Below are 57671 nucleotides of genomic sequence, written 5' to 3'. Positions count from 1 at the left end.
GTCGAGTCGGACTCCGCCATGGCGCCCGGTCCCGTCGGCAGGGCCACCACCAGGGCCAGCATGGCCCCGCACACTCGGACCGAATGCCCGACGGAACGCCGGACACGGGCCGCGCCATGCCGCAACCTTGGGCCATGGCCAACATAATCTTGGGCATTCTGGCCACCCGACCAGCATGGCGGGCGCAACGAATGTCGAAGGTACGAGAAAATTTCCACGGACATTTGCGAACGATTCCATGTTTACCGATCACCGTATTTCCGGGCTCCTTAAACGAGCACGGTGCTCACCACGAATTCTACTTTAATCAAGACTCGCAGTTACGCCCATATCTGGCCGCGCGCGTCATACGGTCTAAACACATGCTTACCATCGATCGTTCGGTTCCCACACCCTGGCTATTGTTTCTGTTCCGCAGCATGCTACTGTTACACACAATACACGTTGGGATCACCCGTCCATGCGGTCCACCGGACCCCTGGGCCACATGCGCGTCGCGGCCGGGACCGGGACCGGAGAGGAGCGTCAGACACACGCATGGCCGAAACGACCGACCCCTTCGTCCGTTTCCAGGGCATCCAGAAGAGTTACGACGGCGAGACGCTGGTGGTCAAAGACCTCTGGCTGGACATCGCCAAGGGCGAGTTTCTCACCCTGCTGGGGCCGTCCGGGTCGGGCAAGACCACCTGCCTGATGATGCTGGCGGGCTTCGAGACCCCCACCCATGGCGACATCATTCTCGACCGGACACCGATCAACACCGTGCCGCCGCACCGCCGGGGCATCGGCATGGTGTTCCAGAACTATGCGCTGTTTCCGCACATGAGCGTGGCGGAAAACGTCGGCTATCCCCTGAAGGTTCGCGGCGTCGGGCGCGCGGACGCCCGGGACCGGGTGCGGCGCGCCCTGGACATGGTGGAACTGGGGGCGCTGGGCTCACGGCGCCCGGCGCAACTCTCGGGCGGACAGCAACAGCGCGTGGCGCTGGCCCGCGCCCTGGTGTTCGAACCGTCGCTGGTGCTGCTCGACGAGCCGCTGGGAGCGCTCGACAAGACCCTGCGCGAGCAGATGCAGTACGAGTTGAAGCACATCCACGAAACCCTGGGCGTCACCATGGTCTACGTCACGCATGACCAGTCCGAGGCCCTGACCATGTCCGACCGCATCGCCGTGTTCAACGACGGCGTCATCCAGCAACTGGACCAGCCATCCATGCTGTACGAGCATCCCGGGAACGCCTTCGTGGCCCAGTTCATCGGCGAGAACAACAAGCTGATGGGGCGCGTGGAGGACGTGGCCGGGGATCGCTGCCGCGTGCGCGCCGACAGCGGCGACCTCGTGGAGGCCCTGGCGATCCGCGCCAGCGGCCTCGGCGAGCGCACCCTCATGTCGCTGCGGCCCGAGAGGGTATCGGTCAATCCCCCGCCGGGCAGCATGCCCAACGTGTTCGACGCCGAGGTGCTGGAACTGATCTACCTCGGCGATCACCTGCGGTCGCGCATGCGCGTCTGCGGCCAGACCGACTTCATCGTCAAGGTGCCCAACTGGGCCGGTCACGTCCACCTTCGCCCCGGCGAGCACCTGACCGTGGGCTGGCATGTGGAGGACTGCCGGGCGCTGGACGCCTGACGCCGTCACCCGATCGCCGCCGCCACCGGCCGCATCGGCCGAGGCTCCCGGCGACGGTCCGACAGGGGGCACGGCCGTGCTTCCCTGAAGCAACAAAGCCGAACAGGGAGACGAGAGCCATGACCATGTTGACCAGGGGCGTGGCCACGCGCACGCGCCGGACGGTGCTTGGCATCGGCGCGCTGGCGGTGGCCGGGGCCGGCTTCGCCATCGCCACGCAGGCGCGCGCCGAGGCCCTGAACGTGGTGTGCTGGGGCGGGGCCTACACCAAGAGCCAGCAGGAGGCGTACTATACGCCGTGGGAGGAGTTGACCGGTCACACCATCAATTCCATCGACTACGACGGCAACGTCGCGCCGGTGAAGGCGCAGGTGGAGTCTGGCAACGTCACCTGGGATGTGGTGGACGTCGAACTGTCCGACGCCATCAAGCTGTGCGACGAGGGTTTGGTCGAGGTGCTGCCCCTGGAGGACCTGCCGCCGGCACCCGACGGCACCCCGGCCGCCGAGGACTTCATCGAGGGCACGCTGCATGACTGCGCCGTGGCCTCCATCGTCTGGACCAACATCTACGCCTACGACGAGACCAAGTTCCCGGACGAGAAGCCCAGCACCATCGCCGACCTGTTCGACGTCGACACGTTCCCCGGCAAGCGCGGCCTGCGCCGCTTCGCCAAGGCCAACCTGGAAATGGCCCTGATGGCCGACGGCGTGCCGGCCGCCGACGTCTATGACGTGCTGTCCACCCCCGAGGGCGTGGACCGGGCCTTCGCCGTGCTCGACCGCGTCAAGGATCACGTGGTCTGGTGGGAGGCCGGCGCCCAGCCGCCGCAGATGCTGGCCGACGGCGAGGTGGTCATGGCCACCGCCTACAACGGCCGCATGTTCAACGCCATGGCGGTGGAGAACAAGCCGTTCAAGATCGTCTGGGACGGCCAGGTCTGGGACATGGACCTGTTCGTCATTCCCAAGGGTGCCCCCAACAAGACCCTGGCCTGGGAGTTCATCAAGTTCGCCACCGCCACCGAACAACTCGCCCGGCAGGCCGAGTGGATCTCCTACGGTCCGGCGCGCGCTTCCTCGGTGCCCTTGATCGGCACCCACGCCGAGGCCGGGATCGAGATGGGGCCGCACATGCCCACCGCGCCCGAGAATTTCCAGAACGCCCTCCAGAACGACTTCCTGTGGTGGGCCGACCATGCCGACGAGATGAACGAACGCTTCAACGCCTGGCTGGCCCAGTAACCCGGGCCTGACTCTAACCCGGGCCTGAAACCCGCCCGGACCCGCGCCGTCACCGCGACCCCGCATGGCGCCCGCGCCATCCCCCTCATCGCCGTGACGGCGCGGCGATCCGTCTCCGACCTCCGAAGGGCATCCCCATGGCCGACGCCACGCCCCTCGCGCCCGCCGGCCCGCCGGCCGACGACATCCTGCGCACCCGCGACGGCGTGCCGCTGAAAACCACCCTGCGACGCGTCACCCGCCGCCAGCGGTTGATCGCGCTGGGCCTGGTGATGCCCCTTCTCGTGTTCATCGTCGTCACCTTCCTCGCGCCCATCGGCATGATGTTGCTGCGGGCCGTGGACAATCCCGTCTTGCAGACGCAGATCCCGCGCACCGTGGCCCTGCTGGCGAGCGACTGGGACGGGCAAGGCCCCCCGGACGAGCGCATCTTCGCCACCCTCGCCGAGGAGATGATCCAGCAGTACAAGGCGCGCGAGATCGCCAGGGTCGGGACCCGCCTGAACTACGAGCAGAGCGGGCTGCGCAGCCTCATCACCAAGACGGCCCGCACCATCGCCCGGCGCGGGACACCGCCGTGGAAAGAGACCTTCGTCGCCATCGACGACCGCTGGGGCGACGCCAAGACCTGGGGCATCATTCGGCAGGCGTCGTCACGCTACACGCCATCGTTTTTCCTGGCGGCCGTGGACCTGCGCCTGGACTGGCGGGGCGACGTCGTCGCTCAGCCGGAGGAGAAGCGGATCTACGGGCTGATGTTCGGCCGCACCCTGTGGATCAGCGCCCTCGTCACCGCGCTGTGCCTAGCGCTGGGGTTCCCGCTGGCCTGCCTGCTGGCCAGCCTGCCGCTACGGCAATCCAACCTGCTGATGATCCTGGTGCTGCTGCCGTTCTGGACCTCGCTGCTGGTGCGCACCACGGCCTGGATCGTGTTGTTGCAGACCGAGGGGGTCATCAACGACCTGCTGGTGTGGATCGGCATGCTCTCCGACGAGGGCCGCATCCAGATGATCTACAACCAGACCGGCACCATCATCGCCATGACGCACATCCTGCTGCCGTTCATGGTGCTGCCGATCTACTCGGTCATGAAGACCATTCCCCCCACCCACATGAGGGCCGCGCGCTCGCTGGGAGCGACGCCGGCACGGGCCTTCCGCGAGGTCTACCTGCCGCAAACCCTGCCCGGGGTCGGTGCCGGGGCCATCCTCGTGTTCATCCTGTCGGTGGGCTACTACATCACGCCCGCGCTGGTGGGCGGGCGCACCGGCGAGATGATCTCCAACCTCATCGCCTACCACATGCAGAAATCGCTGAACTGGGGCCTGGCGGCGGCTCTGGGCGCCCTGCTGCTGGCCGCCGTGCTGGTGCTCTACTGGCTCTACAACCGCCTGATCGGCATCGACAAAATGAAGTTCGGCTGAGCCCCCGTCCCGGGGCATCACGCGACGGACACCAGGGAGAGCAGAGGAATGTCGGGCCTGCCGTCCTACGCCACGCCGCTGGAACGCCTGTGGTACGTCGCCTTCCGGGTGATCTGCGCCCTGATCCTGCTGTTCCTGATCATGCCGCTGCTGGTGATCGTGCCGCTGTCGTTCAACGCCGAGCCCTATTTCACCTTCACCGAGGGCATGGTGAGCCTGGATCCGGACGCCTACTCGGTCCGCTGGTACCAGGACATCTGGCGGAACGAGCAGTGGATCCATTCGATGAAGAACAGCGTCATCGTCGGCCTCTGCGCGACCCTGCTGGCGACCACCCTGGGCACGCTGGCGGCCCTGGGCCTCAGCCGCGCCCACATGCCCGCGCGCACCCTCGTCATGGGTCTGCTGATCTCGCCCATGATCGTCCCGCTGATCATCACCGCCGCCGGCATGTACTTCTTCTATTCGCACGTCGGCCTGGCCCAGACCCTGCCCGGGATCATCCTGGCCCACACCGCGCTGGGCACGCCCTTCGTGGTCATCACCGTGACGGCCACCCTGTCGGGCTTCGACCACACGCTGATCCGCGCCTCAAGCAGCCTGGGGGCGACGCCGACCCATACCTTCTTCCACATCACCATGCCGCTGATCATGCCGGGCATGATCTCGGGTGCGCTGTTCGCCTTCATCACCAGCTTCGACGAGGTGGTGGTGGTGCTGTTCCTGGCCGGTTTCGAGGAACGCACCATCCCCCGGCAGATGTGGGCGGGCATCCGCGAGCAGATCAGCCCGACCATCCTGGCCGTGGCCACCCTGCTGATCGGGATGTCGGCATTGCTGCTGGTCAGCCTGGAACTGCTGCGCCGGCGGGGCGAACGGCTGCGCGGCCTGAGCCCGGGCTAGCAGTCTGTCGGAGTCCAACGGCCCGTCGACCCCATTTGATTTCGACGCCTTCCTGGACGAGAAGAGAAGGCAGGCCGGATGACCGGCGTCTTGTTTTCTCCACCGAGGTGGCGGCGATTATGTTGATCGCGCCAGAATCAGAAGGATAAGTCTTTCATGAAGATCAAGTGCATTGCCGGGTTTGCAGTCATTACCAAGGACTCCAACGGAAGCGCTTCTTTATACAAGACAGCTTTCGGCCTTCCGCTGGAACAGCAGGAGGATTACCTGTTCATGGACAGGTATCCCGGTGCCAACCACTTTGGGGTCTGGCCGCTGAAAATGGTGGCTGAAACCTGCTTTGGCAGTGAAACGTGGCCTGATCATATCCCTGCCCCTACGGCAACCATTGAGTTTGAACTCAGTGACGCCGATTCGGTTCAGGCTGCCGTTCAAGAAATGAAACAAGGCGGGCAGGCGTTTATACATGAAGCCAGAGATGAACCGTGGGGTCAGACCGTTGCACGGTTTATAAGCCCCGAAGGTGTTCTGATTGGCCTCAGCTTTGCGCCCTGGCTCCATGAAGAAGTACCTGCCAAATAAACTCGGCCAAAAATCAAGTGCACATCGAAATACTCTCACCGCTTCATCCCGGATCGGTCACCGGATTTTGCGTGAAGCGGTATTTTTCCGATGATAATACCAGCGGCCTGAGGGGCTGACTCTCTGTGGGCACTCTTCGGGGATTCCCATCCTGTAGGGGATGTGTTTCGATGGTCTCTCCAGATGTTGTGTTGGGGGGCCGCATGGGCATGATACGTCGACGGAGCGATCGGCAAATGCCGGCAGATCGGCCCGACCCCGTGGACGTCCCGATGATCGTCCCAAGGATCCCATGGGAACCCGATCATGGTTTGGATCGGCGGTCGAGTTCCGCCTGGGCGAAATACGCGCCGGCCTGGCGCAGGATCTCGTCGGCCTCGCGCAGCTCGCGGTTCTCCCGCACCAGCGCCTTCACCCGATCCGCCGCCGCTTCGGACGCCGCGTGCTCGGGGACCGCCGCGCGGTCCGCCTTGCGAACCCATTTGCGCAGCGTCTCCGCCGAACACCCGAACGTCTCGGTGATCGACGTCAAAGCCGCCCCCTCGGAGGCGTGGGTGCCCCCATGGTCCGTCACCATCCTTACCGCGCGTTCGCGCACGTCAGGCGAAGACCTCGTCGAGGTCCCGGCCTTGCTCCTGGTTCCATCCTCTCAAACTTCGGAGCCTCCGCCAAACCCGGGGCGGTTCACCCCCTACTGGACCGGCTCCTTCGTTTTCTCAAAGCGCAGGCCGGGGAACTCCTCGGCGGCCTTGTCCAGGTGCCAGGCGTTGCGGGCCATGAACACGGGGGCGCCGTCGTGGTCCTCGGCGACGGCGCTCTGATTGGCGTCGACGAAGCGCTTGATCAGGCGGGCGTCGTCGCCTTCCACCCAGCGCACCGCGTGGACCGGCGTGGGCTCGAAAATCACCGGCACGTCGTACTCCGTGCGGATGCGGTCGGCCATCACGTCGAACTGAAGCGACCCCACCACGCCGACGATCCAGTCGGCGCCGATCATGGGTTTGAACACGCTGGCCACGCCCTCCTCGGCCAACTGCTGAAGCGCGCGCCCCAGGTGCTTGCCCTTGAGGGGATCCACCGGCCGCGCCTTTTGCAGCATCTCCGGCGCGAAGCTGGGAATGCCGGTGAAGCGCAGTCCCTCGCCCTCGGTCAGGGCGTCGCCGATGCGCAGGTTGCCGTGGTTGGGCAGGCCGATGATGTCGCCGGCGTGGGCCTCCTCGGCGACCTCGCGGTCCTGGGCCAGGAACAGCACCGGAGTGTGGATGACCATGGCCTTGCCGGTGCGCACGTGGGTGAGCTTCATGCCCCGTTTGAAGTGGCCCGAGCACAGGCGCACGAAGGCGATACGGTCGCGGTGCTTGGGATCCATGTTGGCCTGGATCTTGAACACGAAGCCGCTGACGGCTTTCTCGTCCGGTGCCACCACCCGGTCCCTGGCCGGCTGCGGACGCGGTGACGGTGCCAGCGCGGCCAGTCCGTCCAGCAACTCCCGGACCCCGAAGTTGTTGATGGCCGAGCCGAAGAACACCGGCGTCATGTGGCCTTCGCGATAGGCGTCCAGGGAGAACGCGGGGCACAGGCCGCGCGCCATCTCCACCTCCTCGCGCAGGGTGGCCACCGCGTCGGCGGGCAGCAGGGCGTCCAGCTTGGGATCGTCCAGGCCGTCGCAGGCCGCGCCCTCGGAGGGCAAGGCCCCCTTGGTGCCCTTCTCCAGCAGCACCAGGCGCTCCTGGAACAGGTTGTAGCAGCCCAGGAACGAGCGCCCCATGCCGATGGGCCAGCTCGCCGGGGTCACGTCCAGGGCCAGGGTCTGCTCGATCTCGTCCAGGATCTCGAAGGGATCGCGACCCTCGCGGTCCAGCTTGTTGACGAAGGTGACGATGGGCACGTCCCGAAGACGACACACCTCGAACAGCTTGCGGGTCTGTTCCTCGATGCCCTTGGCGGCGTCGATGACCATCACCGCCGAGTCCACGGCCGTGAGCGTGCGGTAGGTGTCCTCGCTGAAGTCCTCGTGGCCCGGGGTGTCCAGCAAGTTGAAGACACGCCCGGCGTAGTCGTAGGTCATCACCGAGGAGGCAACCGAGATGCCGCGCTCGCGCTCCACCTTCATCCAGTCGGAATGGGCGCGGCGCGCCTCGCCCCGCGCCTTCACCGCGCCGGCCAGTTGAATGGCGCCCCCGAACAGCAACAGCTTCTCCGTCAAGGTCGTCTTGCCGGCGTCCGGGTGGCTGATGATGGCGAAGGTGCGCCGCCGGTCGATGACCGAGGACGGCACGGCTTCGTCACGGGAAAAGGCTGGCTGTGTCATGCGCGCGGGCAACCAACGACGTCTCGGTGATATGGACCCAGGTTCGGCCCGTCGGGACGGGGCGGACCTGGCCGGCGCGACCGCGCCGGCGCCGCGAAGCGGCGGAGCGGGGCATCCTGACTCGTCAGGATGCCCCCACGATCAGCAAATACGAAGGCGCCGGACTTTGCGGGGTTTCGGGACGGGAGGCGAGTCCTTTTTTGGTACCGCTCGCCACGATGTGACCGCCCCGGCACCCCTCGGTCACACTTTGTCACCACCATGGGAAACAGCGGTCATACCCCTGTGACGGCGCGGGTGTTCACTAGGTTTCATCGAAGGGCGGCACGGATGACCGGCCCCACCCTTCGGACCCTCATCGGGGCGCACCCAGCGCCCCAGGACATTAAAAGGAGAGACACCATGTCCCGCACCAAGACCCTCGTCATCACCACCGCCGTCGCCGCCGTCATCGGCCTTGGCGCCCTGGCCCTGCCCGCGCAGGCCGGCGGTCCCTGCGGCGGCGGTCCTGGCCACGGCCGGGGCGGTTCCAACATGATGGGTGGCGGCCCCGGCGGCCCCGGTGGTCCGGGTGGCATGCTGCAGACCATGGACGCGGACGGCGATGGCATCGTCACCCGCGCCGAGTTCGACAGCTTCCATGTCCTGGCCTTCCGCGCCATGGACCCGGACGGCACCGGCGCCGTGACGCTGGACGACTTCCTCGCGTCGCGTCAGGGCGTCGGCCCCGGCGCCCAGCAGAACGGACGGTCCGCGTGTCGCGCCGATCGGCGGGAGCAGATGCAGACCCAGCGATTCAACGCCTGGGACGCCAACGGCGATGGAAGCGTGACTCAGAGCGAGTTCCAGGCCGCCAGCGTCGAACGCTTCGCCGGGCTTGACCTGGACAACAACGCCGAGATCACCAAGCAGGAGGTGAGCGCCGCCATGATGTACGGCGGCCCGGCGCGCATGATGGGCGCGCCCATGGCACCGCCGGCGAAGTAATCCGGGTTGCCGGCGATCCGGTCGACGGAGGCCCCCACGCGGGGCCTCCGTGACCGTCCGAGCGGGCTCCTACAACAGCTTCAGCGCCGCGAACCCACCCACCAGCAGCACGAACCCGAGCGTGACCAGAAGTCCCAGGCGCCGTTCGATGACGGCCCGCATCGGGTCGCCCCATTTCCACAACAGCGCGGCCACCAGGAAGAAACGCACGCCCCGCGACAGCACCGAGGCGATGCCGAACACCCAGGGGTCCAGCGCCGTCACCCCGCTGGCGATGGTGATGACCTTGTAGGGGAACGGTGTCACCCCGGCGCCGGCGACGATCCAGGCACCCCATTCATTGTAGAGGGCCTGAAAGCCGGTGAAGCGCTCCAGGTAGCCGTAGAAGGCCAGCACCGGCTGTCCCACCGTGTCGAACAGGAACAGGCCGATGGCATAGCCGGCGAAACCACCGAGCACACTGGCCAGGGTACACACCCCGGCGATCAACCAGGCCCGGTGCGGCCGGGCCAGCACCATGGGGATCAGCAGGATGTCGGGCGGAATGGGAAAGACGGAGCTTTCCAGGAAAGAGATCAGGGCCAGAAGCCAAAGGGCGTAGGGGCTCTCGGCCCGGCGCAAGGCCCAGTCGTAGGTGGCGCGCAGCATGATGGGCGGAGTCCCGAAAAAGGTGACGACGGCGAGCCGGCCACACCGGCCCGTCAGCGGTTCTAGCAGCCGAACACCTGAGAAACAACGCGCGGCGAGACGGGGGATCTCCGTCCCGAGCGCCCCCCGCGTTCGGCGGGCAGATCGCGAGCGACCGGTCGTTCAACGTCCGCCCCCTGTCCCGACCCTGCGTCATCTTGAAACCAGCGCATCGATTGCCTATAATGTAGGCAGGTCGGATGCCGTGTCTCGGGTCCGGCCGGACAGCGTGACCGGGCGGCCATTCGTTGGGGCCCGGACATCATCATCGCTTCTGTCAGGAGGATGATCCATGACGATGTCTTTCACGTCGACAGCCTTGGGCGTGACGATTTCGCGGACGGTCGAGCACCGCGCCGCATACCCGGTTGGTACCGCTCGGCATCAGGCCGGGCCGCACACTCTCTCCTGTTGGTCCTGTTCGCGGCCCGTCTGGTCGAGTCGACCCGCGGGTGCTCCTACCCTATCGGCATCGGCAGGGGCCCTGGGCGTCGCGCGGTAGCGCCCGCCCATCCTCATCGCCCTGCCCCGAACAGGACCGCCCCATCCGCGCTTCGGCCGCCGTGATGCCGGCCGCCGCGCCACGGGCCTCGCCAGGAGAGACGACCATGACCGCCCTCACCCTTGCCAAGCTGCCCGCCGTCGGCGCCGACGACGGTTTCGACCGATACCTTCGCGCCGTGCGCCAGTTTCCGGTGCTCAAGCCGGAGGAAGAGTACATGCTCGCCCGCCGCTTCCACGACCACGATGATGTGGATGCCGCGCATGCGCTGGTCACCAGCCACCTGCGTCTGGTGGCCAAGATCGCCATCGGCTATCGCCACTACGGACTGCCCGTGGCCGATCTGGTCAGCGAGGGCACCCTGGGGCTGATGCAGGCCGTCAAGAAGTTCGACCCCGAACGCGGCTTCCGCCTGGCGACCTACGCCATGTGGTGGATCAAGGCATCCATCCACGAATACATCCTCAACAGTTGGTCGCTGGTGAAGATCGGCACGCTTTCCGCCCATAAGAAGGTATTCTACAACCTTCGCAAGATCAAGGCACGCCTGGGTCTGCTGGACAGCCGCGACCTGTCGCCCGACGAGGTGACTTTGATCGCCGGCGAACTGGGCGTCTCGGAAGCCGATGTCACCACCATGAGCCGGCGCATGGCCGCCCGGGACGGGTCGCTGAACCGCACCGTCGGCGAGGACGGCGACCTGGAGATGATGGACCTGCTGGAGGACGAGCGTCCCAACCAGGAGGACATGCTGCTCGATCAGGCGGAGACAGGGTACCGGCTCACCCTGCTGGACGGCGCCCTGGACGCCCTGAACGAGCGCGAGCGCGACGTGTTCCGCCGCCGCCGGCTGACGGCCGATCCGGAGACGCTGGAGGACCTGGGCCGTGAGTACGGCGTCTCCCGGGAGCGGGTGCGCCAGATCGAGAACCGGGCCTTCGACAAGGTGCGCAAGGCGGTGCTGCGCCATGCCGCCGACGACACGCGCCGCGCCGCCGACGCCCGCGATCAGGGCGCCGCGCTCGCCTGACAGCCGCCAACCGCGCCCCGGGGACGATGCACCCGGGTCGCGGTCCGTGGCCCCTCGTCCACCTCTCCGCCGCTGTCGGTGCCTGTCCGAGGTATCGGTCGCGTTGGAGCCGGAGCCATCGCCTGCTCAAGCCCCGGCGATGGCATCCATGGCACCGGCCAGATCAATGTCTCGTTGCGTCAGCCCCCCGGCATCATGCGTGGACAGGGTCACCACCACGGTGTGGTACACGTTGGACCACTCCGGATGATGGTCCATCTTCTCGGCCACCAGCGCCACCCGCGCCATGAAGCCGAACGCCTCGGAAAAGTCGGCGAAGGTGAACACCCGATGGATGGCGTCGCGATCCTTCACCAGGGCCCACTGGGGCACTGTGCCCAGCGCGTGCGCCCGCTCGGTGTCCGTCAGTGTCTGAACCATGGGTCCTCCTAGAGAGCGGGGATGCGGGTGTTGACAGCCGCGCGGCCGTCCGTCATCGGAACATTGGACGGAGGCGCCGGCCGATCAACCCGCGCTCTGGCCGTGCGGCCCTGCCGCTTCCGGGTCTTCGCCCCCCACACCTCGCCCCCCCCACCTCGCCCCTTGGACCCTCGCCCATGCGCCGTCGCCGCTCCCCCTTTACCCGTCCCCCCTCGCCGGCCGACATCGAGACCGTGGCCCGCGAGGCCCTGGCCAGCATCCCGGCGGCGCTGCGCCGGCATGTGGAGGGGGTGGTGATCCACGTCGAAGCGTTCCCCGACGACGAGACCTGCGCCGAGATGGAGCTGGACAGCCCCTGGGACCTGCTGGGCCTGTACCGGGGCGTGGCCCTGCCCGAGAAGAGCGTCGCGCACGCCCCGCAGGACCTGGACATGATCTTTCTCTACCGGGAGCCGATCCTGGCGTACTGGTGCGAGACGGGCGAGGACCTCACCCACCTGATCCGCCACGTGCTGATTCACGAGGTCGGCCACCACTTCGGACTCTCCGACGACGACATGGAGGCCATCGAGGCCCAGGTGGACGACGAGGACGACGACCGGCCGTGACGCGGACCTCGCGGTTCCATGCACTCCCCGACGTGGTCGTCGTTACGATCATCGCTACGATCATCGCTACGATCGTCGTTACGGTCATCCGTCACCAGGACGGGCACTTGTCCCGCTCGCGCGCGTAGTTCTCCGGCGTGTCCAGGGCGGCATTAAAGCGCATGCGGTCGCTTTCCATGGATTCGATCAGGTCCGCCACACCGTTGTTGATGACCTCGGCGTGTTCGTTGCGCGCCTCGTCCAGGGTCCGCACCACGCGCGGATTGAGATGCTGGATGAGGGCTTGCAGGGTCCGCTTCACCCGGGGCGCATAGGCTTTCAGGACACGGTAGTGAATGCGCATGTGCTGCTTTTCATGCTCGTAGATCACATCGAAATTGCATGAGCCTCGGGGATACTCGCGCGCCACGTAGATGACGGTATCGCGGAGGTTCAGGTGCGCGTCCACCGATCGCAAATAGACGCAGAAGCGTCCGTCCGATCGCTTATAGTACTGTATCTGCGTGCTGAATCGAAACTCCGACTGGGTCACGGTCAAGCCCACGGCCGACCCACGGCGCGCGATGGAGGCGTCCTTGCGCATCCGCGTGAACATCGCGTCGATCGTCGCCGCCGGCTTGGTGTGATCCAGGCGCGCCCGGTCGAACACCGACCGGAAGGTCAGCGCGACCTCCCGGTCCGCGCCGGGACAGGAGGCGGCATGCGCCGGCGTCGCCGCCGCCATCAGCAGGGCCAACAGCAGCATCGCGCCCGGCACCACCGCCCGGGATGGCGACCGACTCAGGGCTGGCGCCGCCGCCTGCCGTACCGGACCAGCCTCCATCGTCCTCGCCTCCCGCCCCACCCGCGTTGTCCGTCCGCCAGGAGCCGGGCCGGGCCCCGCCGATCCCGCGTGCCCCGGTCCTTGCAAGCGCGCGGCCACTTGACGATGATGAGCCTCCGCGCCAGCCCTGGCCACGACCCTCTTCCCCCTGTCCACATATGGGCGACCATGCCGACCATCGCCACTTGGAACGTCAATTCCATCAAGGCCCGCCTGCCGGCCGTGCTGGCCTGGCTGGCACGGGCACGTCCGGACGTGGTCCTGCTCCAGGAGACCAAGACGGTCGACGCGGGGTTCCCGCTCATGGAGATCGAGGACCAGGGTTACCAGTGTGCCGTGCATGGCCAGAAAAGCTACAACGGCGTGGCCATCCTGTCGCGTCTCGGCCTGGAAGACGTCTCGCGCGGCCTGCCGGGCGCGGCGGAAGCGGAGGACGACCAGGCCCGCTACATCGAGGCCGTGGTGGGCGGCACCCTGCGGGTGGCTTCGATCTACCTGCCCAACGGCAACCCGTCGGACTCGCCCAAGTTCGCCTACAAGCTGGCGTGGATGGAGCGGCTGGGCGCGCACGCCACCGCCCTACGCGCCCTGGACGAGGCGGTGGTGCTGGGCGGCGACTTCAACGTCTGCCCCACCGACGGTGACGTCTACGATCCCGAGGGCTGGCGTGACGACGCCCTGTGCCGTCCGGAGAGCCGCGCGCGCTTCCGGGCGCTGTTGCACCTGGGATACTGGGACGCGCTGGCGGCACGCCATCCCCGCCCCGGCGTCTTCACCTTCTGGGACTACCAGGGCGGCGCCTGGCAGAAGGACAACGGCCTGCGCATCGACCACCTTCTGTTGTCGCCGCTGGCCGCCGACCGCCTGGAGGATGCCGGGGTGGACCGGACACCGCGCGGCGAACCCAAGGCATCCGACCACACGCCGGCCTGGGTGCGGTTGCGCGACCAGACGGCGGCCTGACGGCCGGCGGCGCGCGCCGTCCGCGCGATCGCCGCGACCGCAACGCGGGCCTTTCCCGCACGCGTCACATGGTGCATGGTACCGGCGCTCGAACCGGCCCGCCCCCTTGCGGGTCCGTGCCGGTCGCGATCACGCAACAAGAGGGTCACAGATGGGTACCTTCAGCATCTGGCATTGGGTCATTGTTCTGATTGTCGTTCTTCTGCTGTTCGGCGCTGGCAAGATTCCCCGGCTCATGGGCGATGTGGCCAAGGGCGTCAAGGCGTTCAAGAAGGGCCTCGCCGACGACGATGACGGTGCCGGCGACGGCGCGTCCAAGAAAATCGAGGGCGACTCCGCCACGTCCACCACCGAGACCCGCAAGGATGGCGCCACCAACGGCTGACCGTCTTCCCATGCCCCTGGTCGCGAACCGGCGGGTCGCGGGCGTCCGGCGTGCCGGGCCGCCCCGTACCGCCCCGTTCCCTGCGCGGGACGAACCCGGGCGGTGCCGTGGTCACGCCCGGGACGTCCAGGACCGCGCGGACGCATGATTCTGCCCGGAGGACCCGGCGATGCTTGACCTTGGATGGGTCGAACTGGCGGTGGTCGGGGTGATCGCCTTGCTGGTGGTCGGCCCCAAGGACCTGCCCAAGGTTCTGCGGACGCTCGGCCAGTGGGCCCGGCGGCTGCGGGGTCTGGCGCGCGAGTTTCAGGGCCATGTGGACGACATGATCCGCGAGTCGGACCTGGACGACCTGCGCGACGGCGTCAACACCGTGCGGGGGCGCAACCTGGGCCGAACCCTCAACAAGATGGTGGACCCCGACGGCTCGGTCACTCGGGACCTGGACGAGATCGACCGGCGCGCCCGCCAGACCGGACCCGCCGCCCCGAGCGGCGGCCGGGGTGGTGGCGGCCGGGGCACGGTGCTCGACCACGGCACGGACGATCCCACGGGTCCCGCGGACGCCCCCGGGCCTCACGCGCCCGGCACACCCAACCCCAAATCAAAGGCCGAGGATTGAGCGGTGGCCCCCTACAGCGATGATCCCGACGACAACAAGATGTCGCTGGTGGAGCACCTGACCGAACTGCGACAGCGCCTGCTCTACTCCGTGGTGGCGTTTCTGGCCGCGTTCTTCCTGTGCTACGCGGTTGCCCAGTCCATCTACGACTTCCTGATGATGCCCCTGGCGCGCATCATGATGGAGGTCGGCGGCAGTCAGCGCATGATCTTCACCGCGCTGACCGAGGCGTTCTTCACCTATGTGAAGGTGGCGGCGTTCGGCGCCGTCGTGATCACCTTCCCGATGATCGCCACCCAGATCTGGCTGTTCATCGCACCGGGCCTGTACAAGCACGAAAAGAAGGCGCTGCTGCCCTTCCTGCTGGCTTCGCCGGTGCTGTTCCTCACCGGGGCGGCGCTGGTGTACTACCTGATCATGCCGCTGGCCTGGCGGTTCCTGCTGGGTTTCCAGACCACGGGCGCCGAAACCGTGCTGCCCATCGAACTGGAAGCCAAGGTGGGCGAGTACCTGGGCCTGGTGATGAAACTCATCCTGGCCTTCGGGATCAGTTTCCAGATGCCGGTGGCCCTGACCCTGATGGCCCGCGTCGGCATCCTGGGCGCCGACACCCTGGCCGCCGGGCGCAAGTACGCCATCGTCGGCGTGTTCGTGCTGGCCGCCGTTGTCACGCCCCCCGACGTGATCAGCCAGATCGGCTTGGCCCTGCCGCTGATCCTGCTGTACGAGGGCTCGATCTGGTCCTGCCGGCTGGTGGAACGCAACCGCCGTCGCCGCATGGGCGAGGAGGATGACGGCGACGACCCGGACGACGACCCGGACGACGACCCGGACGACGACGATGACGGCCCCAGGCGATCCCGCGCCCCCGGCAAGACCACCACGGCCGCGCCCGCCACCTCGGCGTCCGGCGCGGCGGCGGCCGAGGCCGGCAAACGCCACCGTCCCGACACGGCCGCCGACCATGACGACATGGATCCCGACGACGAGGATCCGGATGACGAGGATGACGGCCCGCCCGACACGGACTTCAACAGCGGCCGGTAAGCGGCAGACCAGCGGTCTCCCCACAACGGGGGCGGCGCGCCGCCCCCGTTGTCGTCCAGAACGAGAGGCCGGCGGCCCTTGACGAGGGCCGCGCAGGCCCTCGGCCGGCCATACGGACACCCCAGTTTCGACCCAACGGACCAAACCGATGCATGACGCCAAGTGGATCCGCGACAACCTCGACGCCTTCGACCGGGGCCTGAACCGCCGGGGCCTGGCGCCCCTGTCCGATCAGGTCCGGGCCCTGGACGAGCGCCGCCGCGCCTCGCAGACCGAATTGAACACCCTCCAGCGCCGCCGCAACGAGGCCAGCAAGCAGATCGGCGCGGTCAAGAAGCAGGGCGGCGACGCCCAGGCGCTGATGGACGAGGTCGCCGGCATCAAGACCCGCATGGCGGCCCTGGAGGCCGACAACGCCGCCGCCGACACCGACCTGCGCGACCTGCTGATGGCCACGCCCAATCTGCCGGCGGACGACGTTCCGGAGGGGCCCGACGAGGACCACAACGTCGAGATCCGCCGCTGGGGCGAGCCGCGCGCCTTCGATGTCGCACCCCGCGAGCATTTCGAACTCGGCCCGGCCCTGGGCATGGACTTCGAGACCGCCGCCCGCCAGTCGGGCGCGCGCTTCGTCATCCTGCGCGGCTCCATGGCGCGCCTGGAACGCGCCCTGGCCCAGTTCATGCTGGACCTGCACACCACCGAGCATGGCTACCAGGAGGTCAACACGCCCGCCCTGGTGCGCGACACCCCCCTCTACGGCACGGCCAACCTGCCCAAGTTCGCCGAGGACCTGTTCAAGGTGGAGGGGGGGTACTGGCTGATCCCCACCGCCGAGGTGACGCTCACCAACCTGGTGGCCGGCCAGATCCTGGACGAGGCCGACCTGCCGCTGCGCTTCACCGCCTTCACCCAGTGTTTTCGTTCGGAGGCCGGCGCCGCCGGCAAGGACACGCGCGGCATGATCCGCATGCACCAGTTCGAGAAGGTGGAACTGGTCAGCATCGTGCACCCGGATCAGGCCGAGGCCGAACTGGACCGCAAGACCGCCTGCGCCGAGGAGGTTCTCAAGCGCCTCGGCCTGCCCTTCCGCACCGTGGTGCTGTGCACTGGCGACATGGGCTTTGCCTCCCGGCGCACCCACGATATCGAGGTCTGGTTGCCCGGCGCCGGCCGCTACCGCGAGATTTCATCCTGCTCCAACGTGGGCAGCTTCCAGGCGCGGCGCATGGACGCCCGCTTCCGGCCCGCCGAGGCCGCCACGGGCGCCGGCGGCAAGGGAACCCGGCCCGTGGCCACCCTCAACGGATCGGGTCTGGCGGTCGGCCGCACCCTGGTGGCGGTTCTGGAGACCTATCAGAATGCCGACGGCTCGGTCACCGTCCCCGAGGCGCTGCGCCCCTACATGGGCGGACAGGAGGTCCTGACTCCCGATGTTTGATCCCATCCCCGACCTGTCGACGGCTCGCATCCTGGTGTCCAACGACGACGGCCTAGATGCCCCCGGCCTTGCCGTGCTGGAACGCGTCGCCCGGTCGCTGTCCGACGACGTCTGGGTGGTGGCCCCGGAAACCGAACAGAGCGGCGCCGGCCACTCCCTCACCTTGCACGACCCCATCCGCTACACCGCCCGGGGCGAGCGGCGTTTCGCCGTGCGCGGCACGCCCACCGACTGCGTGCTGCTGGCCGTCAAGCGGTTCATGGCCGACCGGGGGCCGGACCTGGTGCTGTCGGGCATCAATCGCGGCGGCAACATCGGCGAGGACGTCACCTACTCCGGCACGGTCGCCGTGGCCATGGAGGGAACCTTGCTGGGCGTCCGCTCCATCGCCCTGTCCCAGCAGTTCGCCGACGGCGACGCCATCCCCTGGGCGACCGGCGAACGCCTGGCCGGGGACGTCATCCGTCGCGCCTGCGCCGCGCCCTGGACCCGGGACGTACTGATCAACGTCAACCTGCCGGACCGCCCGCCGGAGCAGGTCAAGGGGGTGCGCCTGGCCCGCCAGGGCAAGCGGGTCGGCTCCAGCCGCTTCTCGGAGAACCTGGTGGAGCGGGTGGACCCGCGCGGCCGTCCCTATGTGTGGATCGGCGTGGAGCAGGTGCGCGCCTTCAACGGCGCCGACACCGATCTGCACGCCGTCGCCGAGGGCTACATCGCGGTCACGCCGCTGTGCATCGACCTGACCGACCAGGGGACCATGGCCTCCATGGCCCGCGTGTTTTGAACCCGCAGAACCAGAAGATCCGCCTCCTCATGGAGTTGCGGCTGGCCGGGGTGACCGATACCCGGGTGCTGAAGGCCTTGGAGACCGTGCCCCGGGACGTCTTCGTCTCCGACCCATTTCTGGAGCACGCCTACGACAACCGCGCCCTGCCCATCGATTGCGGCCAGACCATCAGCCAGCCGCTGATCGTCGGTCTGATGAGCCAGTACCTGACCCTCGCGGGCCGCGAGAAGGTGCTGGAGGTGGGCACGGGCTCCGGCTATCAGGCGGCCGTTCTGTCGCGGCTGGCGCGCCGGGTGTACACGGTGGAGCGGCATGCCCCCCTGCTGTCCCAGGCCGAGGCGCGCTTCGCCGCCCTGGGCCTGACCAACGTCGTCACCCGCCACACCGACGGCATGAAGGGCTGGCCGGAGCAGGCGCCCTTCGCCCGCATCATGGTCACGGCGGCGGCCCGCCAGGTGCCGGAGGGGCTCACCGATCAACTGGACGACGGCGGGGTGATGGTGATGCCGGTGGGCGACGAGGGCCAGCAGTGGATCATGCGCCTGACCCGCACCGGCCACCGCCTGAAGACCGAGCGCCTGCTGGCGGTGCGCTTCGTGCCGCTGCTGGCCGGCTTGCCCGGCGACGGCGGCACGTTCTAGCCGGCCCCCCCGGGCGCCGGATCGGATCGGGTCCGGCGAGGGACCAGCCCCCGCCCGTCATGACATCGCGTTCGCTCCGTGCCCGGCGGATGCCGCCAGGCGGGCGACCTTGGCGACATCCAGGCTGAGCGCGAGGCCGGCCTCGTCCAGGTCGTCCAGGCGAAACCATCGCGCCTCCAGCGCGTCGTCGCCGGCGACCGGTGTCCCCGACACCCAGTGGCACAGAACCGCGATCAGCAGGAAGTGCCGGCGGAGGCAACCGCCCTCGTCCCGGTCGAAGACATCGACGGCCGTGAACACCCGCCCGGCGCGGGCGCGCACCCCGGTCTCCTCGAACAGTTCGCGCACGGCGGCGCTTTCGATCGTCTCGCCAAAGTCGATCTTGCCGCCGGGAAAGCCCCAGCGCCCCATGTCCGGCGGATTGGCGCGGCGCACCAGGAGGATCCGGCCCTCGTGAAACACCGCGGCGATGGTCGCGGCGACGGGTCGGGGCGACGGATCCCCGGGGGGGCTTGGCTTGGCTATGGTCGACATCGCGGCATCCAGGCAAGAGGTCTTCTCGGAACTCCGGGATCACGGGCCGTGCCATGGGCGCGGACCGGACCCCGCACGGACGGTGTCCGGTGGGCCCCGAGTCTACCAGGGACGGGGAACCAGCGGTCATGGACCATGACCGTTGAAGTTCGTGGCCCGTCCGTCGAGGCGTATTGCCATCGCCCCCGCTTCAACGCCATCATCGGGGGACACCGCGCCTCGCCGAACGGAGGTCAGGGCCGCCGCCGGACCACCCGCGACCCGGACCACCCGCGACACGGGGCGCCGCGTCGTTCCTGTCTGAACCGCGCGCCGTCCCGGCGGCGTCCCGGGGAGGTCCCCTGTCTGGTCATGACGCGATCACCGCCCCCCCCCGCGCTTTCCCCGCATCCGCCCGGCCTCGGACGCGTGCCGCTGTTCGAGACCCTGGACGACTCGACACGAGCCGACCTCACCCGCCTGTGCGCCTGGAAGCGCCATGGCGCCGGTGAACAGATCATCGACCGTGAAGGCGACAGCCAAGACGTCCATTTCGTGGTCGAGGGCACGGCCCGCATCATGATCTACACGGCGTCGGGCCGCGCGGTCGCCCTGGACGATGTCGAGGCCGGGGGATACTTCGGCGAACTGGCCGCGTTCGATGGCGCGCCCCGTTCGGCCAGCGTGCTCGCGGTCACGCCATGCTGGATCGCGTCGCTGTCCGCCGGGCATTTCCTGCGCGTGCTCGGCCAGTATCCGCCCCTGGCCCTGGTGGTCATGCGCCGGCTGGCCGCCGTGATCCGCGCCGCCACCGATCGCATCGTTGAACTGTCCACCCTCGGCGCCAACAACCGGGTGCAGGCCGACCTGCTGCGGCAGGCGATGACGGCCGGGGTCGATTCCGCCGGACGCGCTGTCATCACGCCCATCCCCCCGCACGCCGACATGGCCAGTCGGGTCTCCACCTCCCGCGAGACCGTGGCGCGGGTGCTCAACGACCTGGCGCGCCAGGGACTGGTCACGCGCGAACGGGACGTGCTGGTGGTCAACGACGTGGCGCGCCTGGAGATGATCGTTCAGGAGGTGATGGGGTAGGCCCGTCCGTCCCGCCCGGCCCCCCACCCACCGTGCGGGACTCGATCCTCCGGGCCTTGCTCTCGTGGACATCACGCCCTGGGAGTCGCCGCCCATTGGGCGAGATCCGGCAGCATCTCGACCTGGAGGGCTGTGACCTCCACATGGATGGCGTCTTCCATGGAAATGGCGCGCCCCTCGACCACCAAGTCGGCCGCGAACGGCGCCGCCAGGCCCCCGCCCAGCGACCCCAGCACCGAATCCATGTCCCCCGATGCCGTCCCACCAGCGACCGGCACCAGCGCCGCGAAGGTCTCGTCGCCCATCCAGGCCAACAGGGCGCCCGCCGGCAGCGCGCCGGCCAGCCGTCCGCTGGTCTGGGTGAAGAGGACGCCGCCGCCCGTGACACCCAGGTGTTCGGCGATGCCGGCCAGGCCGTCCACCCGGATCACCGCCAGGATGGCACCGCCCCCGGCGTTCAGCGCAACCCGGGCCGCCTCGGGCAGATCGGTCGCGGGGACCAGATCGGCCGTCTCGGCGACGGCATCGGCGCCGAAAGGTCCGGTGACCGGCGCCATCGGGACCACACGCGGCGGCAGCCGGTCGGCGTCCGGATCGACCATCCGATCGGCCCCCTCGTCGCCGACCTCGTCGCCGACCTCGGCGCCGGCGTCACCGACGGGGTCGAGCAGCCGGTCGTCATCGGCGACCGGGTCGACCAGCCCGTCCACCGTCGCGGCCTCCTCCGGATCCGGAGCGGTCGGCCTGTCGTCCGGTTCTCCCGAGGGGGCATCCGGGGTCGACGCCGACCGCCGTCGCGCGCGCACCGGCGGCGCGGCGTCCCGCCCGAACAGCAGCCGCGCCAACGCCCATGGCGCCAGTCCCGCCACCACCAGCGCGACCATCAGCGCGGGTGGCGTGGTGTCGACCAGCAGCACGGCCGCGCACACGCCCAGCAGGCGCGCCGCCTGGGTCACCCCGGGCACCATCGCGCCGCCGCCCGGGCCGCGTCCGCGATTGATCCAGCCGGCCAGGGCCAGGAACGCGCCCTGGCCCGCGACCACGGCCCCGACCACGGGAGCCCAGATGACCCCCACCGCCAGCACCGCCACCAGATCCAGGGCACCGGCCATCCGCGCCGCGTCCCCCCGGGCGACGCCATGCCCGCAGGCGGCCACCAGCACCGCCAGCGCGGCCAGGGCCGCATGGCCCTCGGGCGCCACCAGCAGCATCGGCGGCGGCGCCAGCCAGGATCCCACCGGCGGCGGCAGCATTCCCAGCAGCCCGCCCCCCCCGAAGGCGCCCGCGTGCCCGGCCACCACCATCCCCAGAAGGTCCACCAGCACCAGCAGGCCCACCGCCCCCACCACGGCCAGGATGATCGCCACCCCACGGCCCAGGGCCGGCGGCGGGTCCTCGACGGCGGCGGACGGATCGGGCGGCGACAGCGGGTCGGGCGTGGTCACGGCGGCACTCCGAAGCGGGATCGGTCAGGAGGGCGGGACCGGATCACGGTCCCGCCACGACAGGCCGCCATCCGGGTTCCACGACACGGACGCGCGGACCTCTTTGTTTGGCCATCGTTTCGATTGCATACTGCCAGGGCGGATGGCGGCACCATGATTACCGCATTTTCCCCTGGCCACGCCATGGGCAAGCCCGCGCCCGGCGCGGCCCGCACGCCGCCATGGCCCGCCGCAGGGAGGCTCCCCATGACCCAGCCCCGACGCCGTTTCGGCGACGCCATCCTCGGCCGCCGCGCCGCCGAACGCCTGCCCGAACGCGTGCGCGCCACCATCGACGCCCAGCAGCGTGACAGCGAAATCCTCATCGGCTGGGTCCAGTTGGGCGTGGTCGTGCTGTTCGGCACGCTGTATCTGGTCGCGCCCAAGACCGGCATGAACACCGACTTCATGCCGGTGCCCTATGCCCTGAGCGGATACCTGGTGTTCACCGTGCTACGGCTGTGGCTCGCCTACCTGGGGCGGCTGGGACCGGTGTTGCTGGGCCTGTCGGTGATCGTCGACATGGGCCTGCTCATGATGCTGATCTGGAGCTTCCACCTTCAGTACGAACAGGCGGCACCGTTCTACCTGAAGGCCCCAACCCTTCTGTATGTGTTCATCTTCATAGCCTTGCGGGCGCTGCGCTACCAGACCGCCTACGTGGTGGCGGCGGGCGCGACGGCGGCCCTGGGCTGGACCGTCCTTCTGGCGTACGCGCTGATCACCGAATTGCAGCGCGGCGATCCCATGATCACCCGCGACTACGTGGCCTACATGACCTCCAACACGGTGCTGGTCGGCGCGGAGGTGGACAAGATCGTCTCCATCCTCACCGTCACCGCCATCCTGGCCATTGCCCTGGTGCGCGGCCGGCGGCTGCTGGAGCGGGCGGTGGTGGACGGCCTGACTGCCCGCGACCTGTCGCGGTTCGTCGCCCCCGACGTCGCCCGGCGAATCACCCAGTCGGGCCAGGGCCTGAAGCCGGGCGACGGCGAGGTCGGTCCGGCGACCGTCCTGTTCACCGACATCGAGGGCTTCGCGACCCTGAGCGAGCAGGTGGATCCCGCCACGCTGATGAGCATTCTCAACGCCTATTTCGATGCCGTGAACACCCTTGCCGAGGGGCATGGCGGCGCCATCGTCCAGTTCGTCGGCGATGCCCTGCTGATCACCTACAGCAGCCGGACCTGCCCCGACCACGCCATGCGCGCCGTGGCCACGGCACGGGATATCGTGGCCACGCTGAACGATCGCCCCTTCGGCCCCGCGGGTCACCGCCTGCGCACCCGCTGCGGCCTGAACACCGGCCAGGTGATCCTGGGCGCGGTCGGGTCCCCGAACCGGCTGATCTTCACCGCCCACGGCGACGAGGTGAATCTGGCCGCGCGCCTGGAGCAGCTCAACAAGAGCCACGGGACCTACGTGCTGATGTCCGAGGCCACCGCCACGGCCGCCGGCCTGACGCCGGACCAGGCGCCGCCGGTGGGCGCGGTCACCGTGCGCGGGCGGCAGGCGCCGACCCAGGTTCATACGCTGGCGACGGCGCCGCCGGACATACCGGGGACGCCGATGCTCCCTCAGCCCGACAGACCGCCGGCCACGCCGGGCCTCTCGGCACCCAGGTCGAACACCTGACGCGGTTGCGCGAAGCCGAGGAAGCCGTCGGCGGCGGCATCGGGGCGCGGTCCGTCGGCCGCGTGATACAGCCACGTCTTGCGCTTCACGTCGGCGGGCAGGCCCACAAGGTCGCTGTAGTGGCAATGGGCGCCACCACGTCGGCACCCTGTGTCGCAATCGTGGAAGATCAGCCGCGCGGCCCGGTAATAGGGCATCAGCACATCGGGCTGATACAGGCAGTCCGAGGTGAACAGCACCGGTCCCCCGGGGGCATGGATCATGAGCCCGTAGGAGCGCATGACGGCCTCGCCCGAGGCGATGTGGGTCAGCGGCACCAGACCCAGGCGGACCCCGCCGAACAGGAACGATCCCGTGGCCGGCAGCGGCCGCACATCGAAGAAGTCGTCCAGGGTGCCATGGCCGTAGTCCAGCACCTCCATGCCGGCCTTCAGGGACTCCCGCCACAGCGGTCCGGCCAGGTCAGCCTGGATATACAGAATCGGCCGGTCGAGATCCGGATTGAAATAGGTGGTGAACCCCAGCCATTCCAGACCGCCCACATGGTCGCCGTGCAAGTGGCTGATGTATACAGCAGAAAGATCACGCTGACACAACCCGGCCGCCTTCAGGGCATGGCGCGCGTCGGTGCCACAGTCGATCAGCAAACGTCCGCCGTCCTCCGTCTCAAGGATGGCGTTACTCTGGAAATTGTCTTCGGTCAGCGTGAAGGCCGACCCGGTTCCGAGGAAGTAAAATCGCATGACGCGGGTGATCCTGCCTCGCTTCGCGCGCCCGTCCCCGGTCCCGCCGACCCTCGGGCATTCCCCTTTGGCTCCTGGTCTGGAGTCACGTCGGCCTCCGGCCACCACAACCGGATCCCGGACCGTTAGAATACGAAGCTTTCGCCGTCCTGAACACCTGCTATGTTGGCGGGGGGCCGCCGTCGGCGACCCGGTCGGACCCCGGACGGGGGCCATACGTTTGCCGTACACAGGTCCTGGTTTCCATGCTCCGTCGTTTCAGCGTGTCCTTGCGCGTTATTCTGGCGCTCGGTTTTTCCGGCCTCGTGGCCCTGTCCACGGGCACGGTGGTCGGCTTCAACTTCTGGTCAAGCGGCTCGGCGGCCGACGACCTGATGGAGCAGCGGACCGTCGCCGTCATGCACGCCCTGGAAGGCTGGTTGCAAGGGCAGCTCCGCCCCATGGAAACCGTGGTCCGCAACGCCCAGGCCGTGGTGCACAATGGCGGCCTGGACCCGACGAACCCGGCGGCCCTGGACGGCTATGTTCGCGGCATCCTGGCGGGCACCCCGCGTCTGGAGGTGGTCGCGGTGGTGACGCCCGACAACCGGGCGCGCCGGTACGGCCGCGACAGCGATCCGGTGACGGAGGACTGGAGCGAGCGTCCCAACGTGGTCTCGATGCTGGAGGCCCTGGCGGCGCGCGCCCGGGCCGGCGAGACGGACCCGGTCTGGGGCAAGCCGCTCTGGCGCGGCAACGGCGGTCATGCCGCCTTCAACGTGCGCGCGCCCCTGGTCCGCGACGGCGCGCCCGTGGGCACGCTGATCGCCATGATCGGCCTGGGCCCGATCACCGAGGCGCTGCCGGCGTCGCTGACCACCGACATGCTGACGCCCTATGTGCTGTACGACCGGACGGCGGTCCTCGCGCATCCGCTGCTTGACGGCGACACCCTGCGGACCGACGACGCCGCGAACGCCGCGCAACCCTTGCTCGACGTCACCTCGTTTCCCGACCTGCACCTGGCGACGCTGTGGAGCGGCGAGGAAATGGACCTGCGCAACCCGGTCGATCTGCAACCCGGGTGGGTCCGGGGGGTGCGGCTGCCCGACGAGGAGGTCATCCACACCCTGCGCGAGGTCACGGACTTCACCCCGGCGCCCCTGTTGATGGGCACCCATTTCACGGTCGAGGAAGGCGCCTTCGCCTACGTCCAGCAGTGGCGGGCCATCTTCACCGGTCTGGTGGTGCTGGTCCTGGCGGTGGTGGCCGCGCTGCTGCTGGGCGGCTGGATCGGTCGGCCGATCACGCGGTTCTCGGCACTGGCCCGCGCGGTGGCCGCCGGCGACCTGAGCCAGGATCCGCCGAATACGCCGACCCTAATCCGCGAGTTCCGCGACGGCCGGGTCGCCTGGCGGGGCATGCTGGCGGGCCTGCGCGAGCGCGAACGCATCCGCGACCTGTTCGGCAAGTACGTCCCCGAGGAGGTGGCCCGCCGCCTGCTGGCCCAGGGCGACCCGATGCCCGTCGACCACGCCGAGGCCACCGTGCTGTTCGCCGATCTGGCCGGGTTTTCGTCGCTGACCCATGCCCTCGGCCCGGACCACGTGGTGCGGGTCCTGAACGCCTTCTTCTCGGCCATGGTGGCGATCCTGGAGCACCACGGCGGCATGGTCACCCAGTTCCAGGGCGACGGCATGCTGGTGGTGTTCAACCTGCCGGAACCGCATCCCGACCACGCCACGGCGGCGGTGCTGGCCGCCCTGGCCATGCAGCGGCGGCTGGACCAGGGCCCCATCGCCGGTCACGACCTGCGGTGCCGCATCGGCATCGGCACCGGCCCGGCGGTGGCCGGCGCGGTCGGCGCCGAGGGGCGGTTGACCTACACCGTGCACGGCGACGCCGTGAACCTGGCCGCCCGCCTGGAGTCCCTGAACAAGACCACCGGCACCCGCATCCTGCTGTCCGACCGCACGGCCGCCCTGGCCCCGTCCCTTCCCTACATGTCGCTGGGCAAGCTGCCGGTCCGGGGCCAGGGTGTCGATGCACGCGTGTTCACGCCCGCCGATGACACACCGCCCGACGCCCGGACGGAGGAGACAGGCCGCCCGTGAAATCGGCCCGGCCGTCGGCGCGGACGGGGCCACGGGTCCGATGGCCCCTCATCGCTCTCCTGCCGGGCGCGGGCCGGTATCGAGAAGCCCGGCGTCCAGCACCATCAGGCGCGGGCCGACGGTCCAGGCCAGGGCGCAGAGGATCGGCCGGTCCGGGTATACCTGGCGCAGCACGGCGCGATACAGGGCCATCTGCCGCAGGTAGACCGGGGGCACCTTGGCCGGATCGCTGGGCGGCGGCCGGTTGGTCTTGAAGTCCAGCACCATCACCCGGTCGTCGGTGACCAGCAGCCGGTCGACCTGACCGGACACCACCTCCCCCGCCACCAGCCCGACGATGGGCACCTCGGCACGGGAGCCCGGGCCGAACACCGGCGCCAGCGCGGCATCGTCCAGCACCGCCTGGACCTCGGCGGTGATCGCCGCCACCGTCTCGGGCGCCAGCCCATGGGCGGGCCGCGCCAGATAGGCGCGCGCGGCGGCGGCCCATCCGGCCGGGGGCAGGTCGGGCAGGCTCTGTAACAGCCGATGGATCAGCCGTCCACGCTGGAAGGGGTCCGGCGCGCCGGCCGGCGCCACCGGGGATGCCGCCGCCGGGTCGACCTCCATGCGCGACGGCGCCAGGGGACGCGACGGACGCGGCTCGGCGGCCGGCGCGCGCCACAGCCAGGGGGGATCGGCCTCGTCCGGGGGCACGGCCGCCCCCCCCTCCCCGGCCCCGTCGGCGCGCGGCGGGCGCACCTGCTCACCCCGGTGACGCCGAACGTGGGCATCCGCCTCGGCCACGCCGGCGGCCATCAGGTCGGGATCGGGCACCGGGTCGACGGCGGCGAACCCCTCCAGCGCCCGCGCCACCAAGTGATACCAGGTCCCGTCCGACGCTCTCCGGCGGGTGTTCCAGCCGCACACGATCAAACGGTCCTCGGCCCGGGTCAGGGCCACGTACAGCAGGCGGCGATACTCGCGCTCCTGGGCGACCAGACGCGCCTCATGCAGGGGCTGGGTGACGGCGGGCTCGCGATCGGCGGCGCGCGGCGCCCAGAACGGCAAAGCGTCATCCCCGTCGCCCTCGAAGTCGACATGGGTATCCCCGGCCGGCGGCATGCCCAGGGTATCGGGCAGGATCACCACCGGCGCCTGCAAGCCCTTGGACCCGTGCACGGTCATCACCCGCACCGCACCGCCGCCCAGCACGCCCCCGCCGTGGTCCAGGTCCCGCTTGATCTCGGTTCCGGCCACGGCCAGCGCCCGCAGGAAGGCGCCCAGGGACGGCGCCTGATCGCGATCGTGGGCCAGGGCCTGGGCAAGGAACTCGTCGATGGGGTCCTCGGCCTCGGTGCCCAGGCGGGCGATCAGCGCGCGGCGCCCGTCCAGGCGCTCCAGCACGTGGGCGAACAGCTCGTGGGGCGGCACCCGGTCGGCCCGGGCCATCACGTCCGACAGCCGCCGCCAAGCCCGGCCAAAGGCGCTGTCGGCGCCCGCGTGATCCTCCAGAACCGACCACAGGGAGCGCGCCCCGCGCCCATGGGCCAGCGTGAACAGCTCATCCTCGGTCAGGCCGATCAGCGGTCCCTTGAGCACCGTGGCCAGCGTCAGGTCATCCTGGGGCAGCAGCACCGCCTGGCCCAGGGCCATCAGATCCATGACCGCCATCTGCTCGGTCAACACCATGCGGTCGGCCCCGGCCACGGGCACGCCCAGGGTCTTCAGCGCCCGGGTCAGGTCACCGACGAAGGCCGTCCGCCGCCGCACCAGCACCAGCACGTCGCCCGCGCGGATCGGTCGGTCCCGGGCCGGCAGGCGCTCGCCCCCCCGTCCCTCGTCCCCGGCGATCATGCGGTGGATGCGCCGGGCGACAAGGCGCGCGAGCCGCGTCGGCGCGCTTTCCACCCGCAACCGCTCGACCGGCGGCTTCCAGGGCTCGGGATCGGCGCCCGCCGGCGGATCCACGGGCGGCCACAGCTCCACCAGGCCCGCCTGTCCCACGCGGGCCGGGATATGGGTGACGTCCGCCGTGGTCTCGGCCACGCCGTCGCGGGCGTCGTCGCGGGCGAACACGCGGTTGACGACCTCCAGCACCGCCGGCGTGGAGCGGAACGACACATGCAAGCCCACGTCCTCGAAGCGCGCGCCGGTGGCCCGGGCCCGCGCGGCGACCCGCGCGCGCATGGCCTCGAACCCCGCCGGATCGGCCCCCTGGAAGCCGTAGATGGACTGCTTGCGGTCGCCCACGGCGAACACGGTTCGCCGGGGTGGCGCGGCGGCGCCCGGCGGACCCTCGCGCCCCAGGCCGGCGTGGAACTCCTCGGTCAACGCCCGGGCCACCGCCCACTGGTCGGGGCTGGTGTCCTGGGCCTCGTCGATCAGCAGATGGTCGAGCCCGCCGTCCAGCTTGTACAGCACCCAGGCGGCGCCGTCGGCGCGTTCCAGCAGGGCGCGGGTGTGATGGATGAGGTCGTCGAAATCCAGCAGCCCGCGCGCCGTCTTCTGGGCCGCCAGGGCGCGCAGATAGGCGTCGGCCACGGTCAGCAGGGCATTGGTCGCCTCCGCCACCAGCGCCGCCCGCCGGCGCGCGTCCAGGCGGATCAGGCGCTCCTGTTCGGCGGCGAGGGCGTCCATCACCTCGGGGTGGCCGTCGCGCACCGCCTTGGTCGCCGACAGTCTGTCCGGCGGACGCGGCATGCCCTTGCTGTCGAAGAACACCTTGACGTACGTCGCCAGTGCATCCGGACGGGCCTCCGCCGGCGCCGCCAGGAACGCGGCCACGGCCTCGGCGCGGCCCTTGTCGGTCTTGGCTCCCATCCCGGCCAGCACCGCCGCCGCCGCGCGCAGGGCCGGTCCATCGAACGCCTGATCGGCGCAGGCGGCGGCGACCAGGGACCCGGGTGTCTCGTCCCCCGCCAGCCCCAGCCGCGCCTGAATCGCCCGCTGCGTCGCCGTCAGCCCGCCCCGCGCCGCGAACAGGCGCCGCAGGCGGGGCGCGGCGCCCGTCATGGCCGCCATCAGCTTGGGGAAGCGGTCCTCGCTGACCCGCTCGGTCACCAGGGCCAGGGCCTGGGTCAGGGGATCGCGGGCCGGGTCGCCCAGGCGCGCCGCGTCCAGCACCGTGCGCAAGGCCACCTCGGCGGCTTCCCGGGCGACGCGCTCGTCCATCACCTGGAAGCCGGGGGACAGGCCCGCTTCCAGCGGAAACCGCCGCAACACCGACTGGCAGAAGGCATGGATGGTCTGGATGCGCAGGCCGCCCGGCGTGTCCAGCACCCGGGCGAACAGGCGGCGCGCCAGCGCCATGCCGCCGGGAGACGGCGGCCGGCCGGCCAGGTCCGTCAGCGCCCGCGCCAGGGTCGCGTCGTCGGCCACCGCCCAGCCGGCCAGCCGGTCCGCGACCCGGTTGGCCATCTCGGCGGCGGCGGCCTTGGTGAAGGTCAGGCACAGGATGCGCTCGGGCGCGGTGTCCTCCAGCAGCAGGTTGAGCACCCGGTCGGTGAGCACCTTGGTCTTGCCGGAACCGGCGCTGGCGGCGACCCAGGCGGAGACCGCCGGGTCCGCCGCCCGGCGCTGCTCCCGCCCGGCCAGCGCGACCGGGTCAAGCGCGCCAGGGGACGACGCGGGGGCGCCGGTCATTCCCCCTCCTCCCCGGCGGCGGCCCATTCGCGCACCCGGGCCAGATGCTCGTAGTCCGAATACCGGGGGGCGACGTCCGGCACCGGACGGGCCGGATAGGGCGTTTCCGGCCGGGCGTACAGGTTGACCAACGCCGTCAGCCCGTCCAGCGCCCGCCGGGCCAGATCACCGGCATCGCCGGCCACGGGGCGGATCTCGCCCGGGCGCTCGCGCCCGCCACCAAGCCGCCAGTACTCCAGGCCCACCACCGGGGCTGGGGGAATCCCCGGGAACGCCCCGGCGGCGACCATGGCCGCCTCCAGGGGCAATTGCGGCGCATACCCGGCCAGCACCTCGCGTCCGGTGGGCGGCGCGCCGGTCTTGTAGTCCACGACCACCACGTCTCCGTCGACGGTTTCCTCCACCCGATCGGCGCGGGCGGTCAGGGTGAAGGGCCGCGCGACACCCGAAAGCGCCAGGTCGCCGGCAACCTCCACACGCACCCGGCGCACGGTTCCGGCGCGGGCGCGCTCCTGGTCGATGACCCAGCGGGCGGTGCGCACGAAACGCGGCCACCAGAACGCGGCCACGGCGGCGTTGTCGCCATGCGCCTCGAACACCGCGCGTCCCAGGCGCAACAACTCGGCCTCGGGGTCCGGGGGCAGGTCCTCCGGCCACGCGGCGCGAAACCGCTCCAGGGCGTCATGCACCAGCATCCCGTAGTCCTGGACGCCCAAGGGCCGATCCAGCGCGTCCAGCGCCTCCAGCCCCAGGATGAAGCGGGCATATATGCCGTAGGGATCACGCATCCAGGTCTCGACGCGGGTCACCGACAGGCGGCCGGGGCGCGCCTCCACCGGCGGCGTGGGCGCCGGCGGCGGGGCCGGCGAGACCGCCGCCACCGCCCGCAGGCGCCCCCCCAGGGCCAGCCAGGACGCCCCCCGCGCCGCCGCCGCCCGCCACGCCGCGCCCAGCCCGGTCGCCTGGGTGGCCGCGTCCAGCCGCAGCAGCCAGCGCGACGGCACCGTCGGTGTTCCCTCGACCCGGTCGGCCCGGGTCAGGGTCACGCGCGGCGCGCAGAACGCCTGCGTGAAGTCATGGGCCGACAGGCCGACGCGATGCTCCGGCGGCGACAGCCCGAAGGCGGCGCGCATCGGCCGGCTCATCCATGGGTCGGCGGCCACGGCGGGCGGCCACGAGCCCTCGTTCAGCCCGCCCAGGATCATGTGATCGGCGTGCCAGGCACGGGCCTCCAGCGGCCCCAGGATGGACAGGCGCGGGTGCCCGCCCTGGGGCGGCCGCACCACCCGCCCGACCATCAGCGCATCAAGAAGTCCCGGATAATGGCGCGGCGCCAGTGGCGGCAGGCCCTCGGCGGCGGTGATCAGGTCGGCGGCGAACAGGGCGGCCGCCTCGCCCGCCGGTCCCGCCCACAGGCGCATGGGTCCGGGCGTGTCGTCGCTGGCGGCCAGGGCCTCGGCGCAGGCCATGTGCGTCTCGACCAGCAGGCGCAAGGGCACCTCGGGGCCGGCCATCAGCGCGACCAGGGGACCCAGGATCCGCTCCAGCCGGTCCAGGACGCGTATCAGGCCGCCACCCTCCGGCACGCCCCGCGCGCGCGCCACCCGCCGCAGGCCATCGATCCCGGCCGGCGGACGCGGTCCGCGCAGCACCCGAAGCTCCAGGCGCCGCCCCTGCGCGCGGAAGCGCGCCTCGTCCTGGCCCCCGGCGGCCAGGGGATGGCGCAGCAGGTCCAGCAGCGGACCTGGCGCCAGGTCCTCGGCCGTCGCCCGCGCCAGCAGCCGCAGGATGCCGCCGGGCTCGGTCACCCCCAGCGGCTGGCCGGCCGAATCGTCCAGGGCCACGCCCCAGCGATCCAGGCTGGCCGCCACCCGCCGGGCCAGATCCCGGTCGAGCGTGACCAGGGCGGCGGTGCGACCCGGATGCTCCAGGGTCTCGCGCATCATCAGGGCGATGGCCTCGGCCTCCTCGCGCGGGCCGGGACAGGTGAGCCGGGCGACCCCCGCCAGCGCCTCGGACGGCAGCGGCCGGGCCTCGCGCCAGGCATCGGTGGTGGCCGCCGGACGCATGGCCTCGGCGATCAGGGCGCGGCGGCCGGCGGCGGCCTTGGGATCGGCGGTATCCTCCAGGGATGCCGGCCAGTCGGCCACGGCGCGCCGGTCCACGCCCAGACGCGCCAGCAGGCCGCGCAGGCCGTACTGGGGATGGGTGGGGTCCAGCGCCGCCCAACTGGCCTCGTCCATGGTCCGGTCCAGCCCCGGCAGCACCACCGCGCCCCGGGGCAAGGCCGCCACCACCGCCAGCAGGTCGGCGGTCGCGGGAATGGACCCGGTGCTGCCGGCGGCGATCACCGGGCCGGGCGGCGGCGTCTCGGTCCAGCGCGTGGCCTGGGCCGTCATCAGCCGGTCGCGCCGGTCGGCGGGGTCCAGGCAACCCTCGGCCTCCAGCACGCCGGGCCAGACCTCGGACAGCACGGCCAGGAAACGGACCGTGATCTGCCAGTGGGCGGCGAAGCGCTCCGGCGCCAGGCCGGCCAGCGCGCCGAGGGACACCCGCTCGGTCTGCACCTGGTCCAGCAGGCGCCCCAGGTCGGCGGCCAGCCACGCCGCCTGATCGGGCGTCGGCGGGCGCCCCCCGGGGTCCAGGGGGCGGGCGGCGACCAGACGCGCCAGCAGCAGACGCCGCCGCAGGTCGGAGACGGCGGGCGGCAGGTCGGCCAGCGCCGCGCCCTCGCCCGGCATCAGGCCGGCGCCGGCCTCCAGGACCAGGTCGTCCTCGTCGACGTCGCCCAGCGGCAGCATGCGCGGCAGCAGCAAAGCCCGCCCCCCGCCCCGGCGCAAGAACGCCTCGCGCAGGGCCCGACAGGCGCGACGCGTGGGCAGCAGAATGGTGACCGCCGCAAGGGCCAGGGGATCGCCCCCCGTGTCCCTGTCCCCGCGATACCGGTCCAGCAGGCCCGCCGCCAGCGCATCCACGAAGGGCCGGCCGGGGTCGATGGTGAAGACACGGGACGCGGCGCCGGTCATGGCGCCCTACTGGTCGCTGTAGGGACCGTGTTGGCCCAGCCGGTGTTCCGCCAGATCCAGGCCGGCCCGCGTGCCCACGTGATACCATTCGCCATCATGCGGCAGCGCCCACAGCCGGGTCTCGTCCAGCGCCTGGGTATAAAGACGGTTGAGGGAGAACGAGCCGGCCTCGGTATCCTCGAACAGGCGCGGCGCCAGCATCTGCACCCCCGCGTACACGAAGGGTGCGATCTCCTGGGCCCGTCGCCGGCGCGGCCGCCCCAGGGCATCGACGAAGAAGTCACCACGCCCCTCGTAGCCGTTGGCCCCCACCAGCCGCAGCACCAGCAGCAACGCATCCATGCGGGCATCGTCCCAGGCCTCGGCGAGCCGTGTCAGGGCCGGGCGAACCCCGTTGAGCCACAGCACGTCGGTGTTGATGACGAAGAACGGATCATCCCCCAGCAGCGGCAGCGCCTTGCGCACGCCGCCGCCGGTCTCCAGCAGCGCATCGGTCTCGTCGGAGATCACCACGCGGGGCCGACGGCGGCGGGCGGTGTGCGCGCGCACCTGATCGGCCAGGTGATGCACGTTGACCACGCAGGTTTCCACGCCCACCTCTTCCAGCCGATCCAGGGCGTGGTCGATCAGGGCCCGCCCGCGCACCCGCACCAGCGGTTTCGGCAGGGTTTCGGTGATGGGCCGCAGGCGGTTCCCCCGGCCGGCCGCCAGCACCATGGCACATCGTGGAATGGCAACATCACCGACCGGCGGAATCGTCACGGGCTGGTGATCGGCGCACATCATGTCGGCGTGATCCTCCGCCAGGGGGGCACATGGACCTCGAACCAGGTCCGCAGATCGGCCAGCATGGGGTGGGTCAGCGCCGCTTCCAGCAGGCGCCAGACCCGGGCGATATGCGGCAGGTAGTCGGACTTGCCGTCGCGCCGGTGCAGGCGGGTGAAGATGCCGATGACCTTGGCGTGCCGTTGCGCCGCCATGACCGCCCAACTGGCCGCGAAGGCATCCGCGTCCAGCGCCGGAAAGGCCGCCCGATAGCGGTGGCGCAGGACCGCCACCAGCGCCGGGTCGATATCACGCCGCGCGTCCTCCAGCAACGACACCAGGTCGTAGGTGACTGGCCCCGCCACCGCATCCTGGAAGTCCAGCAGGCCGCAGGCCGCCACGCCGCGCCGGCCCTGAAGACGCATCAGGTTGTCCATGTGGAAATCGCGCAGCACCAGGGTCTCCGGCACCGCGCGGGCCAGCGGGAACACCGCCCGCCACAACGCCTCGTACTCGAACAGCGCCCCGGCCACCGGCGGCGTGCCGAGGACCGCCGGGACGTACCAGTTGGTCAGCAGGCAGACCTCCTCGATCAGGCGGGTGTCGTCGTAGCGCGGCACCAGATCGGGGGGCAGGATCTCGTCCGGCGGCCGGCGATGCAGATCGATCAGCAGGTCCACGGCCATGGCATACAACGCCGTCTCGTTGGCGCCGCCGGAAAGGCATCGGGTGAAGGTCTCGTCGCCAAGATCCTCCAGCAGAACGAAGCCCTGGCTGGCGCTCTCGGCGAGGATGCGGGGCGCGGAATACCCGAGGGCCACCAGGTGATGGGCGATGCGCACGAAGGCGCCGGCGTCCTCGTGAGCGGGCGGGGCGTCCATCAGGATGGCGCGACGATCGTCCCGCACCAGGCGATGATATGTGCGAAACGACGCGTCGCCGGCCAGCGGCCGACAGTCCTCAAGCGTCCAGCCGGCATCGGTCAGGAGAGCGGCAAGGGCCGCCTGCCGGGTTGAGTCCACAGACCGAAAGGCCCATGCCGGTCTGTCATGCCACATGACAAGCACTCTTTCCCTGGCGCGTCCCCCATGCGCCATGTGGTGTCACGATCGCGCGTCTGCCGTCCGCGTCCTCGCCGGGCGAGGCATGCTCCAGCCGCACGTCCAGGCGATCCTCCGGCAGCAGGGCTCCCAACCGCTCCGGCCACTCGATCACCGTCACGCCGTCGGCCAGCGCATCCTCAAGATCCAGTTCCCAGACATCATCGGAACACTCAAGCCGATAGAGATCATAGTGGAAAACAGGCACGCCGTCCGCACCGTCGTAGCTTTGGACCAGGGTGAACGTGGGGCTGGGAACCTCCTCCTCCGGATCGCCGGTGCGCGCCCGGACGAAGGCGCGGGCCAGCACGGTCTTGCCGGCGCCCAGGTCACCCCACACGGCCAGCACATCGCCCGCCCGGCACCGAGCCGCCAACGCCGCGCCCAGACGCTCGGTGGCGGCGGCATCGGCCAAGGCAAACACGTGATCGGTCATGGCACATGCCTTTCCGGAATCAAGACTGGGCGGTGGCCAGGATCACGGCCACCCGCCGCCTTTTAGCCGCCCACGACGCCGCCCGCAATGCACCCCGGGCCCGGACGGGGCACCGAGACCGGGAAGCCGCCCGCGATGCCCGGGCGGTGGGGTTGAAAGGCACCCGCCGCCCCGCTATGCCATACCCGCGCGGCGTCATCGAACCGCCCGCATCCGTCCCGCGCGCCGCGGTCGTTTCTCCACGGCCGCCGCCCATGGCCCGCCCTGGAGTCCCCCGTATGCCAGAATCCTCCGTCCATCACACAGATGCGGTCGTCATCGGCGCCGGGCCGGTCGGCCTGTTCGCCATTTTTCAGTTGGGAATGGCGCGGCTGCGGTGTCATGTGGTCGATGTTCTGGATGCACCGGGGGGCCAGTGCACGGCCCTGTATCCGGAGAAACCCATCTACGACGTACCGGCCTTCCCCCAGATCCTGGGGGGCGACCTGATCGACCGGCTGCTGGATCAGGCCAAGCCGTTCGCGCCCACCTTCCATCTGGGCCAGCGGGTCGAGGGTCTGGCGCGCACCGAGGATGATGCCCGCTGGCGCCTGACCACCGGCACCGGGACGGTGATCGAGGCCCCGGTGGTGCTGATCGCCGCCGGAGCCGGCGCCTTCGGCCCCAATCGGCCCCCCCTGGCCGGCCTGGAGCACTATGAAGGCACCAGTATCTTCTATTTTGTAGCGCGACGCGATTCATTTCGCGACCAAAGGGTGGTGATCGCCGGCGGTGGCGATTCGGCGGTGGACTGGGCGCTATCCCTGGCCGAGGTGGCCACCAGCGTCAGCGTGGTGCACCGCCGCGCCCGGTTCCGCGCCGCGCCGGAGAGCATCGCCCGCCTGCATGCCCTCGCCGAGGCCGGTCGCATCGACCTGGTCACGCCCTATCAGTTGCACGCGCTGGAGGGCGCGGATGGTGTCCTTTCGGCGGTGGTGGTGGCCGATCTGGACGGCGGCACCCGCCGTCTGGAGGCTGACCGCCTGCTGCCGTTCTTCGGGCTGGCGACCGACCTGGGTCCCATCGCGCACTGGGGACTCGATCTTCAGCGCCACCAGCTCGTCGTGGATCCGGCCACCTGCGCCACAAACCTGCCCGGGGTTTTCGCCGTCGGCGACGTGGCCAGCTATCCCGGCAAGCTGAAGCTGATCCTGACCGGATTCGCCGAGGCGGCGGCGGCGGCCCATGCGGCCTATGGGGTCGCCCACCCGGGCGAGGCCCTGCATTTCGAGCATTCCACGACCACCGGCGTCCCCAGCCTGTCGGCCTGATCGTCCGCCCGAACGGCCCGACCCCCCATCTATTCCTGGGACGCATCCCGGCCGACGGGTCGCGCGAGGGCGGGGCGTGCGCGGCCGTTCGCTCGGGTTCGGGCCCCTCATTCGGCCACTTTTGGTGTCTTAACAGGGACTTGTCGGCAATTCCTTACCTAAGACAAGAGAAAGCAAACGATCAGAAAAAAGACCTTTTTCGCCCTGCCCGGCACCGATATAGTCAGATGGTGAGAGAGGGGTGTCGAACCAAAAGGCCGAACGTCCTGTTTTGAAGGACGCGGGGTATGTCGGTCTTCTAGGGGTTCCATGGACTCGCTTCCATTTACGCAAGCCAGAAGACTTGCCACGCATGGGTGCTGATGTCAGACATCCAGAAGAGAGTTTTTGTGATTTCTTGTATCTAACGGAAACCCATCCACATGATCGTTCGGATGTTGCTTGACGGTTTGCTGTCCCTGGGCCGCCCGACCCGCCCCGCCACCATGCGCGTGCCCTGGACCACGTCCACCGCGACCACCCGGAATCCCCGCCAGGACGGCCACCGGGTGCCCGCCATGGCGTTTCGGGGCCGCCCTGACCTGATGCTGGTGACCGGCGCCATGTCGGCCCCGGCCGTGATTCCGCCTCGCGCCCTGCGGGGCCGTCACCTGTCGATGGGCGGCCACGGCGCCGCCTGACCACGCCGCGCGACGCGGCGACTCGAAGTCGATGGCCGGGACGCGGCCGCGTCGGCGCCCTTGGATGACCATGCAAGCCGGGACCGAGACGGGGGGTACGCCAGCCATGACAGGGGACCATCGGGACTCGACCGCACGGCGGCCGCGTGACGCGGGCCGCCGCCGGATACGCCGAGGACGGGTCGCGCACCTTGCGCTGGGCGTCGTGCTCGGGGCGGCGCTGTTCGCCGCCCCCGCCCTGGCGGCCGGGGGCGGCGGCGGCCATGGCGGCGGACACGGATCGTCGGCGGCCTCGGCCGGTGACCGCCCGGACAAGGAAACCGTGCTGCCCCGGACCGAGGCGGACTCGGTCACCGGAGACTACATGCAGCTCAGCGTCATGTGGCTGCCGGTGCTCCAGAATCGCCGGTCCCGCTACGAGGCGTTCACCATCCGCCTGACCCCACACCCGGACCGCCGCGTGCTGGCCTGTTTCAAGGCGCCCTGGGCCCACGAGGCGGTGATGATGGCACTGAACGAACAGCCGGTCTCGGTCCAGGACAAGGCACACCTCGACGCGGCGGCGCTCAAGGAACGCCTGTTGGCGCGGATCGCGACCCAGGTGGGTCCCGGCCTGTTCACGGACGTGACCCTGGGCTCGGGCATCGTCGAGGTGGACCCGGAGGCGCAACGGCTATCGGAGATGTGCCGCTGACGACGGCGGAGACCGGCCTCCTACCGGGTGGACGGCGCCTGTTCGGCGTTCCGGGGTGACTCCCGGCCGTGATCGGGACCCGCCGTCGGGCCACGCGACTCGGCCTCGTGATCCGGCGCGGGGGCGGCGGCCGGCTCCAGGTCCAGGACGAACGGGTAGTAGCGGATTCCCCGATCCTCGCGCAGCACCTCGCCAAGATGGCGGAAGCCCATCTGTTCGTAGAACCGGCGCGCATAGGGCATGGCGCGCACGCGGATACAGCCCAACGCCCCCCGCGTCGCGATCAACCGCGTCAGCGCCGTCTGCAACAGCCGGCGCCCCAGGCCGCGTCCCTGGAAGTCGCCGCGCACATACATCAGCGTCAGGTAGCCGTCGGACTGGATCTCGCATACGCCCAGGACCTGGCCGCGCCGCTCCGCCAGGTGAATCACCTGGCCGGCGTCCAGCCGTGCCCGCAATGCCGCCACGGCGATGAAGGCGCGGAAGGTCGCGTGGCCGAGCGCCGTGTTGTCCACGGCGTTGAAGGCGTCGTACTGGGCCTGGAGGAAATCCCGCACCGCGCCCGCGTCGCGCGCGGTCATCGGCCGCAGGTGGATTCCCTCGCGCGTCACGGTCCAGAACGCGGCGCCACGCCCGGTGGCCCCCTCCGAGCGGACCGTCACCGGCTGGCGGGTGCGGGGGGGAAGCGGGTGCGGCGTGGCAAGGCTGAGGGGCATGACGGGCACACCGTGAGACGGGACGCGGACAGACCGGCGCGCGGCCGGGGGACACGCTTGTCGGGGCAGACCCCGGGCGTTAGACAGGGCGGCAGGGGAACCCGTGCCGTCCAGGCTTACGATAGCGCAGTCCTGACTTGAAGAACATCCGGTAACCCCCTCGAAATCAAATTATTTCATCCAGGAACCCCATGGCGCGCCTTTTCCGGTCCCATCCCCCCGCCCCCCTCGCCACGCGCGCGCGCGGGATCGTCCGCCGCTGGCGATCCCGGCACACCGCCCTAGTCCGGCGGTGGCCGCTGGGGATGACCTTCGCCTGGGTGGTCCTGGCCTGCCTCCTGTCCATCGCCCTGCTCGACCAGCCCCTGGCCCTGGCCCTGAAGGCGCGGGTCGACGGCGACTGGCAAGGCTTCTGGCGCGTGCTCACCGCGCTGGGGTCGGGCTGGCCCTGGTACACCCTGGGCCTGGCCACCTGGGGCGTCTGCCGCTGGCGCGAGGCCCGGTCACGCTGGCCCGACTCCTCGGCCCGCTGGGCGGCGCGCGCGCGGGCCACCGCGTTCCTGCTGGCGGGACTGGCGCTCAGCGGCGTGCTGGTGACCGCGTTGAAGGCCCTGTTCGGGCGACTGCGGCCCGTCTGGCTGTTCCGCGAGGGCGAGTACGGGTTCGCGCCGCTGTCGTTCGAGTGGGCCGCCAACAGCTTTCCCTCGGGCCACTCGCAGACCATCTGGGCGGCGATGACGGCGCTGATGCTGATCTTCCCGCGCCACTGGCCCACCTGGGTCACCCTGGGGATCCTGGTGGCCGCGAGCCGCCTGTTCCTGACCGTGCACTACCTGTCGGACGTGCTGATGGGCAGCCTCATCGGCATCGCCACGGTGGTGCTTCTGGCGCGCTGGGCGCGGCGCCGGGGCCACGACATCCGCCTGGGCAACCCCCGTTAGATCAAGGCTCAGCCGCCCGCCACCAGCCCGCGCAGCCAGGCAATCACGCCGGGGTGGTCCCACGCGAGGTAGCCCTTGTGCGTCGCCAGCAGGCGGCCGTCCCGATCCAGGATGTGGGTGGTGGGCAGTCCGTCCAGGGCCAGCGCCCGCGCCAGATCGCCCGCACGATCGTGATACAGCGGCAGGTGCCGCAGGCGCTGGCTCCGGAAGAAGGTCCGCAGGTCCGAAACCGATGCCCGATCCGTGGACACGGCCACCACCGCCACGCCCTCGCCGCCCAGAGCCGCCTGGAGCCGGTCCAGCGCCGGCATCTCCCGCAGGCACGGGCCGCACCAGGTGGCCCACAGGTTCAGGACCACCACCTGCCCCCGGAAATCGGCCAGGGAGACGGCCCGCCCGGCGCCGTCCCGGAAGGCCGCCCCGGTCATCACGGCGCCGGATCCCTCCGCCGCCGCGGCGCGCAACAGGGCCGCCGGGTCGCCGCCCCCCGGCCCACCGCGGGCGGAGTCCGTGAGCCAGGACACCGCCAGAAACACGGTGAGGCTTGCAACGGCGAGGCCGATGAGGATGATGGCCCCCAGGATCAGGGTCCGGGTCCTCGGGAGTCGGGTCCAGGCGACGGTCAAGAGTGGGTTCCCCTGATGAATGAGATGGTGACGAAGGACGACGGCAAGACGGGTGACGCGGGCGCCAGCGCCATGTGGGGCGGACGATTCTCCGCCGGCCCGGCGGAGATCATGGCGCGCATCAACGCCTCCATCGGTTTCGACAAGCGGCTGTACCGGCAGGACATCGCCGGATCGCGAGCGCATTGCCGCATGCTGATGGACACCGGCATCATCCCGCGCGCCGACGGCGAGGCCATCCTGACCGGCCTGGACCAGGTGTTGCAAGAGATCGAGGACGGCCGGTTCGTCTTCAAGACGGCGCTGGAGGACATCCACATGAACGTGGAGGCCCGCCTGCGCGAGATCATCGGCCCGGCGGCCGGGCGCCTGCACACCGCGCGCTCGCGCAACGACCAGGTGGCCACCGACTTGCGCCTGTGGACCCGCGACGCCATCGACGGGCTGGACGGCGCGCTTCAGGGGCTGCAACGGGCCTTGATCACCCAGGCCGAGGCCCACGCCGACGCCGTCATGCCCGGCTTCACGCACCTTCAGGCGGCCCAGCCGGTGACCCTGGGGCACCACCTGCTGGCCTACGTCGAGATGGTGGGCCGCGACCGGGGCCGCCTGCGGGACGCGCGCGCCCGCCTCAACGAAAGCCCCCTGGGGGCCGCCGCCCTGGCCGGCACCGGCTTTCCCATCGACCGCCACGCCACCGCCGCCGCGCTGGGCTTCGACCGGCCCATGGCCAACAGCCTGGATGCCGTCTCCGACCGCGACTTCGCGGTGGAGGTGCTGGCGGCCCTGTCGCTGTGCGCCGTGCACCTGTCGCGGCTGGCCGAGGAACTGGTGATCTGGACCAGCGCCCCGTTCGGGTTCGTGCGGCTGTCGGACCGCTTCTCCACCGGCAGTTCGATCATGCCGCAGAAGCGCAACCCGGACGCCGCCGAGTTGGTGCGCGCCAAGACCGGCCGCGTGGTCGGTCATCTGACCGGCTTGCTGATGGTCATGAAGGGCTTGCCCCTGGCCTATTCCAAGGACATGCAAGAGGACAAGGAGCCGTTGTTCGAGGCCGTGGACACCCTGGCGCTCGGCATCGCCGCCATGACCGGCATGATCGGCGACCTGACCGTCCACCGCGACCGCCTGGCGGCCGCCGCCGGGGCCGGCTTCTCCACCGCCACCGACATCGCCGACTGGCTGGTGCGCGCCTTGGGGATGCCCTTCCGCGACGCCCATCACGTCACCGGCGCCATCGTCAAGCTGGCCGAGGCCCGGGGCGTCGGGCTGGAGGACCTGTCGCTGGAGGACCTGCGGACGGTCGAGCCGCGCATCACCGAAGACCTGCGCCTCGACGCCGCCGGATCGGCGGCCGGCCGCGCCAGCGTCGGCGGCACCGCGCCCGATCGCGTGCGCGCCGCCTGCGCCGAGGCCCGGACGCGCTTCCTGGCGGAGGATGGACCGTGAGCACGCGGCGGGCCGTGGCCCTGGCGCTGGCCGTGGCGCTTGTCGGCGGCCTGATCGGCTGTGGCCGCAAAGCCCCCAACCTGCCGGTCGAGGGCGGCAGTTACCCGCGCATCTATCCGGCGCCCGTCGATGCCGCGCCCCCGGCGACGCGGTCGGTCCCGGCCCCCGAAACCCCGGACCAGCGTCGCCAGCGCACCGCGCAGCCCGGCGCCTGACCCCACGCCCGGCGCGTGCCGCGCAGACCCGAGTGAGATCCCCATGCACCACTTCACAGACCGGGACGGTGTCCTGCATGCCGAGGGTGTGCCCCTCACGGCCATCGCCGAGACCGTGGGCACGCCCTGCTACGTCTATTCCACGGCCACGCTGACCCGTCACCATCGGGTCTTCACCGAGGTCTTCGCCGACCTGGGCGCCCGTCTTTGCTATGCCATGAAGGCCAACGGCAACCGGGCGGTCCTGCGCCTGCTGACCGACCTGGGCGCGGGCGTGGACGTGGTCTCGGGCGGGGAACTGGCGCTGGCCCTGGCGGCGGGGGCGCCGGCCGAACGCATCGTCTTTTCCGGCGTGGGCAAATCGGAGGGCGAGCTTGAGGCCGCGCTCCGCGCCGGGGTCCACCAGATCAACGTGGAAAGCGAGCCGGAACTGGACGCCCTGGATGCCGTGGCCCGGCGCCTGGGCGTGCGGGCCCCCATCGCCATCCGCGTCAACCCGGACGTGGACGCGGCCACCCACGCCAAGATCACCACCGGCCGGGCCGAGAACAAGTTCGGCATCGAATGGACCAGCGCCCGCCGCGTGTTCCGCCGCGCCACCACCCTGGAGGGCATCGCCGTCAAGGGAATCGCGCTCCATATCGGCTCGCAGATCCTGGATCTGGCGCCGTTCGAGGCCGCCTTCGGCAAGGTGCGCGACCTGGTGGCGCTGCTGCGCGCCGACGGCGTGCCCGTGGAGCGCCTCGACCTGGGCGGCGGCCTGGGGGTGTCCTATCTCGATGACCACGACGTGCCGCCCTCGCCGGCCGCCTACGCCGAGATCGTGCGCCGGACCGTGGGCGACCTGGACTGCGCCCTGACCATCGAGCCCGGTCGCGCCCTGGTCGGCAACGCGGGCGTGCTGCTGTCACGGATTCTTTATCGCAAGGTCGGCATCACCCGCACCTTCCTGATCGTCGACGCGGCCATGAACGACCTGATCCGACCGGCCATGTACGAGGCCCACCACGCCGTCCACCCGGTGATCGCGCCGCCGCCCGGCACCGACACCATGCCGATGGACGTGGTCGGCCCGGTCTGCGAAAGCGCCGACACCTTCGCCCGCGACCGGTCCCTGCCGGTGTCCCTGGGGGCCGGCGATCTGGTGGCCTTCATGACCGCCGGGGCCTATTGCGCCGTCATGGCCGGCCAGTACAACGGCCGACCGCTGGTGCCCGAGGTTCTGGTGGACGGCGAGCGCTTCCACGTGGTGCGCCGCCGCCCCAGCCTGGCCGAGATGGCCGCCCTGGAGGACCTGCCCCCCTGGATGGAGGAGCGGTAAGGCGTCCCGATCCGCGCCACGCGCGCAGTTTTCCCTTGCGATCGCTCGCGAAACGGCTATGGTCCCCGGCCGTGGCCAACGCACCTGCCCCATGCACCCGCACGGGGGGTGCGTTCGCTTTTTTTGGCAACACGCGTTTTTTCGCGTCACACAGTCGATAACCACAGACGAGGCTTGTTCACACGAAACAAGACCCTTCGGGTTCAACGCTGGTTTGAGGGATCTGGAATCATGCGCTACGCATCCCCCCAATTGGCGGTGAATACTGAAGCGGAGGCCCGCGAAGCCCGAGCAGAGGTAAGATCCGTTCCGTCCATCCGCCTTAAGGCCGTCCCCATCGACGTGCCCCAGGACGACGACAGACTTGACCACTTCATTACCGAGAATGGGCTGACATTCGCGGGACGCCACCTGATCCTCGACCTTTGGAACGCCCGGGGCATCGACGATCTGGACCGTGTCGAACAGGCCATGCGCGAGGCCGTCCGGGTCGCCGACGCCACGCTGCTGCACATCCACCTGCACCACTTCTCGCCCAATGGCGGCGTGTCCGGGGTGGCCGTGCTGGCGGAATCGCATATCAGCATCCACACGTGGCCCGAGTGCGGGTATGCGGCGCTGGACATTTTCATGTGCGGGGACGCCCAGCCCCTTCGGGCCGTGTCGGTGTTTCGCAAGGCGTTTGAGACCAGCCAGTCCCAACTCGTCGAGCACAAGCGCGGCGTGGTGTAGGCGAAACCGCCGTTTTTGGCGACCGCCCATCAACCCACGCCCCGTTGTCGTGACCGCCGCGCCGGTCGCGGGCCTTGATCGCCCGTGACCCGCGCGCGGTGCCCGTGCCCCCGAAGGAGGTGGACATGGCCCCCTATGCCCTGCGCGCGGACCTGATCGATCCCCCCGCGTCCGCCGGCGCGACCTGTCCGACGTTGAGCCTGGTTTCCCGCTCCCCCGACTGGGTGGCGCCCGGACTCACCCGCAAGACCGCCGCCTTTCTGGCCGACCGCCCGCAGACCCCCTGTCTGGTGGTGGATCTGGACGTCGTCGAGGACAACTATCGCCAGCTTCGGACCGCGCTGCCCGAGGCCGCCGTGTACTATGCCGTCAAGGCCAACCCGGCGGCGCCGCTGGTGGCGCGGCTGATCGCCCTGGGCGGGCGCTTCGACACGGCCAGCCTGCCGGAGATCGACCTGTGCCTGGGCCTGGGCGCCGATCCCGGGCACCTGTCCTATGGCAACACCATCAAGAAGGCCCGCGACATCGCCGCCGCCCACGCGCGCGGCGTGGACCTGTTCGCCTTCGACGCCGAGGAAGAACTGCGCAAGATCGCGGACAACGCCCCGGGATCCCGGGTGTTCTGTCGCATCCTGACCGACAACACCGGCGCCGAGTGGCCGCTGTCGCGCAAGTTCGGCTGCTCGCCGGCCATGGCCCGCGACCTGATGCGGCTGGCCGGCCGCCTGGGGCTGGACCCGGTCGGGCTGTCGTTCCATGTGGGCTCCCAGCAGACCGATCCAACCCAATGGCACCACGCCCTGGAGACCTGCGCGGGACTGTTCCGGGACCTGCGCGCCGACGGCCTGAGCCCGTCGCTGGTCAACCTGGGCGGCGGCCTGCCCACCCAGTACGGCCGCCCGGTCCCCGAGGTCGGGATCTACGCCGAGGGCATCCGCGCCGCCGTCGACCGCCTGTTCGACGGTGAGGCGCCGCGCCTGGCCATCGAACCCGGGCGCGGCCTGGTGGGCAACGCCGGGGTGCTGGAAACCGAGGTGGTGCTGGTCTCCCGCAAGGACGCCGGCGAGGAACGCCGCTGGGTCTACCTGGACGCCGGGCGGTTCAACGGCCTGGCCGAAACCGAGGGCGAGGCCATCCGCTACCCCATCACCACCGACCGCGACGACGACGGCGCGGGCACCGGCCCGGTGGTGCTGGCCGGCCCCACCTGCGACAGCGTCGACGTGCTTTACGACAAGGCCGGGATACGACTGCCGCTGTCGCTGACGGCCGGCGACCGGCTGCGGCTGCTGTCCACCGGGGCCTACACCACCACGTATGCGTCGGTCGGCTTCAACGGCTTCGCGCCACTGGAGGCGCATTACCTTTAAAGATGATCCCGAGCGATGTGGCCCAGGTCGTCACGCCGGGTTTTCGTCCATGCCACAGCGTCGGAGCATGCCGTGTGACCCCGACTCACGCGGCATGCTCCGGTGTCCGCATGACGAGAGGCCAGCGCGGCAGGCGGGCCAGCCCCTCATCCTCCTCTTGCCGCCGGGAGAGGACCCGCGCGAGACCGCCGCCAACGTCGGACCTTCTCGCGCGGTCACACGTCCGAACGGGTCACGCAAGCACGTCGATGCCGCGCATGCCGCGCGGAGCCAGCGACGCGAACTCCTGCTGGGCGGCCTCCACGCTTCCGGCGGCCAGGGCCGTACCCAGATCCTCCAGCCGATCCCGGAGCGAGTCCGCCGTGGAAGCCGCCTGATTCTCCTCTTCGATCTCCGCCTGCCGGCTGTCCAGCAGGGCCAACAGGGCCGTATAGGCATCCTGGGCGCTGGCCAGATCATCGCTTTGCAGCGCTTCGGCCAGGCTGCTCAAGGCATCCGACTCCTCCTCGGACAGATCCGCAGAGGGTGGAGGCGGCGGAGGCGGAGGCGGTCCCTTCGGGGCTCCCGCCGCAAACGCCGATTGCGCCGCGCCCAGATCCCCGACGTCCAAGGCGGATCCGACCTCGGCCAACATATCGACCATGTCTTGAAACGCTGGCGTAGACGTCCCCGCTCCCTCCTGACTCTCCTGAAGGGCCGTGACCGTCGCGTAGGCGTCCTTGGCGGCGTCCAGATCGTCGCCGCTCAACGCATCCTTGAGGGCCTTCATGGCCTCTCGCATTTCCTGGCCGGGACCGGACAGAGACCGAGACGGCATCGTGCCCGCCAACCCGGCGGTTGGATCGATTCCGGAGATGGACATGGGTGCCCCTTTCGTTCCCATCATGTTGCGCGCGTCCAAGGGCCACGCCCGATGCGCGCGCGCCAAGCACACGGGCCGTACTCCTTGGGACGCCCGGACCGGGGCGAGTCCTGCGCACGTTATCGTTTTTTTTCTGTGGGAGGCGTCTCTGTGTCAGGCTTTTTAGTATCAGGGACGGAATCGCGCCAAGCCCCGCCTGCCCTCCGGCGACATGTGGGTGGTGGCCTCGACGATGATTGCCTGCATGCTCCCATGCAACGCCATCATATGCGCATCCATGCGGGCAAACGCCGCCGCCAGAGCCTCCGGGTCGAACGGGTCTTGCCTGAGGGCTTGGGCCACGGCCTTGTGAAGGGCTCGACCGGACCGCTCCTGGGCCTCCACCTCCGCCCGGCGCGCCTCGAACACCGCGCGCAGGATGGCCGCATCGGCCTCCGGCAGATAGCCGGTCATCCGATCGATCACCCGATCGATGGAGGGCGGAGGCGGCCCGCGCGGCGGGTCCAGAACCCCGCGCAAGACGAAACCACCCAGAAACAGATTGACGCCCAGCGACAGAATCAGGGCCAGCCAGAGAACGCGGCCCATGGAAGGTGAAGTCATGGCATCCACCAGATCAGGACCGACTCAAGGACGATCGGCGCCTGCGACATCGTGGATCCAGCCTGCCGAGTCAGCAGATCCGGATCCCCCGCCAGATAGCCGATCAGTCCCATAACTGCCAGAAAGCCAGCCGTGGCCACCCACGGAGGGGGACGAGCGGACACCGGCGCCGGCACCGCGCCGATGGTTCTCAGGGCGGCCCTGTCGCCATCCAGCCCGCTCTCGATGGCCCTGCACACACGGTCCGGATCCACCATATCGGTGACCGACCGGCCGGCGGCGTCCAGGCACCGATCCAAGGCCGCCGCCCGATCCAGCACGACCCGTGCCTCGGGAGCGATGGCCAGCAGCATCCGGGCCTCGGCGCGCTCCGCCTCGGGCCAGCGACCGAGCTGTCCTCCATGAAGATCGGCGAGACGCCGGAAGCGCGACATCCTCATGGCCTGTCCCTTTCGTTCTTCCGTCCCCGCGCCCGCGCCGTCGAGCGCTCGGGCATGTCCAGGCTTTTGCGCACCGCACGCCGCGCCCGCACCAGCAGGCTTTCCATCGTCGAGACGGAAACACCCAGCACCTGGGCACTCTCGGCGCAGGTCAGACCTTCGTAACAACATAGGCTCAGGGCCGCCTTCTGGCGATCCGGCAGGGCGGCGATGGCCGCCTCGGCGCGCGCCGCCAAGTCCCGCGCCTCGGTTTCCGCCTGTGGATCCGGGCCGGAATCGGGAACCTCCAGCGCCGCGTCCAGAGGTTCGAACCGCCGCTTGCGACGATGGGAAATCGCGCGGTTCACGACGATCCGGTAAAGCCAGGTGCCCACCCTGGCCCCGTCGCCTCTCCAGTCGGACGCGTGGCGCCACACCTGAAGAAGGCTCTCCTGCACGATTTCCTCGGCGTCGTGGGCATTGCCGACGATGCGGGCGGCGACACGCAGACACCCGGGCACATGCCGGCGCGTCAGACACGAGAACGCGCCGCGATCACCCGCCGCCACCTCGGCCATCAGGGCGTGGTCGTCCAGCGCCTCGTAACGATGCGTCGCGATAACGGTCCTCGCTTCCCTGGATCGTGTCCCGCCGGGCGGCCTCCCCGCCTCCCGCGACCGTGCCTCCCGTGACCGGACTGTCCCGTGCCGAACCCTTTTCATGATATTGGACGCACGAACAGGGGCACTCCTGCGCTCCACTGGGAAAAAATTGCCGGGGTCCGGACCCGCGCGGACCGGCCCGCCATATTCGATTGACACGATGGTTAAGGCACTATACTTTAATGCCTCCAAGGTGCGATGAGGCAACCAGCCCCCACGACATCAAGACCGTGCGAGGCGACGGGCGCATCTGACGCGCGAGCTTGGAACGTCCTATAATTCCGGATTTTTCCGCGCATCCCCCCATCCTCGGTCGCCGTACGGGCGATACAGGACCGACGATCCCGAGAGGCAAACGATGATGCCACAGTCCTTTTTCGGTCTTTTTGTTAAGCAAATTAATTATGAGGGCCATGGCACGGCGGACCGGACCGGCACGGCGGCACCCCGCCTTGCCGCGATCGTGGGAGCCCTGGGCATCGCCGGCCTGGGGCTGGTCGGCGTCATCGGAGTCCCCACGACCCCAGGCCACGCGGAACGGACATCGCCACCCCCCGGGACGTCCCCCGGGACGTCCCCCGAGACATCTCACGGGCTGGCCCCCGTGCCCATCGCCCGCCCGGTGCCGACGGCCATCGTCGAATACCAGCCCGCCGCCCATGTGCGCGCCTTCCCCGGCAGCGTGCGCGCGGCGCGCCGCGTCGACCTCGCGTTCTCGGTACCGGGCGTGCTGGAAGCCCTGAATGCCCAGGAAGGCCGCAGCCTCGGTCAGGGCGCCGTGGTCGCCGCGCTGGATCAGCGCGACTACCAGAACGCCCTGGACGCGGCCGAGGCCCGCTACGTCAAGGCCGAACGCGATCTGGTGCGCGCCCGTACCCTGTGGGACAAGCGCGTCGGCTCGAAGGCCAGCTACGAGGATGCCCAGGCCGCGCGTGACATCGCCCTGGCCGAACTGCGCATCCGCGAAAAGGCCCTGGAGGACACCGTCCTGCTGGCTCCGTTCGACGGCCTGGTGGCGCGGCGCCATATCGAGACCCACGAGCACATCGAGGCCAAGCAGACCATCGTCTCGTTCCAGGACCTGTCGTCCATCGAGGTGGTGATCCAGGTTCCCGAGCGGGTGATTGCCCACGGTGGACCGGAGGAAATGGGCGCCCTTCGGGTCCGTTTCGACGCCGATGACTCCCGCTGGTTCGAGGCCGCCGTGCACGAGTACAGCGCCCAGGCCGATCCCGTCACCCGCACCTACGACGTGGTGGTTGCCCTGGCCCCGCCGTCGGACCTCACCGTCTTCCCCGGCATGACCGCCACCGTGCAGGCCCGGATCGACGGCAGAACACCGCCACCCAGGGCTCCGGCCCCGGCGCTGACGCGCATCCCGGTGGAAGCCCTCTGGCGCGGCCACGACGGCCTGTCCTATGTCTGGGTGATCGACCCCGACGGCAGCACACCGGCGAAACGGCGGGTGGAGGCCGTGGCCCTCGTCGGTGACGGTGTTCAGATCCGCGACGGGCTGACGCCGGGCGAGCACGTGGCCACGGCCGGCCTGCACAGCCTGCGAGAGAGCCTTTGGGTGCGGCCCATGGTGCCCGGCGCCCGGGGGCTTGACGGATGATCAACCCCGCCGCCATCGCCATCCACCATCGCGCCACCCTGTTCGTCATGATCGTGCTGATCGTGCTGGGCGGGATGCTGGCCTATGGGTCCCTCGGCCGCCTGGAGGACCCGGAGTTCACCATCAAGGAAGCGGTGATCTACACCCCCTACCCCGGCGCCACGGCCGAACAGGTGGAATGGGAGGTCACGGAGCCCCTGGAGACCGCCATTCAGCAACTCAAGCAGCTGAAGGAGGTGCGCTCCCAGTCCCGGGCGGGGCTGTCGATCATCTTCGCCGAAATCCAGGAGACATACGACAAGGAGACTCTGCCGCAGGTCTGGGACGAACTGCGGCGCAAGGTGACCCACGCCCAGACCGCCCTGCCGCCGGGGGCCGGACCGTCCGACGTCAACGACGACTTCGGCGACGTCCATGGCGTTCTGTTCGCCGTCACCGGCGATGGCTACGCCCCGGCCGACCTGACGGAGGTCGCCAAGGACCTGCGCCGGGAGTTGCTACTCTGCCAGGACGTGGGCCGGATCGACCTGTGGGGCCTGCCCACCGAGGTGATCTATGTGGAGGTGGACCGCGCCAAGCTGGCGCGGCTGGGCCTGGATCCGCAGGTCATCTTCGATGCCATCCGCCACCAGAACACCATTGCCGAGACCGGCAAGCTGGCGGTGGGCGCCCAGGACGTGCGGCTGCGCGTCACCGGCGACTACGCCACCGTCGCGGATCTGGGTGACCAGTTGATCGGCAGCGGCCCGAACGGCCGCCTGATCCACCTGAAGGACATCGCGAGCATCGAGCGCGCCGACCGCGACCCGCCCGACGCGGTGCTGCACTGGAACGGCCAGCAGGCGGTGGGGTTGGGCATCTCGACGGTCTCCGGCGGCGATGTCATCGCCATGGGCGACGCCATCTCCCAGCGCCTGGACGACCTGACCGCCCGCATGCCCGTGGGGATCCAGATCCACGCCATCGCCCACCAGTCGGAGACGGTCAAGACCGCCGTGCGCGGCTTCGAACTCAGCCTGGGCGCCGCCGTGCTGATCGTGGTCGGCCTCCTGCTGGTGTTCATGGGCCTGCGCGAGGGGTTGATCATCGGCGCCGTGCTGCTGCTGACGATCCTGGCGACCTTCCTGGCCATGCACGCCATGGGCATCACCTTGCAGCGGATCTCGCTCGGCGCGCTCATCATCGCGCTCGGCATGCTGGTGGACAACGCCATCGTCGTGGCCGAGGGCACCGTCATCAAATCCCATCAAGGCAAGACCCGCGTCGAGGCGGCCATCGAGACCGTGCGCGAGACCCAATGGCCGCTCTTGAGCGCCACCGGCATCGCCATCCTCGCCTTCGCCGCCATCACCCTGTCCAAGGACATGACCGGCGAGTGGCTGAAGAGCCTGTTCCAGGTCATCTGCCTGTCGCTGGGCCTGAGCTGGGTGTTCGCCATCACGGTCACCCCCGCCCTGTGCGTGGCGCTGCTGCCCAGTGGCAAGACCGATCATGGCACGCCCCATGTCAGCCTGTTCTACCGGGCCTACCGCCGCTTCATCGGCGCCTGCATCGATCACCGCTGGATCAGCCTGGCCATGGTGGGCGGTCTGTTCATGACCGCCCTGTGGGGGTTCGGTTTCGTCCGCCAGGACTTCATGCCCGACATGAACCGCCCGCAGATCACCATCGACGTGCGCATGCCCGAGGGCACCCACATCGACCGGACGACTGCCGAGGTCGCGGCCATCGACGCCTACGTGCGCACCCTGGAGGGCGTGACCGACGTGGCCGCCTTCGTCGGGCGCGGGCCGTTGCGGTTCCTGCTGACCTACGAACCCGAGATGCCCAACAGCGCCTACGGCCAGCTTCTGGTCAGTCTGGATGACTATCAGCGCATCCCGGGCATGAAGGCCCACCTGACCCCGTATCTGGAGAACCACCACCCACGCGCCATCACCAGCGTGGACGCCTTCAAGCTCGGTCCCGGCGGCGGCGCGGTGGTGGCCCGCCTCAGCGGACCCGATGCCGACGTGCTGCGGTCGCTGGCCGACCGGGTCAAGGAGGCCATGTGGGCGAACGACAACAGCCGCAGCGTGCGCACCGACTGGGGACGCCCGGTGCCGGCCCAGACCCTTCGCCTGGCCCCGGCGCGCTCGCGGGAGATCGGCGTCACCCGACCAGACCTGTCCGAAGCCCTGGCCATGACCGCGTCGGGCATGGTCGCCGGGGTCTATCGCCACGACGAGGACCTGTTGCCCATCATCGTGCGTCCGCCGCGCGACCAAAGGCAGGGCATCGACAGCGTGGGCAATGTGCAGGTCTGGAGCGAGTCCCAGGCGCACTGGAGCCCCGTCGATCAGGTCACCGATGGTCAGAGCCTGCGGTGGGAAACGCCGGTGATCCACCGTCTCAATCGCGCGCGGGTGTTGCGGGTCTCCTGCAAGCAGAAGACGGGCACCACCGATGGTCTGTTGCGGGAGTTGATGGGACCGATCGAGAGCATCCCCTTGCCCGAGGGCTATACCCTGCACTGGGGCGGCGAGCACGAGGAGCAAGTGGAGGCCAACACCAAGCTCATGTCCAACGTGCCCATCGCCTTCACCGCCATGTTCCTGATCTCGGTCATGCTGTTCAACTCCCTGCGGCACCCCCTGATCATCTTCCTGGGCCTGCCCCTGGCGGTGATCGGCGTGGCGAGCGGCATGCTGTTGGCGGACAAGCCCTTCGGCTTCATGGCCATGCTCGGCTTCCTCAGCCTCGCCGGCATGCTGATCAAGAACGAGATCGTATTGCTCGACCAGATCAACCTTGAACGCGCGGCGGGGAAGTCCCCGTATCAGGCGGTGACGGACGCGGCGGTCAGCCGCGTGCGGCCCGTCTCCATGGCCGCCCTGACCACCGTTCTCGGCATGACGCCGCTGCTGTGGGATGCCTTCTTCGCCCCCATGGCGGTGACCATCATGGGCGGCCTGACCTTCGCCACGGTGTTGACGTTGGTGGTCGTGCCGGTGCTCTACAGCACGTTCTTCGGCGTTCGGCGGGAGGCGGCGGCGAACAGGAAAGCCGCCGCGCGCGCGGCCCGCGCAAACTGACGGCTTGTCCCGATCCAGGATCGCCGGCGTTACCCCTCCGCCACCGTGGCCAGGTCGTGCATCAGCCGATGCAGGCCCTGGAGGCGACGGGCCGCGTCGTGCCAGTCCCGCTTGCAGACCAGCTTGTGGTCGGGGCGCAGCTTCACGGTGGCGACGTTCCTGCCGATGAACTGCACCAGCCCGCCCGGGTTGGGGAAGTCGTTGCCCCGGAAGGCAATCACCGCGCCCTTGGGGCCGGCATCGATCTTCTCGGCGTTGGCGCGGCGGCAGAGCACCTTGATCGAGATCACCTTCAGCAGGTTCTCCACCTCGCCCGGCAGCGGACCGAAACGGTCGATCATCTCGGCGGCCAGGGCCTCCACCTCGGCATCCTCGGTCACGTCGGCGATACGACGGTAGAGCGACAGCCGCACCCCCAGGTCGGGCACGTAGCCCTCGGGAATCAGGATCGGCGAGCCCAGGGTGATCTGCGGCGACCAGGTGTCGTCCGCCGCCTCCATCCCCTCGCCGGAGCGGGCGGCGGCCACGGCCTCCTCCAGCAGGTGCTGGTAGAGTTCGATCCCCACCTCTTTGATGTGGCCCGACTGTTCCTCACCCAAAAGGTTGCCGGCGCCGCGAATGTCCAGGTCGTGACTGGCCAGCGTGAAGCCCGCCCCCAGGCTGTCCAGGGTCTGCATCACGTCCAGGCGCTTCTCGGCGGCCTTGGAGAGTTTCCGGTTGGGACGGATGGTCAGATAGGCATAGCCGCGCGCCTTGCCGCGCCCTACCCGGCCGCGCAACTGGTACAACTGCCCCAGGCCGAACATGTCGGCGCGGTGGATGACGATGGTGTTGACGCGCGGCATGTCCAGGCCGCTTTCGATGATGTTGGTGGCCAGCAGGACGTCGTACTGACCGTCGGCGAAGGCGGTCATCACGTCTTCCAGTTGCTTGGCCGGCATCTGTCCATGAGCCACCGTGACCCGCACCTCGGGCACCAGGGCGGCCAGTCGGTCGGCCACCTCGTCGATGTCCGCCAGCCGTGGGCAGACATAGAAGCACTGCCCGCCGCGATAGCGTTCGCGCAGGACGGCCTCGCGGATCACCACCGGGTCGAAGGGCAGCACGAAGGTGCGCACCGCCAGCCGGTCCACGGGCGGCGTGGCGATCAGGCTCATCTCGCGCACGCCGGTCAATGCCAGTTGGAGCGTGCGGGGGATGGGCGTGGCCGAGAGCGTCAGCACGTGCACGTCGCTCTTCAGCTGCTTGAGGCGCTCCTTGTGGGCGACGCCAAAGTGCTGCTCCTCATCGATGATCAGCAGACCCAGGTTCTTCAGGCGCACCGACTTGGCCAATAGGGCATGGGTGCCGACCACGATATCCAGGGTGCCGTTGGCCATCTCCGCCTTGACCGCCGTGGACGCCTTGCCGGTGACCAGCCGCGACAACTGACCGATGCGGATCGGCAGGCCGGCGAACCGCTCCTGGAAGGTCTTGAAGTGCTGCCGCGCCAGCAGGGTCGTCGGCACCACCACCGCCACCTGCACGCCGGTCATGGCGGCGACGAAGGCGGCCCGCAAGGCCACCTCGGTCTTGCCGAAGCCCACGTCGCCGCAGATCAGCCGGTCCATGGGCTTGCCGCTGGTCAGGTCGTCGATGGTCTCGGCGATGGCCTTCACCTGGTCGTCGGTCTCGGCATAGGGGAAGCGGGCGGCGAACTCGTCGTACAGCCCCTCGGGCGGCCCCATGGCCTCGGCCTTGCGCAGATGGCGGGCGGCGGCCACCTGGATCAGCTTTTCCGCCATGTCGCGAATGCGGTTCTTGAGCTTGGACTTGCGCGCCTGCCAGCCCACGCCGCCCAGCTTGTCGAGATGCACCCCGGCCGTCTCGGTCCCATAGCGGGAAAGGACCTCGATGTTCTCCACGGGAACGAACAGCTTGTCCTCACCCGCGTAGATCACGCGCACGCAGTCGTGCGGCGCGCCGCCCACCGTGAGCGTTTCCAGGCCGTCATAGCGGCCGATGCCGTGATCCACGTGCACGACCAGGTCACCCTCGGTCAGCGCCCCGGCGTCGCGGATGAAGGACTCGGCCTTGCGCTTCTTCTTGGGGGGACGGGCCAGGCGGTCGCCCAACACGTCCTGTTCGGCGATCACCGCCAGGTCGGCGTTCTCGAAGCCGCGGTCCAGCCCCAGGGCCACCAGGGCCACCGCGCTCTTGTGGGCCTTGGCGAGGTCGGCCCAGGCCTCGACGGTCGCCACCGGCGCCGCGCCGTGGTCGCGGATCAGCCCCCCCAGGCGGTCCCGCGACCCCAGGCTGCGCGCCGCCAGCACCACCCGCTTGCCCGCCGCCATGCGCTCGCCGGCGTGCAGGCCCACGGCCGCGAACAGGTTCTCACCGGGCCGGGCGCGGATATCGGCGAAGTCGCGGCCCGGGCGGCCCTCCATGTCCAGGGTGTTGGGCGCGGCCTCGTCCGGCGCATAGGGGGACAGGTCCAGGCAGCGCGGCGCCGTGGCCAGCACCCGCCGCCAGTCCGCCTCGGTCAGGTAGAGGCGATCGGGTGGCATCGGATTGTAGATCAGGCCGCCCTCACCCGTCGTTCCGGCATCGGCGATGGAGCGGCGGGCGTCGTGGTACTCGGTGATCTGGTCCCAGCGCGCGGCGCGGGCGGCGTCGGCATCCGGATCCAGCACCACCACCGCCTCGGGTATATAGGCCAACAGGGTGTCCATGCCCTCGTGGAACAACGGCAGCCAGTGTTCCATGCCCGGGAACGCCTGGCCGGCGGAGATGGCCTCGTAGAGCGCATCCTCCCGGTGCGGCGTGCCGAACAGCTCCCGATAGCCAGAGCGGAAGCGGGCGATGGACGCCTCGTCCAGCGCCAGTTCGCTCATGGGCTTGAGCACCACGCGCGCCAGGTCCCCGGTGGTGCGCTGGGTGACGGCATCGAAGACGCGGATGGATTCCACCTCGTCGCCGAACAGGTCCAGGCGCAAGGGGTCCGCCTGGCCCGGGGGAAACAGGTCCACCAGGCCGCCGCGCACGGCATACTCGCCCGGCTCCATGACCTGATCGGCGCGGCCGTACCCGGTCCGCCCCAGGTACAGCAGCAGCGCCTCCAGGTCCACCGACTCGCCCTTGACCAGGGCGAAGGCATCGGCCGACAGGGCCTCCCGGGGGGGGACCCGCTGGCTGGCGGCGTTGACGGTGGTGACCACCAGAAGCGGCGCCGAGGCCGCCTGGCCCGGCGGCAGGGCGGCAAGCGTGGTCAGGCTCTCCAGGCGCCGCGCCAGGATATCGCGATGGGGCGAGACCCGGTCGTAGGGCACGCAGTCCCAGGCCGGGACCTCCAGCACCGTGACGTCGGGGGCCAGGAAACGCGCGGCCTCGGCCACCATGGCCAGGCGCACGTCGTCGCGCGCCACGTGCAGGATGGACAGGCCCTTGCGGGCGCGCGCCATGGCCACCAGCACCAGGGCATCATGCCCCTCGGGCATGCCGGCGAGGGTGGTGCGGCCCTGGGTTTCGAACAGGGCCTTCTCGATCTGTCGTTTGAGCACGGGTCAAGACTTCGGTTGTCAGGATCGGCGTCGGCCACCAACCCGCCAGGAACCCCGGAAACGAGTGCACTGATCCGGACAAAGGATGCAGTCTGCATTTTTATTGTCTGGATCGGTGCCCCAAAAACGATGTTCTGTGCAGAGACATTTGCATTCAAGGGTGAATCCCTTGAGGGCGTCGCTGCACTAGCGCGGGACAGGCAAGCGGTACGCCTTCAAGGCCGCCATCACCGGCGTATCGTGCTCCGCCGGGATCGGCTTGCGGTCGAACAGCCAGTCCAGGATATCGGCGTCGGGCACGTCCAGCAGGGACTCGAACTGATCCAGTTCGGTCTCGCTCATGCCGGCGACGTTTTCCTCGGCGAAACCGCCGACGATGAGGTCGGTCTCCTTCATGCCGCGCAGCTTCGCCCGGTAGAGTATCCGCTTGCGTCGATCGTCCATGGCCTGCTCCCGGTGCCCGTCGCGACGGATCGCCCCCGCCGCGTGTCGTGTTATATCGGGTACCAACGCGCCTGTCAGCCGACCGAATTATCTTGCGCAACACACTAAACTTTTGGATGCTCAGCACACCGCACCCTACCTCATAGCCTTAAAAAGCCCGGCATCATGTAAGCGCAGCCAAAATGTGATGCTTTAATCAGATTCAACCAAAAAAACAATCTTTCGGTTATTCGCCGACACCACGTTGATAATAATATCCCTGAATCTTATCTTTGGCTGCTCCTTATCATAACTAAGGTCTTGAAAGAATGCCTGTCGGGCCGTATTGCTTGAGGTGTACTCTCTGTAAACAAGATGTATAGTGGAATCTGATATTCCACTATAAATGATCTCGAAGTTTTCCTTACCCGAACCTACATTTTGGCCGGAATATTCGCTCCGAAATTCCATTCTTGCTGATGACGGGACTAGCCGATAAGCCTCGTGCACATACTTCATACCTGAAAAATGATGATATGAGGCTAGATGATCATGGATACGACCATCACTACTAACAAGAGCTGCGAATCGCGTCTGTCCCACGAACTGACCGTAGAAATGCCCGGCTAACCCACCGTAAGCGTCAAGCTCAACGATACTATACTCGCTCCCCTCCACTACTGTACTTCCAATGACTTGGTATGGCCTCCCTTTCTGTGCAGACAACCCTCCAAAAGTTTGTTCTAGCCTAAAACTCATGGTTGGAACAGCTACAAAGGCTTATCCCTTTGCTTCCGGTGCGATCAACATATCGTAGGTGATGGGGCCTTTGGTGGTGACGATTCCCAGGAGGGATCGAAAGGCTGCGTG

General features: G+C 69.6%; 51 protein-coding genes, 1 pseudogene and 1 other annotated feature (1 of these 53 running past the window's edge). Of the genes and pseudogenes, 30 read left to right on the top strand and 22 right to left on the bottom strand.

Translation table 11 applies throughout. The features are described from left to right. Positions 1–62, bottom strand: the 5' end (the start) of a protein-coding gene (locus GGD89_RS01730; protein ID WP_184042381.1) for an N-acetylmuramoyl-L-alanine amidase family protein. The gene continues 688 nt to the left of window position 1, outside the view; the window shows 62 of its 750 coding nt (coding positions 1–62); the start codon lies at positions 60–62; its stop codon lies off the left edge, out of view. A gap of 475 nt (positions 63–537) precedes the next feature. Between GGD89_RS01730 and GGD89_RS01725 the strand changes: the two genes are divergently transcribed. The 6 genes from GGD89_RS01725 (at position 538) to GGD89_RS01705 (ending at position 5782) form a co-directional block, all read left to right on the top strand. Next, positions 538–1629, top strand: coding sequence for an ABC transporter ATP-binding protein (locus GGD89_RS01725; protein ID WP_184042380.1), 1092 nt, complete (start codon positions 538–540; stop codon positions 1627–1629). A gap of 119 nt (positions 1630–1748) precedes the next feature. Next, positions 1749–2873, top strand: coding sequence for a polyamine ABC transporter substrate-binding protein (locus GGD89_RS01720; protein ID WP_246422261.1), 1125 nt, complete (start codon positions 1749–1751; stop codon positions 2871–2873). A 137-nt stretch (positions 2874–3010) separates the two neighbouring features. Next, complete coding sequence (locus GGD89_RS01715; protein WP_184042379.1) at positions 3011–4297, top strand: ABC transporter permease; 1287 nt, start codon at positions 3011–3013, stop codon at positions 4295–4297. 48 nt (positions 4298–4345) lie between these two features. Continuing rightward, positions 4346–5200 (top strand): ABC transporter permease, encoded by an 855-nt coding sequence (locus GGD89_RS01710; protein WP_184042378.1) that lies wholly within the window; start codon positions 4346–4348, stop codon positions 5198–5200. Between the two features lie 4 nt (positions 5201–5204). Then, a complete protein-coding gene (locus tag GGD89_RS20600; RefSeq protein ID WP_425503006.1) occupies positions 5205–5282 on the top strand; it encodes a type II toxin-antitoxin system ParD family antitoxin in 78 nt (25 codons plus the stop codon). Between the two features lie 74 nt (positions 5283–5356). Beyond that, positions 5357–5782, top strand: a complete 426-nt coding sequence (locus GGD89_RS01705) for a VOC family protein (protein WP_184042377.1) — start codon at positions 5357–5359, stop codon at positions 5780–5782. A gap of 197 nt (positions 5783–5979) precedes the next feature. On the opposite strand, the pseudogene GGD89_RS01700 reads toward GGD89_RS01705, so the two are convergent. Beyond that, positions 5980–6359, bottom strand: a pseudogene (locus GGD89_RS01700) (IS3 family transposase); the annotation flags it as partial. Continuing rightward, positions 6004–6132, bottom strand: a sequence feature (AL1L pseudoknot). It overlaps the preceding pseudogene by 129 nt. Before the next feature lie 114 nt (positions 6360–6473). After that, positions 6474–8093 (bottom strand): peptide chain release factor 3, encoded by a 1620-nt coding sequence (locus GGD89_RS01695; RefSeq protein ID WP_184042375.1) that lies wholly within the window; start codon positions 8091–8093, stop codon positions 6474–6476. 402 nt (positions 8094–8495) lie between these two features. Between GGD89_RS01695 and GGD89_RS01690 the strand changes: the two genes are divergently transcribed. Beyond that, positions 8496–9080 (top strand): EF-hand domain-containing protein, encoded by a 585-nt coding sequence (locus GGD89_RS01690; protein WP_221238272.1) that lies wholly within the window; start codon positions 8496–8498, stop codon positions 9078–9080. A gap of 69 nt (positions 9081–9149) precedes the next feature. Here the strand turns inward: GGD89_RS01690 and GGD89_RS01685 are convergent, their stop codons facing one another. Then, on the bottom strand, positions 9150–9728 hold the full coding sequence (locus GGD89_RS01685) for a YqaA family protein (RefSeq protein WP_184042373.1): 579 nt from the start codon (positions 9726–9728) through the stop codon (positions 9150–9152). Between the two features lie 647 nt (positions 9729–10375). Here GGD89_RS01685 and rpoH point away from each other — a divergent pair. Then, positions 10376–11299: an RNA polymerase sigma factor RpoH gene (gene rpoH, locus GGD89_RS01680; RefSeq protein WP_184042372.1), complete on the top strand. Its 924-nt coding sequence runs from the start codon at positions 10376–10378 to the stop codon at positions 11297–11299. A 126-nt stretch (positions 11300–11425) separates the two neighbouring features. On the opposite strand, the gene GGD89_RS01675 is transcribed toward rpoH, so the two are convergent. Further along, a complete protein-coding gene (locus GGD89_RS01675; RefSeq protein WP_184042371.1) occupies positions 11426–11719 on the bottom strand; it encodes a 4a-hydroxytetrahydrobiopterin dehydratase in 294 nt (97 codons plus the stop codon). Between the two features lie 176 nt (positions 11720–11895). Between GGD89_RS01675 and GGD89_RS01670 the strand changes: the two genes are divergently transcribed. Continuing rightward, positions 11896–12327: a metallopeptidase family protein gene (locus GGD89_RS01670; RefSeq protein WP_184042370.1), complete on the top strand. Its 432-nt coding sequence runs from the start codon at positions 11896–11898 to the stop codon at positions 12325–12327. Positions 12328–12418: 91 nt separating this feature from the next. On the opposite strand, the gene GGD89_RS01665 is transcribed toward GGD89_RS01670, so the two are convergent. Continuing rightward, on the bottom strand, positions 12419–13150 hold the full coding sequence (locus GGD89_RS01665) for a hypothetical protein (protein ID WP_184042369.1): 732 nt from the start codon (positions 13148–13150) through the stop codon (positions 12419–12421). Positions 13151–13318: 168 nt separating this feature from the next. Here GGD89_RS01665 and xth point away from each other — a divergent pair, with 168 nt between their 5' ends. The 7 genes from xth to GGD89_RS01630 all read left to right on the top strand — a co-directional run bounded on the left by xth (position 13319) and on the right by GGD89_RS01630 (position 19036). Next, the gene (gene xth / locus GGD89_RS01660; RefSeq protein ID WP_184042368.1) at positions 13319–14113 is read left to right on the top strand and encodes an exodeoxyribonuclease III; all 795 of its coding nucleotides are present in this window, start codon (positions 13319–13321) and stop codon (positions 14111–14113) included. A gap of 151 nt (positions 14114–14264) precedes the next feature. Beyond that, the gene (locus GGD89_RS01655; protein ID WP_184042367.1) at positions 14265–14498 is read left to right on the top strand and encodes a twin-arginine translocase TatA/TatE family subunit; all 234 of its coding nucleotides are present in this window, start codon (positions 14265–14267) and stop codon (positions 14496–14498) included. 169 nt (positions 14499–14667) lie between these two features. Further along, positions 14668–15120: a Sec-independent protein translocase protein TatB gene (gene tatB / locus GGD89_RS01650; protein ID WP_184042366.1), complete on the top strand. Its 453-nt coding sequence runs from the start codon at positions 14668–14670 to the stop codon at positions 15118–15120. A gap of 3 nt (positions 15121–15123) precedes the next feature. Continuing rightward, positions 15124–16167 carry a twin-arginine translocase subunit TatC gene (gene tatC, locus GGD89_RS01645; protein ID WP_343058498.1) on the top strand — a complete coding sequence of 348 codons (1044 nt, stop codon included), beginning with the start codon at positions 15124–15126 and terminating at the stop codon, positions 16165–16167. Between the two features lie 148 nt (positions 16168–16315). Continuing rightward, entirely contained in the window at positions 16316–17608 is a 1293-nt protein-coding gene (serS, locus tag GGD89_RS01640; protein WP_184042365.1) for a serine--tRNA ligase, read from the top strand. After that, positions 17601–18392, top strand: coding sequence for a 5'/3'-nucleotidase SurE (surE, locus tag GGD89_RS01635; protein ID WP_184042364.1), 792 nt, complete (start codon positions 17601–17603; stop codon positions 18390–18392). The genes serS and surE overlap by 8 nt, the downstream gene beginning before the upstream one ends. Continuing rightward, the gene (locus GGD89_RS01630; RefSeq protein WP_184042363.1) at positions 18389–19036 is read left to right on the top strand and encodes a protein-L-isoaspartate(D-aspartate) O-methyltransferase; all 648 of its coding nucleotides are present in this window, start codon (positions 18389–18391) and stop codon (positions 19034–19036) included. Before surE ends, GGD89_RS01630 begins: the two co-directional genes overlap by 4 nt. 57 nt (positions 19037–19093) lie before the next feature. On the opposite strand, the gene GGD89_RS01625 is transcribed toward GGD89_RS01630, so the two are convergent. Continuing rightward, positions 19094–19570, bottom strand: coding sequence for an NUDIX hydrolase (locus tag GGD89_RS01625; protein WP_184042362.1), 477 nt, complete (start codon positions 19568–19570; stop codon positions 19094–19096). A gap of 408 nt (positions 19571–19978) precedes the next feature. Here GGD89_RS01625 and GGD89_RS01620 point away from each other — a divergent pair, with 408 nt between their 5' ends. Continuing rightward, positions 19979–20644, top strand: a complete 666-nt coding sequence (locus GGD89_RS01620) for a Crp/Fnr family transcriptional regulator (protein ID WP_343058496.1) — start codon at positions 19979–19981, stop codon at positions 20642–20644. A gap of 71 nt (positions 20645–20715) precedes the next feature. On the opposite strand, the gene GGD89_RS01615 is transcribed toward GGD89_RS01620, so the two are convergent. Next, complete coding sequence (locus tag GGD89_RS01615) at positions 20716–22089, bottom strand: hypothetical protein (protein WP_184042360.1); 1374 nt, start codon at positions 22087–22089, stop codon at positions 20716–20718. A gap of 246 nt (positions 22090–22335) precedes the next feature. Here GGD89_RS01615 and GGD89_RS01610 point away from each other — a divergent pair, with 246 nt between their 5' ends. Then, positions 22336–23763 (top strand): adenylate/guanylate cyclase domain-containing protein, encoded by a 1428-nt coding sequence (locus GGD89_RS01610; RefSeq protein WP_184042359.1) that lies wholly within the window; start codon positions 22336–22338, stop codon positions 23761–23763. Here the strand turns inward: GGD89_RS01610 and GGD89_RS01605 are convergent. Continuing rightward, positions 23706–24506: an MBL fold metallo-hydrolase gene (locus tag GGD89_RS01605; protein WP_184042358.1), complete on the bottom strand. Its 801-nt coding sequence runs from the start codon at positions 24504–24506 to the stop codon at positions 23706–23708. The genes GGD89_RS01610 and GGD89_RS01605 overlap by 58 nt on opposite strands. A gap of 245 nt (positions 24507–24751) precedes the next feature. Between GGD89_RS01605 and GGD89_RS01600 the strand changes: the two genes are divergently transcribed. After that, positions 24752–26599, top strand: coding sequence for an adenylate/guanylate cyclase domain-containing protein (locus tag GGD89_RS01600; RefSeq protein WP_184042357.1), 1848 nt, complete (start codon positions 24752–24754; stop codon positions 26597–26599). Positions 26600–26647: 48 nt separating this feature from the next. On the opposite strand, the gene addA is transcribed toward GGD89_RS01600, so the two are convergent. From addA to tsaE, 5 genes are read right to left on the bottom strand one after another with little or no spacing between them, the layout of a single operon-like run. Continuing rightward, positions 26648–30223 (bottom strand): double-strand break repair helicase AddA, encoded by a 3576-nt coding sequence (addA, locus tag GGD89_RS01595; RefSeq protein WP_184042356.1) that lies wholly within the window; start codon positions 30221–30223, stop codon positions 26648–26650. Continuing rightward, complete coding sequence (addB, locus tag GGD89_RS01590) at positions 30220–33249, bottom strand: double-strand break repair protein AddB (protein ID WP_184042355.1); 3030 nt, start codon at positions 33247–33249, stop codon at positions 30220–30222. The genes addA and addB overlap by 4 nt, the downstream gene beginning before the upstream one ends. 6 nt (positions 33250–33255) lie before the next feature. Further along, complete coding sequence (locus GGD89_RS01585) at positions 33256–34035, bottom strand: nucleotidyltransferase family protein (RefSeq protein ID WP_246422259.1); 780 nt, start codon at positions 34033–34035, stop codon at positions 33256–33258. Continuing rightward, positions 34032–35072 (bottom strand): aminoglycoside phosphotransferase family protein, encoded by a 1041-nt coding sequence (locus GGD89_RS01580; protein ID WP_184042354.1) that lies wholly within the window; start codon positions 35070–35072, stop codon positions 34032–34034. Before GGD89_RS01580 ends, GGD89_RS01585 begins: the two co-directional genes overlap by 4 nt. Next, complete coding sequence (gene tsaE / locus GGD89_RS01575) at positions 35062–35550, bottom strand: tRNA (adenosine(37)-N6)-threonylcarbamoyltransferase complex ATPase subunit type 1 TsaE (protein ID WP_184042353.1); 489 nt, start codon at positions 35548–35550, stop codon at positions 35062–35064. Before tsaE ends, GGD89_RS01580 begins: the two co-directional genes overlap by 11 nt. 278 nt (positions 35551–35828) lie before the next feature. On the opposite strand from tsaE, the gene GGD89_RS01570 reads away from it, so the two are divergent. From GGD89_RS01570 to GGD89_RS01560, 3 genes are all read left to right on the top strand, one after another. Next, positions 35829–36860, top strand: coding sequence for an NAD(P)/FAD-dependent oxidoreductase (locus GGD89_RS01570; protein WP_184042352.1), 1032 nt, complete (start codon positions 35829–35831; stop codon positions 36858–36860). A 422-nt stretch (positions 36861–37282) separates the two neighbouring features. Further along, complete coding sequence (locus GGD89_RS01565) at positions 37283–37540, top strand: hypothetical protein (protein ID WP_184042351.1); 258 nt, start codon at positions 37283–37285, stop codon at positions 37538–37540. A gap of 106 nt (positions 37541–37646) precedes the next feature. Beyond that, positions 37647–38234 carry a hypothetical protein gene (locus GGD89_RS01560; RefSeq protein ID WP_184042350.1) on the top strand — a complete coding sequence of 196 codons (588 nt, stop codon included), beginning with the start codon at positions 37647–37649 and terminating at the stop codon, positions 38232–38234. Positions 38235–38254: 20 nt separating this feature from the next. On the opposite strand, the gene GGD89_RS01555 is transcribed toward GGD89_RS01560, so the two are convergent. Beyond that, complete coding sequence (locus GGD89_RS01555) at positions 38255–38950, bottom strand: GNAT family N-acetyltransferase (RefSeq protein ID WP_184042349.1); 696 nt, start codon at positions 38948–38950, stop codon at positions 38255–38257. Positions 38951–39255: 305 nt separating this feature from the next. On the opposite strand from GGD89_RS01555, the gene GGD89_RS01550 reads away from it, so the two are divergent. Further along, on the top strand, positions 39256–39891 hold the full coding sequence (locus GGD89_RS01550) for a phosphatase PAP2 family protein (RefSeq protein WP_246422257.1): 636 nt from the start codon (positions 39256–39258) through the stop codon (positions 39889–39891). Positions 39892–39899: 8 nt separating this feature from the next. Here the strand turns inward: GGD89_RS01550 and GGD89_RS01545 are convergent, their stop codons facing one another. Further along, positions 39900–40517 (bottom strand): TlpA disulfide reductase family protein, encoded by a 618-nt coding sequence (locus GGD89_RS01545; protein ID WP_184042347.1) that lies wholly within the window; start codon positions 40515–40517, stop codon positions 39900–39902. A 24-nt stretch (positions 40518–40541) separates the two neighbouring features. On the opposite strand from GGD89_RS01545, the gene argH reads away from it, so the two are divergent. The 5 genes from argH (at position 40542) to GGD89_RS01520 (ending at position 45604) form a co-directional block, all read left to right on the top strand. Next, entirely contained in the window at positions 40542–41966 is a 1425-nt protein-coding gene (gene argH / locus GGD89_RS01540; protein WP_221238284.1) for an argininosuccinate lyase, read from the top strand. Further along, complete coding sequence (locus GGD89_RS01535; RefSeq protein WP_184042346.1) at positions 41963–42181, top strand: hypothetical protein; 219 nt, start codon at positions 41963–41965, stop codon at positions 42179–42181. Before argH ends, GGD89_RS01535 begins: the two co-directional genes overlap by 4 nt. Positions 42182–42224: 43 nt before the next feature. Continuing rightward, positions 42225–43502, top strand: a complete 1278-nt coding sequence (lysA, locus tag GGD89_RS01530; RefSeq protein WP_184042345.1) for a diaminopimelate decarboxylase — start codon at positions 42225–42227, stop codon at positions 43500–43502. 231 nt (positions 43503–43733) lie between these two features. Beyond that, a complete protein-coding gene (speD, locus tag GGD89_RS01525) occupies positions 43734–44234 on the top strand; it encodes an adenosylmethionine decarboxylase (RefSeq protein WP_184042344.1) in 501 nt (166 codons plus the stop codon). 125 nt (positions 44235–44359) lie between these two features. After that, positions 44360–45604 (top strand): type III PLP-dependent enzyme, encoded by a 1245-nt coding sequence (locus tag GGD89_RS01520; RefSeq protein ID WP_184042343.1) that lies wholly within the window; start codon positions 44360–44362, stop codon positions 45602–45604. A 232-nt stretch (positions 45605–45836) separates the two neighbouring features. Here the strand turns inward: GGD89_RS01520 and GGD89_RS01515 are convergent, their stop codons facing one another. From GGD89_RS01515 to GGD89_RS01500, 4 genes are all read right to left on the bottom strand, one after another. Continuing rightward, positions 45837–46373: a hypothetical protein gene (locus tag GGD89_RS01515; protein ID WP_184042342.1), complete on the bottom strand. Its 537-nt coding sequence runs from the start codon at positions 46371–46373 to the stop codon at positions 45837–45839. Between the two features lie 261 nt (positions 46374–46634). Next, complete coding sequence (locus tag GGD89_RS01510) at positions 46635–47069, bottom strand: periplasmic heavy metal sensor (RefSeq protein WP_184042341.1); 435 nt, start codon at positions 47067–47069, stop codon at positions 46635–46637. After that, positions 47066–47509, bottom strand: a complete 444-nt coding sequence (locus GGD89_RS01505; protein WP_184042340.1) for a hypothetical protein — start codon at positions 47507–47509, stop codon at positions 47066–47068. Before GGD89_RS01505 ends, GGD89_RS01510 begins: the two co-directional genes overlap by 4 nt. Then, positions 47506–48066 carry a sigma-70 family RNA polymerase sigma factor gene (locus GGD89_RS01500; protein WP_246422248.1) on the bottom strand — a complete coding sequence of 187 codons (561 nt, stop codon included), beginning with the start codon at positions 48064–48066 and terminating at the stop codon, positions 47506–47508. Before GGD89_RS01500 ends, GGD89_RS01505 begins: the two co-directional genes overlap by 4 nt. A 688-nt stretch (positions 48067–48754) precedes the next feature. Here GGD89_RS01500 and GGD89_RS01495 point away from each other — a divergent pair. Then, a complete protein-coding gene (locus GGD89_RS01495) occupies positions 48755–49765 on the top strand; it encodes an efflux RND transporter periplasmic adaptor subunit (RefSeq protein WP_184042338.1) in 1011 nt (336 codons plus the stop codon). Next, on the top strand, positions 49762–52839 hold the full coding sequence (locus GGD89_RS01490) for an efflux RND transporter permease subunit (protein ID WP_184042337.1): 3078 nt from the start codon (positions 49762–49764) through the stop codon (positions 52837–52839). The genes GGD89_RS01495 and GGD89_RS01490 overlap by 4 nt, the downstream gene beginning before the upstream one ends. A 29-nt stretch (positions 52840–52868) precedes the next feature. Here GGD89_RS01490 and mfd read toward each other — a convergent pair whose 3' ends face one another. Both mfd and GGD89_RS01480 read right to left on the bottom strand, forming a co-directional pair. After that, positions 52869–56315 (bottom strand): transcription-repair coupling factor, encoded by a 3447-nt coding sequence (gene mfd, locus GGD89_RS01485; protein WP_184042527.1) that lies wholly within the window; start codon positions 56313–56315, stop codon positions 52869–52871. A 249-nt stretch (positions 56316–56564) separates the two neighbouring features. Continuing rightward, positions 56565–56822 carry an FAD assembly factor SdhE gene (locus GGD89_RS01480; protein ID WP_184042336.1) on the bottom strand — a complete coding sequence of 86 codons (258 nt, stop codon included), beginning with the start codon at positions 56820–56822 and terminating at the stop codon, positions 56565–56567. Positions 56823–57671 lie beyond the last annotated feature (849 nt).

The organism is Roseospira visakhapatnamensis (genome assembly GCF_014197915.1).
GTDB lineage: Bacteria > Pseudomonadota > Alphaproteobacteria > Rhodospirillales > Rhodospirillaceae > Rhodospira > Rhodospira visakhapatnamensis.
The sequence above is the reverse complement of the archived record's forward strand: the minus strand, read 5'-3'. Positions and strand labels throughout refer to the sequence as shown.

Coding starts and splice junctions, on each gene's coding strand:
- surE (WP_184042364.1), top strand. CDS start 17,601: ATGTTTGATCCCATCCCCGACCTGTCGACGGCTCGCATCCTGGTGTCC.
- GGD89_RS01605 (WP_184042358.1), bottom strand. CDS start 24,506: ATGCGATTTTACTTCCTCGGAACCGGGTCGGCCTTCACGCTGACCGAA.
- GGD89_RS01585 (WP_246422259.1), bottom strand. CDS start 34,035: ATGATGTGCGCCGATCACCAGCCCGTGACGATTCCGCCGGTCGGTGAT.
- GGD89_RS01520 (WP_184042343.1), top strand. CDS start 44,360: ATGGCCCCCTATGCCCTGCGCGCGGACCTGATCGATCCCCCCGCGTCC.
- GGD89_RS01705 (WP_184042377.1), top strand. CDS start 5,357: ATGAAGATCAAGTGCATTGCCGGGTTTGCAGTCATTACCAAGGACTCC.
- GGD89_RS01560 (WP_184042350.1), top strand. CDS start 37,647: ATGACAGGGGACCATCGGGACTCGACCGCACGGCGGCCGCGTGACGCG.
- xth (WP_184042368.1), top strand. CDS start 13,319: ATGCCGACCATCGCCACTTGGAACGTCAATTCCATCAAGGCCCGCCTG.
- lysA (WP_184042345.1), top strand. CDS start 42,225: ATGCACCACTTCACAGACCGGGACGGTGTCCTGCATGCCGAGGGTGTG.
- GGD89_RS01550 (WP_246422257.1), top strand. CDS start 39,256: ATGACCTTCGCCTGGGTGGTCCTGGCCTGCCTCCTGTCCATCGCCCTG.
- GGD89_RS01600 (WP_184042357.1), top strand. CDS start 24,752: ATGCTCCGTCGTTTCAGCGTGTCCTTGCGCGTTATTCTGGCGCTCGGT.
- GGD89_RS01695 (WP_184042375.1), bottom strand. CDS start 8,093: ATGACACAGCCAGCCTTTTCCCGTGACGAAGCCGTGCCGTCCTCGGTC.
- GGD89_RS01710 (WP_184042378.1), top strand. CDS start 4,346: ATGTCGGGCCTGCCGTCCTACGCCACGCCGCTGGAACGCCTGTGGTAC.
- GGD89_RS01510 (WP_184042341.1), bottom strand. CDS start 47,069: ATGACTTCACCTTCCATGGGCCGCGTTCTCTGGCTGGCCCTGATTCTG.
- rpoH (WP_184042372.1), top strand. CDS start 10,376: ATGACCGCCCTCACCCTTGCCAAGCTGCCCGCCGTCGGCGCCGACGAC.
- GGD89_RS01715 (WP_184042379.1), top strand. CDS start 3,011: ATGGCCGACGCCACGCCCCTCGCGCCCGCCGGCCCGCCGGCCGACGAC.
- addB (WP_184042355.1), bottom strand. CDS start 33,249: ATGACCGGCGCCGCGTCCCGTGTCTTCACCATCGACCCCGGCCGGCCC.
- GGD89_RS01570 (WP_184042352.1), top strand. CDS start 35,829: ATGCCAGAATCCTCCGTCCATCACACAGATGCGGTCGTCATCGGCGCC.
- GGD89_RS01480 (WP_184042336.1), bottom strand. CDS start 56,822: ATGGACGATCGACGCAAGCGGATACTCTACCGGGCGAAGCTGCGCGGC.
- GGD89_RS01720 (WP_246422261.1), top strand. CDS start 1,749: ATGACCATGTTGACCAGGGGCGTGGCCACGCGCACGCGCCGGACGGTG.
- GGD89_RS01580 (WP_184042354.1), bottom strand. CDS start 35,072: ATGTGGCATGACAGACCGGCATGGGCCTTTCGGTCTGTGGACTCAACC.
- tsaE (WP_184042353.1), bottom strand. CDS start 35,550: ATGACCGATCACGTGTTTGCCTTGGCCGATGCCGCCGCCACCGAGCGT.
- GGD89_RS01655 (WP_184042367.1), top strand. CDS start 14,265: ATGGGTACCTTCAGCATCTGGCATTGGGTCATTGTTCTGATTGTCGTT.
- GGD89_RS01505 (WP_184042340.1), bottom strand. CDS start 47,509: ATGAGGATGTCGCGCTTCCGGCGTCTCGCCGATCTTCATGGAGGACAG.
- GGD89_RS01565 (WP_184042351.1), top strand. CDS start 37,283: ATGATCGTTCGGATGTTGCTTGACGGTTTGCTGTCCCTGGGCCGCCCG.
- GGD89_RS01490 (WP_184042337.1), top strand. CDS start 49,762: ATGATCAACCCCGCCGCCATCGCCATCCACCATCGCGCCACCCTGTTC.
- speD (WP_184042344.1), top strand. CDS start 43,734: ATGCGCTACGCATCCCCCCAATTGGCGGTGAATACTGAAGCGGAGGCC.
- serS (WP_184042365.1), top strand. CDS start 16,316: ATGCATGACGCCAAGTGGATCCGCGACAACCTCGACGCCTTCGACCGG.
- addA (WP_184042356.1), bottom strand. CDS start 30,223: ATGACCGGCGCCCCCGCGTCGTCCCCTGGCGCGCTTGACCCGGTCGCG.
- GGD89_RS01675 (WP_184042371.1), bottom strand. CDS start 11,719: ATGGTTCAGACACTGACGGACACCGAGCGGGCGCACGCGCTGGGCACA.
- tatB (WP_184042366.1), top strand. CDS start 14,668: ATGCTTGACCTTGGATGGGTCGAACTGGCGGTGGTCGGGGTGATCGCC.
- GGD89_RS01670 (WP_184042370.1), top strand. CDS start 11,896: ATGCGCCGTCGCCGCTCCCCCTTTACCCGTCCCCCCTCGCCGGCCGAC.
- mfd (WP_184042527.1), bottom strand. CDS start 56,315: ATGCCCGAGGGGCATGATGCCCTGGTGCTGGTGGCCATGGCGCGCGCC.
- GGD89_RS01725 (WP_184042380.1), top strand. CDS start 538: ATGGCCGAAACGACCGACCCCTTCGTCCGTTTCCAGGGCATCCAGAAG.
- argH (WP_221238284.1), top strand. CDS start 40,542: ATGGTGACGAAGGACGACGGCAAGACGGGTGACGCGGGCGCCAGCGCC.
- GGD89_RS01515 (WP_184042342.1), bottom strand. CDS start 46,373: ATGAAGGCCCTCAAGGATGCGTTGAGCGGCGACGATCTGGACGCCGCC.
- GGD89_RS01665 (WP_184042369.1), bottom strand. CDS start 13,150: ATGGAGGCTGGTCCGGTACGGCAGGCGGCGGCGCCAGCCCTGAGTCGG.
- GGD89_RS01500 (WP_246422248.1), bottom strand. CDS start 48,066: ATGGCCGAGGTGGCGGCGGGTGATCGCGGCGCGTTCTCGTGTCTGACG.
- GGD89_RS01625 (WP_184042362.1), bottom strand. CDS start 19,570: ATGTCGACCATAGCCAAGCCAAGCCCCCCCGGGGATCCGTCGCCCCGA.
- GGD89_RS01610 (WP_184042359.1), top strand. CDS start 22,336: ATGACCCAGCCCCGACGCCGTTTCGGCGACGCCATCCTCGGCCGCCGC.
- GGD89_RS01690 (WP_221238272.1), top strand. CDS start 8,496: ATGTCCCGCACCAAGACCCTCGTCATCACCACCGCCGTCGCCGCCGTC.
- GGD89_RS01555 (WP_184042349.1), bottom strand. CDS start 38,950: ATGCCCCTCAGCCTTGCCACGCCGCACCCGCTTCCCCCCCGCACCCGC.
- GGD89_RS01685 (WP_184042373.1), bottom strand. CDS start 9,728: ATGCTGCGCGCCACCTACGACTGGGCCTTGCGCCGGGCCGAGAGCCCC.